The organism is Bacillus cereus group sp. MYBK139-1, from assembly GCF_051916915.1.
GTDB lineage: Bacteria > Bacillota > Bacilli > Bacillales > Bacillaceae_G > Bacillus_A > Bacillus_A pacificus.
On sequence record NZ_JBQAHO010000008.1, the window covers coordinates 1 to 57,671 of the forward strand.

A 57,671-nucleotide genomic window follows, 5' to 3' on the forward strand; every position below is an offset into this window, starting at 1 on the left:
TTAAAAACGAGACGATAATCGTCTCAATTTGGTCTCGTTATTAAACAAAATTATTGATATTAAATCCGTTACAGGAGAAAAACGAGACGATTATCGTCTCGAAATTCTAACTAGTGTCCAAAACGAGACGATAATCGTCTCAATTTGGAAAGTCAGCGTTCAAAACGAGACAATAATCGTCTCGAAATGGGTGACAGACTAGAAAAAGAGTTGGGGACTAGAAATAAAATTTAAGGACTAGATATAGAGATGTAACGCCCCGTGTGGAGGCGGTCACTTATTCTCGATGTCGAAGACGGGAGGTGTTTAATGTTGAAGGAAGATGATAAGGAAGTAAATAAAGTAAATAGGAAGAGAAAGTTTGTTAGAATTTATCATGAGTTCATGAACGACAGTTGCTTTGAAAGCCGTGACCATTTTACCTATGCAATGATTAAGGGCGTTCAACAGCAAAGGCTTGGAAGTATATCAATAGTAAGTGTGGAGATACTTCTAAGTATGCTTGGATTCACAATCAACACGAAAAACAAGACGACCATAAGAGAATCACTGCAGAAGCTTGTGGATGAAAAGATATTCGTAGCGTATGAGGACTTCAATTGTACAGTTGAAGTTGAAGAAATTAAAATGTCTAAAACGTACTTCTTTAAAGAGATTGAAGAAAAAGGTCATTTTATGAAGATGTACTATGAGGACTTATATAAGTTTCTAAAGATGGATGATAAAAACAAAATGAAGATTTACACAGTTTACTTCAATATTATATCTCGTCTATATGACATGGATAGTAGTGATAAATACACTCTGCCCAATATAGATGAGATAGAAAGGGAGACTGGTATTAATAAGAAAACAATTACAAAGTACATCAAAACGCTTATGGAAAATGAATTGATTTACTATACGATGTTTAGACTAGCGAAAGATAAGACGAAGAACGTTTATGGAAGATGGGAAAACCGTGATTATGTAGATGGATTTGCAATCACAGGCTCAAACGATTCTTAAAAACAATTTGACTTAATTGGTAACACAGTGATATACTAATTGCAGAAGAACAAGACGGAGGAATATTAAACCATGACTATGACAATGAAGAAACAGTTAAGAGAGATTTTAAGAAAAGCTGAAATCAAGCGTGTAGCAGAGCGTATTTCTAAGAAAGAATTATGTGATGCTTATGGAATTAACTACAACTTCTATATGAACTGTATTAGCGATAGAAATGCACCAAGTAAAAAGATGGCTGATGATTTACTAGACTACCTTAACACACCTACACAAGTTGCATACAACAAAGTGTTTGAATCTCGAAAAGCAGAGAGCGACTTCCATGATTCACTTGAAATAGAAGTAGATGATATTAATGGAATGTTCCCAACGCTTAAAGAGAAAGGTATGTTCAAGCTAAGCGAAGATGAAGAGAATATGCTTATCAAATTCCTAGATGCAAAAGAAACATGGAATAGAAAGTTCAGTAGCATGTTTAAGGTAGAAGAGGAAAACATCGCTGAATTAATTGCCAATGCCAAAGAAAGACTGATGGCTGTAACTGCAGTAGAAGAAGATGGAGACGAGGAAGAGTCAGATAATATCAGAAGAGAAATCTATGAATTAGAAGGACAGGCTCGTGACCTAAAAAGAAGAAGAGAGTTAAACCGTAAGGAATATATAGAAGAGAAAACAAAATAGAGAATGGGGCATAGGGGGTTGCAACCTTCAATTCCCTTCTATTAAACAAAAGTATTGAAATGAAATGTAATTATGTTATAATTAGTTCATAACACAACAAAAAACAACACAATAAGGAGAATGACAGGTGAAATACTTTAACAGTTCAATTGGAGATAAGAAATTAAGCGATTTTCAGAAATATGATGCCTCTATTACGCAGTATAAAGATAGACTAGAATTAGTTGTAGGTGTGCTGAATGATGAAGATGGAAATCTTCATGAATTTCTGACGACATACTTCGCTGAATACTACGATGCAAGTCCAACACAAAAAGGATGGATGGCAGAACAGGATGCGGTGTGTAAGACATTAGAGCTACTTGGTACTTACCTATTAAATGCAAAAGACATTGAGTCAAATCGTAAGGTCGTTTATAGATTTTGGCGTTCTCAAAGAGAGTTCAAGGATTACAAGGAATCTCAAAACGTCAACTTCACTACACTGGAATCAGGGTTAGAAGATGGCGTAGAGGTAATTGATATGTTCTATTCTCCTGATGACACGAACTACAGAGCAGACGATAGTCAGAAGCTTTATGCAAAAGATATTAAAGATATTAAAGAGATTGCTCAGTTACAAGATGGAATAGATATTATGAAGCAAGACTTCTATAGAAAGAAAGTATCAACTAAGATTGAGAAGATGCTTGAAATGGATTTAGATGAGAATGATAGAGCGACTCTAAAACGAATCCATAGAAACGTAGACAACTACATGAATAAATGGATTAGTGACTTATCTGATAACCAAGTATTAATAAAGGAAGCTATTAAAAAACCAATCAGATTCAAAGGAACTAGCGGTGGCGGTCAAGGCAGAAGCGTAACAAACTCTATTGAATTAGATGACGAGAGAGTTGCTAGAACATTGGTTCAATTCTACGAGAAGGCAGAACCGACATCTGATGTTGGTGTTTTAATAGAAGAATTAGATAAGGTGCTTGCTGACATCGATACTCTAGAAGAAGAGGAATTAACTGTTATCAACCTATTTAAACAAGGTCACTCTAGAGAGTATATTGTTAAGGAATTGAACATGAAACAGTATAATATGACTCGCATGCTTAAGAGAATTGGTAAAAAGATATCTAAGCATTACGTAGAGAAAAACAGGGATTTAGAGCTATAGTAAAAACTTTCTTAAAAAAAATTAATAAAAAGGTGCAACTATTGGGAGAGTTAATCGTATATATATTGTAAGGGTATTAAACAAAATTATTGAAACCCCATTTCAATTAACATTAATACTCACAATCTATTCAATCATAATTGAATGCCTCCTTCCCAACCTAACAATTAGACCAAGTCGAGAGATTTGGTCTTCTTTCTATTATGTTCGAAGAGAAGTAAGGGATATGCTTATCATCGCAAGGTGGTAGAGTGGGTTCGACTCCCACCTTCGAACTACTAAAACAAAAACAATAAAACAAACATTTTATTAAATGTGAGAGAGAGAAAGGGAGTATACAAATATTATGTTAACTCAAGAAGTAGTAAAAGGAATTCAAGCAGAACTTAAAGAGACACACGGTGTTGAAGTACCACAAGCAACAGTAAAAGCATTCATGGCTTCATTCGAAACAGTAGTAACTGGCGCATTAAAAGCAGGTGATGGCGTAGCGTTAAAAGGATTCGTTTCTTTTGGCACTAAAGAAGTTGCAGAGCGTACAGCACGTAATCCTCAAACTGGTGAAGAAATCGTAGTTCCTGCACATCGCAAAGCTACTGCTACATTAGCAAAAGGTCTTCGCAAGCTGTAAGACATAAAATCGAAATATAAGACGTAAGGTCACTATCAAGCGAGTCAGATGCAAACATATCGTTTGGCTCGCTTTTATGGTTGCATGGGTATAATGTCAGTTCAACTCTGACAGCAACCTCCTCCTAACTTTGGTTTATTTTATGGTTCGTGAAACAAATATCATGGGTATTGTAAATGCAGATAGAGTGGTTACTATCTGCACCTCCTGTTCCTGTAGCTCAGTTGGTTAGAGCAGTCGCCTGTTAAGCGAAAGGTCGTAGGTTCAAGTCCTACTTGGAACGCCATTATGTTCTGTGAAGGTCAGCGACATTGAAAGGTTCGAGTAATTCCAAAAGGAATAGAAAGGGTCAAGTATTTGTCATGTGGGTTCGACTCCCACCTACAGAACTCCATATTATGGGTTGTTTGAGACCCACCAATTAACTGTATTTACTACATTTTTATGAAAGACCCTCCTACCTCCTTGGCTCAGAGTGCATTCTGAGCCTTTTATATGGTGCTATAGTTCAGTTGGTTAGAATGCTTGCCTGTCACGCAAGAGGTCACGAGTTCAAGTCTCGTTAGCACCGCCAATAACATTGTTGAGAGAGAGTGGGGAAGAGAGAATTATGTTAAAGAAACTATTAATGGTCGTATTTGGTCGATTTGCTCGAAGTCACGCAAAAGAAATTGCAAAGGCTCAAAAGTGGATTGATTCAGCACAGTTACAATTTGCAACTGCAATTGAAGAGGCAGAATTAGCAGAGCAGAAATTTAATGAACTTGCTCAGAAGAAAGAAGAGCAAATCCAAAAGATGATGGATGAATTAAATGAAGCTTCTAAGAAAGCTAGTCAAGCAGAAGTGTTTAAAAACAAAATCAAGCAATTTATCGAAGAATAATATATTAGCCTTGGCTTCCAAGGCATTTTAGAGGGTTACTCAAGTGGTGAAGAGACTAGTCTTGAAAACTAGCAGAGGTGTAAAAGCCTGCGTGGGTTCGAACCCCACACCCTCTGCCATAACATGTAGATGAACTGGAAATTGGAGATTGCCAGTAAAGCAAAGACCGTGGGGTCAATTCCCCACCATCTACTACCAATTCTTCATATCTTGAATGCTAGATAGAAAGTGTTTACCTCTACTGATGCGTTTCTAGAGCGACTTTAAGAGGAGTTTCTTTCTAGTGAGCATTGAAGATATGAATCATGGAGAGATACCCAAGTGGTCAAGGGGACTGTTTGCTAAACAGTTAGCACTATTATTAGTGGCGCAGGTTCGAACCCTGTTCTCTCCTTATCTCAGGCACATAGGCTTATGCCAATGTAGCCAGTGCTTAATTGCACATTTTTGAAATGACATGTCTGAGGGGAATGTTGAATAACGCTCGCCTCTTTATGCAGAGTTAGCTTAGTGGTAAAGCTATTAGGAGCGCTCAATAACAGACTATTAGTCGCAGGTTCGATTCCTGCACTCTGCGCTATCTTGGGGTATTAGTATAGTGGTCATTATTCGTGGCTTCCAACCATGAGACAAGGGTTCGACTCCCTTATGCCCCTTTTACCTACCTTATCGAAAGGTAACTAGATAAGCCTCGCTGTGGAGGCACTACTGATTCGAAGTAGTGAAGAAATAATAGTATGACACAGAGCGTGGGAGAGATGGGTACTCCTGTATGCCACGAGGGGCGTTCCCCTTGTTTGTTGCCTCATATTGTTGTGTTATTTTAGCCGACCATATTCTTGCTGAACTTCGGGAGTCAGCCAGTTGCCGAGCAACGGAAAAATTCGTGATGATGTATTGGCGTAGGGTTTGCGCCACGTTAAATAAATAATGAACCCACCACATGGGCGAGTATGCAAATTGGCGAAGCAAGCAGACTGTAAATCTGTGACGTAAGAGACACTGGGGGTTCGAATCCCTCCTTTCCCACCATTATGGGGTGATTGCACATGAGGTCATTGTGTTAATAATGCCATGGATAAGCTGTCCTAGTTATTAACTCGTAATCGACATTAATATGAAGAAATACTAGTGAGTATTCATTTTTAGTGTATTACAATGAGTCGCAGGTTCGAATCCTGCTCACCCTATCAAATATGTGCTTTAGTTGGTTGAATTCCATCAAGGCGCACCGACAATTAAATATGTAAATGAAGATTGGCTCAGTGAAGCCATTAATGACAGGTCAAGGATGACCAAACTTGGCAGTATAAGCCAAGCTATGACAGGATTGCTACAGTGTACTAGGGTGTGTGGATTACCACAACCACTCCTTTGTTGTGTGTTAGTGTTATTTATGTTGAGATTCGTTATTCTCACGCTCCTTTTGTCGCTAGTGGAGTTTTAAACTCCGCATAGCCTAGTACACTGTAGAACTTGCTTTCGTGAATGAGAGAGAGGGAAATAAAAATGGAACAACAATTACGAGAAAATTTCTTAAAGATACAATCTAAAATTGAAGAAATCTTTGGTAAAGGTGAACTCCATGTAAAGCAAATTTCAGACTTAGAGCGCTATATTAGCATGCAAAGCGATATTGTAAAAGCTATTGCTGTTATGAAAAAGGTGAACTAACTATGAAACAGGCGATTCATGAATTGAGTCACGTTGTCGAAGGTCACTTTCATATTCACGATGAACAAGATATAACAATTGTACTCAATACACGAGACATGCTTGAGTTAATCAAGCTAACTGATGTTGCTCGCTATGATTATGCAAGTATTCGCCATGATGGTGAATATCACATCATATCATCTTGTGTCGTTGGAGATACACGATTATTTGTGGAAGATATTCGTTTAGAAAATGGATGTCTTAAGCATGATGAAACAAACTTATTGTTCTTACCTAGCTACTTGCCACAAGAAATCAAAGAACACTTTGTTAATCAAGGTGAATACGACAAGCTCATAGAGTTTGATGAAAGTTCAAGATTTGAAGATTTAATAACTGAATTTGATAATTAACAACTGCAAGGGAGACGATGTTCTCCCTTATTACTGTTAATTAAGGTGGTGTAACAGGATGTCAAATAAAAAAACCTGTTTGCATTGTGGTAAAGACTGGGCATTGTCTAGTTTCTACTCGCACAGAAACCCTTTAATTAATGAACAATTTGGCTTTTGTAAGAAGTGTGTTCAAGGAAACGTTAATTTAAACGATATGGATACATTGATGGACTTCCTTAGAACCATGGATATTCCTTACTTAAAGGATTTTTGGAAGCAAGCAAACGATGCCAAGACAGAAACGATTGGCACATATTTTAAGAATCTATCTCTTAAACAAAATAGAGACCTACGATTCAAAGATAGTGATGATATCACAGCAAAGACCAACCGAGCTGAGTTGGCAGAAATCGACTACGATGACTTTGAAATCACAAATGATATCATTCGTAGATGGGGTAGAAACCTCGAAGTCGATGATTATATCTTCCTAGAAGAAGAGTTTCGTAATCTAGGAGGAGACAAGGCTGAAACAACAATCCAAGAGCGATTGTTTAAGAATATGGCTAGAACACAATGGATGGCTGAGAAAGCCTCAGATGATGGAGACCATGCAAAGTATGAGAAGATGATGAAAACACTCTCTACGCAGATGCAGGATGCCAACGTCAAGCCAGTTCAAGTTAAGTCAGCTAGTGAAGATGGTGGATTAGCATCTTGGGGTGAATGGGTTAAGAAAATTGAAGAGACAGAGCCAGTTACTGAAACAACTGGAGAATTCGAGCCTAAGTACATCAAAGATTATGTTGAACGTTGGTTCATTACACAGATGAAGCGTGTCTTTGGAAAGATTAAAGATGAAGATATCGTGAAGATGGATGGCGAAGAATAATGGCTGTCAAAAGAAAGAGTTCTCATCCTAACCCAAATAAGACAAGAGAAGGGTTCAAGAAATGGACAGCCTTCTATAGAGATAATCCACATCGATTTGCAAAAGAGTATTTAGGTGTTAACTTGTTCCTTTATCAGATTTTACTGCTGTGGGCTATGAATAAATATTCATTTTTCATGTATATCGCCGCACGAGGACAAGGGAAATCTTACATTATCGCAGTCTACTGCGTTATTAGAGCTATACTCTTTCCATCTAGTAATATCGTTCTATCAAGTGGAACGAAAGGACAAGCCAGATTAATAATCACTGAGAAAATATTCGCTCTCAAAAACAACTCAAAGAACGTTGAACGAGAGATTAAAGAATTTAAGACAAGTGCAAATGAATGCTACGTTGTCTTTAGGAATGGCTCTAAAATTACAGCCGTAACGTCAGGGGACTCAGCCCGAGGTTATCGTGCGAATATTCTGATAGTTGATGAGTTCCGACTAATCACGAAAGAAACGATTGATACAATCCTTCGTCCATTCCTTAACGTTAATAGAACTCCACCATATCTATCAAACCCAAAATATAAGCATCTATCAGAGGAAAATAAAGAGATTTATATTTCCTCAGCTTGGTATAAAAATCATTGGATATGGGACTCTTTCAAGTCTTACTTAAATAGCATGGTAGCAGGAAAAGACTATTTTGTCGCAGTACTCCCATGGCAACTCTCTGTGTTTCATAATCTACTATCTCGAAAACGTGTCGAGCAACAGAGAACAGAAGAAGACTTTGACCAAATGTCTTGGGACATGGAATATGAGGCTTTATTCGTTGGTGAAAACGAAAATGCCTACTTTAAATTAGATGATGTTCAGAAGTGTAGAACACTTCCAAAAGCATTCTATCCTCCTACGAACAGAGAATTCGTAGAAAACAAGGATAGAAGAAAGAAGCTTAGCAATATGCCTAAGCAAGCAGGGGAACTACGCATAGTTTCCATGGATATCGCCTTAATGGGTTCTAGTAAAGCTGTTAAAAACGATACAACAGCATTTACTCTTATTCGTTTATTACCCGATGGCGCAGAGTATAGAAGAGATGTTGTTTATATGGAGTCCTTGCAGGGTGGAAACGCTGAACTGCAAGCTATTAGACTGAAACAACTATACTATGATTTTGAAGGCGACTATGTCGCTATGGATACCAATGGTAATGGTATTTCGGTGTTTGATTCATGCACAAAAATACTCTACGACAAAGCTAGAGACGTTGAATATGAGGCATGGACAGTTATTAATGATGAGATGATGGATGAACGAAAGATTGATAAAAATGCAATCCCAATCATCTACTCTATCAAAGGTAACGCAGAGTTGAACCATAAGGTTGCAACAGGATTAAGAAGCGCATTCGAGAAAAAGAAAATTCGCTTATTAATGAACGATATTGAAGCTAAAGATGACTTAATTGAGAGCCAAGGCTACCTTAAGAAAACTGAGGAAGAGAAGGTTTATCTATTAAAACCTTTCGTACAAGCAACGGCACTGCAAAACGAGTTAGTAAACTTAGTTTATAGAATTCAAAGTGGATATATCAAGATAGAAGAAGTAGGAACTACTACAAAAGATAGATATTCATCTATTGGATATGGTAACTATGTTGCTACTTTACTAGAGCAAGATATTCTTCGTGCGAACATGAAGAATAACGAAATGCTCAACTATTGCTTATTCTAAGGTGGTGAGACAGAACAGTGACAACGAATAAAACAACTACTAAAAAGAAGAATCGTCATCGAAGTCGAAATAACAATGGTAATCAGAATTTCTCATATGAACGATTCGCTTCAACTTCTGCTAGTGTCAATGGGACAAACAGTAGTGCTTCAAAAGGGATTAGTGAGGCTAGGTTAAAACAAATGCTTCAAGACCCTGCGAAGAACTCAACAGCCATTGCAGGACTATCTAAAGGAATGAAGCAGATTAATGGTATGTATAAAGGCATTATTCGCTATATGAGCGCTATGATGACTTTCGACCATGTACTGTATCCAGTCATGGAAGACCCATTAAGTTTTGCAGAAGACCCAAAGGAAATGCAATTAGCATTTGCTCAAACTGCGATATTCTTACATCGTTTGAATATTAAGTTCAACTTACCAATGTTTACAGAAAAGATTTTGGTTAACGGTGCTATCTTCTTATATAAGTTAGAAGATTCCAAGAGTGTCGCTTATATGGAGTTCCCACTTAACTTATGTAGAATCTCCTTCATGGATGAAAACGTGTATCGATATCAAATGGATATTAGTAAATTAACAGAAGCGACAATGCTACTGTATCCAAAAGAGATTCAGAATGCTTATACAAGCTTGAAAAATGGTCAAACAGAAAAGCTTGTAGAGGGGAAATGGTATCAATTATCTGACAAGGGTGTGGCGTTTACATTAGATGTGGATGCAATGACCCAAGGAGGATTATCTGTCCCACCATTGGCGAGTGCATTAATTGATGTTATCAAGATTGAGAATGCGAAAGACTCAATGGAGACAACTGCAAATCTTGACAATACAAAAATCGTTCACTCTAAGATTGAGACTGACGATAAAGGAAGACCTTTAATGGAGCTTCCAGTTGTTATGGAATATCATAACGCATTAAAACGAAATCTTCCTGAGGGTAGCGTAGCAATTACAAACCCATTTGAAACAAAGGGGATTACGTTAAATGGAACTGGTAAAGATGGTAAATTCTCTTTATTAGAAAAGACAATTGAGAACTTGTACGATGATGCAGGTGTATCAAAGATGCTTTTCGCAGGCGATGGAGCAAGTTCACAGGCGTTAGAGCGTTCTATTCAAGTAGATGCTCAATACTTATATAGCTTTTTGCTACCTATGTTTGCAAACTACTATAACTATGAATTGAAGAAGGCTAGTAAAAAAGGAACTTCTTGGATTGTTAAATTCCTTGCAACTTCTTGGTTTGGTAAAGATGAAGCGATTAAAACAGCGAAAGACCAGTTGACATTCGGTGGCTCTCGATTAGAGTATCTTGCCCATACAGGCATGACTCCGATTGAAGTAGCTAATATGCTTATCTTCGAACAACGTGTTCTTTCTATTGACGATTACATGATTGCAAAACAAACTTCTAATACGTTGAGTGGAAATCCCCAAGAAGGAAAAGATGGGGAAGTAGGAAGACCCGAAGCTGAAAACCCTACTGACACTACAGTTCGAATTAAAGATTCTCAGTAGTGAAGGGAGGTGAAATAGGTTGGATAAACACAGTCTACCTATAGAATTTGAGCAAGTAATGAATGTGTTGGATGACAGATTTATGAAAGTAAAAATTTGGATTGCTCATACAGGAGAGAATCGAAACAATTCGATATTCTCTAAAGAAGTCCTTGAGGCGATGATTCCTTCACTGGCTAATGTTCCAATTCTTGGATATATTGCAGTAGATGAAGATAATCAAGCTGACTTTAAAGGTCATGAAGAATCTTTAGTAATTGAAGACAAGAAATTAAAGCTTAAGTATTTGGGACGTGCCTACGGCGTGATTCCTACAGAAAACAATGCTCGCTTTGAAACTAGATATGGAAGCGATGGGGTTGAACGTGAATATCTTGTTTGCGATGGAATAGTATGGCGAAAATTCCCTGAGGTTGAAGAGATTTTTGACCGAGACGGTGGCTTTAAATGGCAATCGATGGAATTACAGAACTCTAGCGTAAAAGGATATATTAATGATAATGGCGTTTTTGTATTCACAGAAGCCAAGTTTGAGGGTGCTTGCATCCTAGGTGAACATGTTACCCCTGCTATGGTATCTAGTACAATCGAGAAATTCTCTGTTAATACTATAAAACAAGAGTTAGGCGAGATGCTAACAGAATTTAACGCATACTTCTCTAACATCACAGTGAAAGGAGACGATATAGTGAAAGACAATATTACTCAAACTCAAAGCACTGAGAACCCTGAAAACACAGCGTTCACAGAAGAAAATCCTGTTATCGAAAACCCTGTTGTAGAAGATGTAACTCCTGCGACTGGCGAAGATAATACAGAATTTGCTAAGAAGGATAAGAAAAAAGAAGAAGATGACAAGGATGCAAAGACTGCTGACGCTTCTAAAACTGACACTTCTAAGGAAGACCCTAAAGAAGACCCTGCTAAGAATGAAGATGAAGAGGATGAAAAGGATAAGAAAAAACCTAAGAAATTCTCTGTAATGTTCGAGTTATCTCACGATGACATTCGCAGTGGAATCTATCAAGCTTTAAGAAATCATGATTCATTCAAAGATTCATGGACGTGGGTTTCAAAAGTGTATGATAATCACGCAATCATTGAGAGTGAAGATGAAGGGAAATTCTATAAAATCAACTATGTGAAGCATGAGAATGCTGTGTCACTAGGAGAATTTGAAGAGTTATTCCCAATGTTCTTAACTCAAAGTGAAAAGTCTGTAGTTGACTCTACTCGCAACAACTTCGAAGCATTAGAGCAAGAAGCTAAAGAGTTACGAGAGTTTAAAGCAGGCGTTGAGTTAGCTGAAAAAGAACAAAAACTTTCTCAGTACTCTGCTACTCTAGCAAAAGAAGACTTTGATACTATCAAAGCAAATCTTTCAAACTTCTCTATGGAAGAAATGGAAAAAGAAATTGGTTTCGTTCTTCTTAAGAAAAATCACTTCTCTGCGAATACGCAAGAAGATTCAACTCAAGCACGAGTTGGCGTAATTAACGCTGTGGATGCGAACCCATATGGTTCAGCTTCTATATATTTCTCAAAATAATTAATTAACCGAAAGGGTGTATTTACTGATGGCATACGTTATCTTAGACAAAATTGGCAAAGACCAACACATCGAATCAATCGTTGCTACAACTGACCTTGTAAATGGTCAATGGGTAGCATTAGGTGCTTTACAAGCAGATGGAGAGGCTCGCATGGCTACTCCAAGTGGAGACCAAGAAAAAGAGTTAGTTCTTCATGTTTCAAACGGTTTAGTATATGGAGACCGTGAAAACGAATTGGACTACAAGCTAAAAGCAGGAAAAGTTGGACGTGGTTATGTAGTTCGTACTGGTAATACAGTTTCAATTACATTTGACGGAGTAACTGGGACTCCTGTAGTGGGTGCGAAAGTTAACCCATCTGCAACTGGTTTCGACATCGTTGATGGTTCTGAAACTGTAGGTAAAATCCATGGCGAAATCATCGCTATCGATATTGATGCAATTGCAGGTAAAATGGCTGTAATTCGTATCTCTGCTTAATCTTTAAAAAAAACAAATAAAACAAAATTATTGAAATGATTTGCAGAGTGTGAAACTCACTCTGCAATATTCATTCTAACTATGGAAGGTGAACTTTAGTGAAAACACAAATGACAGACTTACAACGTCTTGCTTTAGACGTATATAATGGTAAACCAGTAATGTTCAATGAAGTTAAAGGCGAGGACGCAATTCGTAACGCAATTAACGTAGCATGCGGAGGAACATTTAACTATAAGAATTTCCGTGCAAACAAATATGATGTATTCTCAATTATTGAAGAGGTTTTAGATGTTACTCTTGGAGTAGTAATCACTAACCAATTTGATAGTTTAGCAGAAGTTAAGAACGTAGCAATTGGAGAGCGTCCTGCATTCCGTGTAGAAGATAACTCATTATTCCGCATCGCTCGTATCGCAGGTGGAACGAATGACTTACGCCGTCAAAAAATCCTTAACAGACGCTTCGAAGTTGAAACTGATTACTTCGGTGCTAAAATCTATGCTGAACTTGAGCAGTTCCAAGCAGGAATGGTAGACTTCACTGGATGGGTTAACCGTTTATCTCTATCATTCGCTCATGACTTAGGAACTCAAATCTATAAAGCTATCGCTAACTCTTACAGCGCTTTAAACAGCACTTACGGTGTAACTGGTACTTACAACGAAGATGAGTTATTCGAAATGATTGAGCATGTAGAAGCTAAGTCTGGTAAAAAAGCTGTTGTTATGGGTACTCGTAAAGCACTTCGTAAAGTATCTAAAGCAATCAATGGCTCTGACAGCATCAAAGACCAAATTAACCGTGTAGGTTACGTTGGTGAAGTTGGTGGAACTAGCTTAATGTTACTTCCTCAAGCGCATAAAATCGGTACTGACGAGTTCTTCGTTGACGACAACATGCTACTTGTTGTTCCTTCAAACGAGAAGCTTGTAAAAGTTGTAGTAGAAGGCGAAGCTACTATGATTGAAACTGCTGACGCAGGAGAGCGTAACGACCAACAAATGGAATACCAAATCCAAAAGAAAATGGGCGTAGGTGTAATGCAATCTGCAATCTACGGTATCTACAAACTTAGCTAATCTTTTTAAACAAAAGTATTGAAATTTTGTAGAGCTTTTGGTATAATCTATAATACAGAGTGGGGAAGGGGAAACTCTCCCCTCGCTGTATTATTAAACAAAATTATTGAAATGTGGGAGAGTGGAGTTGTACGATGGAGAAACAACGAAATAACAATAACTACAATCGAAATCGAAATAATAATAGTCGATACAATAACAATGATAATCGCAATAACCGCAATGACCGTGGAAATCGCAACGAGCGTAACGAACGCAATGAGCAACCTAAACGTCCTCAACGTAAACGAAGAGTAAATGTTGATAGAAACATTGAGGTTATCGTAGTGAGCAACGTGGTTGGTAGCAAGTTCTTCTATGAAAATCCTCGTATGTCTCAAAACATCGATTTAGCGAAAATTGGTGATGAAGAGTACATTACTGTTGGTGATTTAAGAACAATGCTGAATTCGAATCGTAAGATTTTAGAAGGATTCCAGTTACTGATTACAGATGTTGTAGATAACGAAGTTACACTTGAAGATGTTCTAATCTATCTTGGCTTAGACAGAAAGTATGAGGAATACTATGACTTAGCAAACAAGCAAAATGGTGAACTAGCAGAAGTAACTGATATTAAAGACTTCATATTAAATGCACCAATTAATGCTTTTCAGAAAACGATGGAGAAGATTGATAGCAAGTTACGCACACGAGTTATCGAAATGGCTGTAATATTATTCAAGCTAAAAGAGTTTGGTGATTACAACAAAATGCGAATCATTGAAAGCTACGTTAACGATGAGCTATTTGCTGATGCAAATGAAACAGAAGTTGACGAAGACATCTACATTTAAGGGGAGGTGTTGCATATGGCAACATCTTTTACCTCTATTTATCAGAAGTTTCTAGGTATGGTTGATGACTATGAACTGGGACTTGTAACTGATGAAGAGTTAAGTGAGGTACTATTTGGTTATCTAGACCAAGCTAGAAGTCTTTACTTCCCTCAGTGCAAAAAGGACTTAAACAAGATTACTGAAAATCTTGGATTAGGTGAATTTGAAGAAGACTTAACGTCACAAGAAGAATTCATATTAGCGATGTGTATGAAGAAGGCTTGGCTTTCTCCTAAACTAAATAACGCTGATTTGATGAGAAAAGCCATTGGTGATAGAGATTTCAAGGCGCAACAGGGTACTAACTATCTTAGAGAACTATCTAAGCTTGATGCCAAAATCGAAGATGAGATTCGTAGATATGTAGTTAATTATACCTATAATAACTTCTCGTTAGAGGGGTGGTAGTCTTGTCATTTTCTTCTACATTCAGAACACGAATGAATGCCAAAGGTGGCACTAATTATGACAGAGTATTCAAGGGCGCTGTACGAGACTTTGAGATATGGTTCAATAGTCACGTAGGAAGAGAGACTATATTAGTTGATGGAATTGAGCAATATGCTGTCTTTCAAGACCAAAACCAAAACAACAACAAGGACCTATCTGATGATAAGTACATGATTGTAAAAAATGACAGCCATGCACAAGTTGGTTCGTATGTAAATTTGAGAGGTAACATTTGGATGATATTCTCTGATGAGCATAAGACAATACCAACTCATAAGCAGTTAAAAGTGAAAGAAGCCAATCATGTTATCAAGTGGATGATTGGAGACAAGATTTGTGGAAATGGACATGGATATGATGCCTACGTTCAAAACCAAACGCTGTATACTCTAGGGGTTAGCACAAGTGGTCAAAATGCTTGGATTGTAAACGGTAAGATGATGATGTATATGCAGGATAATGCAGAGACAAGAGCAATTAAAATTGGTCAACGTATCTTCATTGGTGGAGCAGTATATCAAGTGTTCTTTAAAGACCCTGTGTCTCGAAAAGGATTAATCAACTATTTATTAGAACAGGATATGTTCGCAGTAGATAGAGATAACGCAGAACTTGGTATTGCTGATTATTACCCTGCTAAAAAGCCTGACCCGACTGAACCTCCTGTGAATCCTACAGAGGTTGTCATTACTGGTGCTGATAAAGCTAAGGTAGGCTCTCTTGTTAAGTATGTGGCGAGTGAAGATATTGTTGAATGGACAGTATCTGACACAGAGGCAGTAGCCAAGGTTGTTGAACAAGATAGTAGAAATATATCGATTCGAATCGAATCTAACTTCCAAAAGGTTGGTTCTATTATTACTATCGTTGGAAAAACAGCTAGTGGTTCAATTGGCTCTAAAACTGTGAAAATTGTAAGTCCATATTAAGAGAGGGTGAGATGGTTGACAAAGCAAATTAAACGTGGAAAATCCGCAATGGAAAAACTTGGAGAATATAAGATGGAAATCTTAAATCGATGTTTAAGTTCTCAAACATTAGCAAAACTTTTGAAGTATGATTCAGAAGATGCTTTGGATAAGCCTGACATCGAAATGGAAGATACCTTCTCTTTAATGCATACGAGGGTATTTCCATACAGATTTGTGCCTAATACTATTGATGAACAAGGTACATTTCTTACATTGGGAGTAAATGGATTTAGACGATATCAAGAAGGCTTCCAAGTCTTTGATGATTATCAAGCAGGAGAGATTTACTTCTATTTCTTCACTCATGTAGACATTATGAGAACTGACCATGGAGTCCGTCAAGATTTGATGCTTGCTGAGATTAGCAAGCTATTTGATGGAACGAAGGGCATTGGAATGGGTGAATTAAAGCTTCGTTACTTGAATGAACTTTGGATACACAATAATAAATTTGGTGGCTATGCAGTCTCCTTCACTGTTACAGACTTCAAGTAAGTTTGAGAGAGGGTGAGAATGTGATAGATAGACTAAAGCTATTAATGGGTAGACAAATTGAAGTAAGTAAGGAAAATGGTATCTTTGCCCATCAGCCACGAGTAAATGAAATAGTTGATATGGGCGAAGATGAATTTAACAATCTAATCCTACCTTTCACTATTACCACTGAAACAGTGTTCAATGGTATGGAAGGTGAAGAAGAGTTAGCAGAGAGATTTCATATATTCGACTTGTTCTTCTTGGAATTAGAGGAAGGTAAGACAGTTCTAGATGCAGTATTTGGTTGGAGAAAATCAACTGATGTGCTAAGTGATTCATTGAGATACTTTCTAAAGGTTGACGATATCAACGTTCTAGAAAATCGAAAGAAAATCATAGTTAATAACGCCTATATAATTGACAACGATGAGTTTGATAGAATCAAACAAATCATTCAGTCGATTGTAAATCGTGAAGATATCAAAGTGGAAAAAGCACCAAAGAATATGACGCAAAGGCAAAAAGAGATTTGGAAGAAGTTGCAAAAAGGTAGAAAAAGAACTGCCGAGAAATCAGCTCTCTATCTCCAAGATATTGTTAACTATACAGCATTTGGTGGAACAACATTTATACCATTAGAACAAATTGATAAGATGACTTATTACCAACTATACAACGCATATTCAAGTGTTATTGGTAAGGATTCATTCAATATCAGCATGGGCTACAAACTCAGTGAGAAGTTTGATATGAAAGATGCTATCAAGCACTGGACTGAGTCTATGAAAATCGGAAAATAGAGGCTAATAGCCTTTATATATAATTCAATACTTAAACAAAAGTATTGAAAAATAAACAATAAGAGGTGTATGTCACGATGGCATTATATGGAATTAAGGACTGTGCAAATATCACATTATTTGACAAAGCTACTGGTGCGCCAGTATTATTCTCAGATTACGCAAACGTTTCTACAAACGAATGGCAAGCAGAGCGTACTTACGCTACTTCAAAAGGTACTCGTGCAATTGCATGGGACTACGATAAACAGGGTACATTAGCTGTTGAGATGGAAGTCTTCGACCTTAAGTGGATTGCTTTAGTTGCAGGAAGCGAGTTTAAAACTGGCGAATCAAAAATCGCTAAACGTGAAGTTGTTAAAGTTGGTGCTTCTAAGAAAGTTACTTTAGCAGGCGTTCCAACAGCAGGTTCTGTACAAGTTGTTCCTGTTGGATTAGATGAAATTGAACACATTGGTGAGCCATTAACAGAGGCAACTGGAAGTGAAGCTCCAACTGGTGGTCAATTCAAAGTTACTGCAGGTGAAATCACTTTCGCTACTGATGCAGTAGAAGGAACTGCTTATGCAGTATACTACCTAGTATTAGACTCTCAAGCTAAAACTATGGTAATCTCTTCTGATAAATTCCCTAAAGCTTTCCGTGTAGTTGCAGATGCACTTATCCGTGAGAAAGAAACTGGGAAAGATGAATTTGTGCAAATCGAGTACCCAAATGCTCGTCCACAATCAAAATTCACTATCACAATGAGTACAAAAGAACCAACTAACTTACAGATTACTTTCGACCTGTTCCCTAACAAAGAGAAAGCAATGGCTGAGTACAAAATCATCGGTGAGTAATCACTGATTAAGAGGGTCTCGAAAGAGACCTTCTTGTATTAAAATAAGGGGGCAAATTAGTTTACAAGTTTACTATAGATTTGTAGGTTAGTTTGCCCCCTTATTTTTGTATATTCAACTAATAAAAGTTAAGTTTTATTAAGCAAAAGTATTGAAACAAATACCTCTTTTTGCTATAATAAACAATATAAATAAAGAGAGGAGTATGTTGGTGGCACGTTACATTCGGTATTTAGAAAATGGTACGTGGAAATATGCGTCTGTTAAATCAGTTGGCGACTTAGAGAAGTTGTTGACAACTTCGAAAACAGATATCGTTTCAGCAATTAATGAGCTGATAGCCAACGGTGGCGCACTAGAACACGACCTTAATAGTCGTTTTGATGGTCTAGAAGGACAGCAAAACGAATTAGTGACTATTACTGGCAACGTACAGGAAACGCTAGGAAAAGTCCAAGATGACCTTTTAAATAAGGCAGAAGCACTATACGTTGATGAGCAAATTAAGAAGCTTGTAAATAAAGAAGACTATGATGCAAACTATCAAAAGATAGAAGGCGAACTTTTAGATAAAGTTAATATCGAAAAGTATAACGAAGAGTACAAACTGGTCACTGCGAAACTTAACGACAAAACTGATTTAAGTGCGTTTGAAGGCGTTGAGGGAAGGGTAACTACAACAGAACAAGAGATTACCAATGTAAAAGGTGAATTGGGTTCTAAGATTGGAAAGACAGAATTTGATAGTGCTGTTGGGGTAAATCGATGGCTTGCTAGAAAATATGATATCAACGTAGGTTCTGCAGGGGCTATTCCTTCTTTCAGTCATATCAAGGGAAAGCAACCAAGTGAAGTTATAGACTATGATGATAACTCTGTAATTAAGCCATTTACAGGTGACTATTACATCGGTCACTATTTTACAAATGTATATATGAAGGTTGCCAAGACAGTTAGATTAACTGTAACAAATGATGATGGCGCTGTTATATATATGAATGGTGCAAAAATGTATGAAAGCACAACGAGAACAACTGGATTAACTGTTGCTATGACGTTTAGAGCAGGATGGAACACAGTTGAAATTCTTCATTATGAACATAGTGGAGCAGTAGAACAAGTTTCTCTTGGACTCAAACTATCTGAACAAGTTGATAAGTTAACTAGTGTAATTGGTATAGGTGACAAGAATGATACTAGACTCGTAGAAGCTGAAACTCAAATCAAGCAAAATGCAGAAGCTATTCTATTAAAAGCAGAAGGCTCTGTTGTTACTAGTCTAGGAAATAAAGTGACTGCTAATGAAGCTTCTATTAATCTCATGAAGGATGAGATTACTATGCTTGTTAAAACCGAAGACTTTAACAAGTATACAGGTCGATTAGAGACTGCTGAAAGCACAATTATTCAACACTCAAATCAAATCAGTCAAAAGGTAGAAAAGAAAGACTATGATGCTTTAAATAATATCGTTGGTGAGCAACAAACTAGTATTAATCAATTAACTAGCGAGATTAGCTTGAAGGCTACTAAATCAGATTTTGATGGATTAAATGGTCGAGTGGGTAATGCTGAGACTCAAATTAAGCTTAATACAGAAGCCATTAACTTAAGAGCCAAGCAAACTGAATTAGATAAGACAAACGGTAGATTGCAAACAGCAGAATCACAACTTAATGTTCAAGCAGGTCAAATCTCTACTAAAGTAACGCAAGAAGATATAAACAAAAGTATTGACGATTTAAATTTTGAAGTTCGAAATCTAATTCTAAACTCAGGATTTGCAAGAGGGTTTGAGAGTTGGAATAATACTTCATTCACAATCCTTCCTGCGGAGGCGGATAAGCCTAATAGTAAAATTGTAAAAGTTAGCAGAACTGGCGCTTCTACAAATAGCATCATTAACTTAATCTCCAATAAGGGTAATGTTAAAAATGGAGATTCTGTATCATTTTCAGTTGACTTTAAGGTAACTAGCTTTAGCGCTTATGATGTCAAGAATCCTTTCATTGTAGAGTTTTATGATGATGCAGGGACTAGAGTTCAATACACAGATGTTGCTTTGTCTAATATGGGTATCTCTACATTATCAGATGGAAAATGGGTTAGACTCACTTATACAGTAAAAGCGAACAACGCTAGTATTACGAAGGTAGCTCTAAGAATAGCGCTATTCAGAAATGGTGAAGTATTCTATCGAGAACCTCAAATGCAAATTGGCACAAAAGCTACTGGTTATATGCTTGCTCCTGAGGACTCTTTAGGTGCTGAGACAAGATTAGCCAACGCTGAAAGTACAATTGTACAACAAGCAACTGAAATTGGCTTAAAAGCCAATGCCAATGATGTTTATAAAAAGGCTGAGGCTGATGGCAAAGTCTCAACTGCAATAACGCAGGCTAAAGGTGAAATCAAGATTGAGACAGATAAGATTTCTCAGAATGTTACTAACTTAACACAAACAGTAACTACACAAGGGACTACTATTTCAAATCATGAGACATCGATTACGCAGATGAAAGGCGATATTAACTTAAGAGCAGAAGCAAAGAATGTTTACACAAAAACAGAGGCTGATGGGAAAATAAGTACTGCTGTCACAAATGCCAAGGCTGAGATTAAAATCACAACAGATGGTATTTCTCAGAATGTTACTAACGTTAAAGGTGACTTAAGTAATTTAAATGATGTTGTAGTTGCACAAGGGACTCAGATTAAACAAACATCTGACGAGGTTGCAATTAATGTAGTTAAAAAAGGAAATATAAAAGCCTCTATTAACGCAAGTACAGAAGGAATTAAAATTGGTGGACAGCATGTCGATATCACAGGACAAGTCACATTTAGTAGCCTAGACTCTAATATGCAAGGTAAGGTTAATGCAGGAACTGATGCTAAGAGTCAAATTGATACACTGAGACTTGGTATTAATAACTTAATACTGGACTCTCATAGGGATTTTTCAACTACAAACTACCTTGTCAATATGTATACATTGTCAGAAGATTTAATTGCAGGGGAGGAGTATACCTTCGTAGTCAAGGGTACAGTTCCTGCGGGTCAAAAGTTTGGTGTATGGATGAATGGTGGCTCTGATGGTTCGTGGTGGGCTACAAACACTTATGCAAAAGGCGTTACGTATGTAACTTTTAAAGCATATGCACCGAAAGAGGGTCACGCTAGAACGATAAGTCTATATAATGCACCACAAAACACAACACTATCTACTGTAGATTGGGTTGCTCTATACAAAGGGAATAAACCAATGGACTGGATGCCTGCAACTAGCGATATGGAAAAGCTTATTGGTGGAGCATCTCCTAATATAATTCTTAATAGTGGATTCTTGCAAGGAATGAAGTTTTGGGGTACTCCTGCAACTGGAGTGTCATTAGACACAACTATAGATTTAGATGGAATTCCTATCATTAAATCTGTTCAATCAGGCAATACGACAGATGTGTGGAGAGGATTAGAGACTGACCTTTATCCTGCCCCACTTGATAGACCGATAACATTCAGTGTCTACAGTTATACTCCAGATTTAACAAAGTTAGATGCAGGGATGACTGTCGAAATCAAGTGTTACGACAAGAATAAGGCGAGAATCACTGCTCAGACCTATGCAGTTACAGCTACTCCATCTAAGAGTAATTCATGGGAGAGATTTAGTAAAACTATCACTATATCGGGCGATAAGAATATTAAATATATAAATCTATTTGTCTACGTTAGAAAGAATGGTACAGGATACTTTGCTAAGCCTATGATACAGCATGGTAGCACACTAGGTGATTGGACTCCTAACCCTAACGATGTCATTATAGATAGCCTAGACACTGTCTCTCAAAATAGTAAAAATGCTATCGCTGATATGTCAAATGACAATAAAGCCACTCCAGTAGAAAAGACTCAATTGAAAAAGGAATGGGCGACAATAGTAGCAGAGAAACCACAGTATGAAGCACTGGCTACTACCTATGGAATCACTACTGAGAAAACGAACTATGTCAATGCTTACAATGCTTTGAATACAGCGGTTACTCCTATTATTGCTAATACAACTGTAACTAGCGATATCAATGGAGCGACTTTTAGAAATACCTTTGATGATTACTATGATAAGTTGGCGCAATTAATTAAAAAGATTAATGAGTTGTCTAGGTCAATAGGAACTAACGCAGATTCTAAGGCTCAATCAGCTCAGAATGCTATTGCAGATATGTCTAGTGATAGTAAGATTACTCCAGTAGAAAAGGTTCAGTTGAAGAAAGAGTGGGCTGTAATGCTTTCTGAGAAACCTCAGTATGAAGCACTGGCTACAACATATGGTATTACAACGGAGAAGACAAACTACGTTAACGCTTATAATACTTTAAATACTGTGCTTAATGGTACTGGCGGTATACTTACAAATATGACTACAACGTCTGCAGTTACTGGTGCTACATTCCGTGGGCAGTTTGATGATTACTATGATAAAAAAGCTCAATTGGTCAAAAAGATTAATGAGACTTCCAAGTCATTGGCTGATGGCGCTCAAGGAACAGCAAATACAGCGAATAACGCCATCAATAATAATAAGGCTATATGGGATAGAGCTTCTAATATCAATGCGGATGGAAAATTTAACACAAACAAGTTGAGTGGACTTATTCTTGATGCACAGATTTCGTCTGCTACAAATTGGAATGGCGCTAAGAGTCTATTAGATTCTTGGAAGTCAGGGACAACGCTAATCAATGGTGGGATGATTGCAACGAATACAATATTCGCTCAACAGATTGCTATTGGTGATTTTACGAACCTATCTCAGATTAACGAAGAGAAGAACCCTAATGGATATTCTACAGTTCTATTGAACAATAAGAGATATTTCAAGATTGGTAATGGTGCTTATGCTTCACTTACAATGATGGATAATACTTATGTTGAATTCAAGGTTAATGATGAGTATTACATTGCGTTTAATGGGTATCGTGATGCAGGTTTGACAAGTCTTAATTTAATTATGAGATATCACTACACAGATGGTACATGGGCAAATGCAGGGGTAATATCTGCTCTTCCTACAACAGCCGACACTCGTGTAATTAAGAATCTTCAGATTACAACTGCACCCGATGATACTAAGACAATTTCTCGTGTCCAACTATTCTTTGAAAAGGATGGAACTGCAGGAAGTGGTTACTACTACATTAGAGACCTAGAGGTTCGTAAGCGTTATACTGGTGAACTGATTGTAGATGGTTCTATTAAAGCTCAGCAACTCGATGTAAATAGCTTATTCGCCCATAGTGGATTCATCACTAATCTTAAATCACAAGAAATCGATGCTTCTAAGATTAAGACTGGGCAATTGATTGGTATATACATTCGCTCAGATGGCACTAATGCATTCTCTTATATGAGTGGTGGCTCTATCGTATCTAAATCTAAAGTCAGCACTGTTGAAACATGGATTGACGAAGGATTAGTAAGGGTAAAAAGTTCAACTTCTATGTTGTCACTTTCAGAAGATAATCTGTCTATTGGTCAAATAGGGAAAAGTGGATATGGTAGTATTACTTACACTGCGCCTAATACAGACCCTAGTCAGAACTTATTTAGCATATGGGGTGTTGGTAAGATTGTCTTAGAATCAAACCAAAATGACATCATTCTAAAAGGACGAGCGCATATCCAAGGAGTGGACAGCGGTGGTGTTGCATTAAATTTCCCTGAGGCAAGCTCTATTAGATTTGATAGATATGGGAATATTAACGCTCCTAGCACCATGTCTTCCGAGGCAACTTGGTCAATTAAAGATGCTGATAACCGTATTAGAATACTTATTCCAATGGGCAAAGGTACACAATCGGGAAATGAATATCACTCGCACGTAGGTGGACATAAGTTCCTCCATAATGGTACTTTGGGAATTGCTACGTACATTCAAGGCGGAGATAGCCCTATTATTCAATTTAATGGTCGAAGTATTCTTAAATATTGGGGCGGAGGCAATTACTTTGAATTTAAGAACCAATGGGATAGTGGCTTCGTTCCTGTCTATGCCTCAGCGTTTAATACAGCTTCTTCATTAATTTGGAAGACAGATATTGAAAGTTATGAAAAATCGGCATTAGACGTAGTTATGGGGACTAATATAGTAACATACAAGTACAAATCTGATGTTGAAGAGAGCGATAATCCTCATACACATGTCGGTGTCATAGCTGAATACGCACCTAAAGAGATTCAAAGTAAAGACGGACGTGGCGTTGATAACTATGCGATGTCTTCACTCGCATGGAAGGCAATTCAAGAACTATCTGAACAAGTTAGATACTTGAAAGAAAAATTAAACAATAGATAAGGAGAAGATTAATAGTGTTATTCGATTATCAAATTGAAAAACAATTAGTAGACATTGGTTACGATAGAATGACCATGGAAGAAAAGAACCAACTCATCACAACACTGGCAAGAAAGGAAGGGGCAGTTCTCTCACGTATTACAGATGAATATATTTTAAACTATCATAAGAAGTTAAAGAGTGCTATTCTATCAGAGAAGTGTGACGAGGTTATTGTAACAGGATTTAAATCTACGAATGGACACACGTATAGAATGAAAGGCGATGACCAAATTAACTTCATAGGACAAGCTCATGAGTTAATCTTCTTTGATAAAGAAACGGATACAGTTCCTTGGCTAACTGAAGATGCTGATTACATTGTGCATTCACGAGATGAATGGTTGAATAACGTATATAGAGAAGCGTTTATGCATAAAAAGGCTCAGCTATATAAGTATAGTGAGTTAAAGAAAAAGATTATAGATGCTAAAACTCATGCAGAAATTGTTGCTGTAACTTGGTAATTATTAAACAAAAGTATTGAAATAAAGATATAAAGTCGCTATAATGGAATATAGCGACTTTGAAAGGAGGTTAGTATGTCTTTGGAAAATAATCAAGTTCAAACACAAGTTAATGCAGAGATTGTCATTGCTCAATGCCAAGAAACGATTTATAAGTTAACTATGGAAAATATTATGCTTAAAGCAATGTTAGAGCAAGAAAAACACATGAACGCACAGAAAGAAAGCGATAACTAGGTTTTCGCATGTGAAATGGGATGGGAATGGAAGTGTAATCATTATGATAAATTCATAATGAAGGGATGTCACATGTATTGAAAACACAATTGTTTGCTCAGCATGTTGATGGTGTATCAAAATACACTAATGAGTTCGCTATTTACTTTACAGCGCTTATGACAGGGGTTACATGGTTGTTAGGAGGGTGGGATACAGCATTACAAGTATTAATGTATTGCATTCTTATCGACCTTGTAACTGGCGTTATAATTGGTTTCTTTGTAAAGAAGCAGTTTTCTAGTCATAGATTAAGAAAAGGAATTGGAACAAAAATAGGTTACTTAATCGTAATATTATTATGTAACCTATTCGATATGGTATTCTTCAAAGAGAATCCTATTTTGAGAACAGCATCTGTTTGGTTCTATATCTATGTTGAAGGAAGTTCAATCTTAGAAAACCTTGCAAACCTAGGAGTACCAGTTCCACAGTTCTTAGTTGACCGTATGGAACAGATTAATGAAAAGGTTGGGCTTCGTGCGAAGATGAAAGACGGAAAATTCGTCAAGAGTGAAGATGAGGACATTCAAGATTAAAAGTAATAAAAGAGTGATTTTATTAAAAAAAAGTATTGAAACTGGAGGTAGAAGCTTGACTTCTATCTCCTTTTTTGATACGATGTAAATATACTTAAGCAAAAGTATTGAAACTAACTATAAGGAGATGGAAATTTTGGGTATTGAAATTACAAGCTTAGGCGTAGCAGAACGCCAAATTAGAGAATTGATTCGCACTCCTCAAGGAAATATTGAAGTGTATGAACCAACGGTAGATGATATTGCAGATATCATTGATTTACAACGTGATAATGGATTAGGCATGGATGGTGGAAAGGTAGTATTTGAAGGAACAGATGTAATCAAGACTTTATTCCCAATGCTTACAAATATCGATTTTGGCGATATCTCGGATGAAGAATTAGGAAAAATTATTGACAATCCTTCTATTCACTTGTTAATTGCACAACAATATGTTGCCCAAATCGTAGCAGAAGCAAATAAGTTGTATGCACAACGAGTTAAAACAGAATTAATGAACACTGATAGCACACTTGCTCAAATGGAGTTATTAAATACAATTCCTTCAATCATCGTAGAGAATGCTAAGCGTGATGGTAAAATGGCTGAGCTAGTAGATAAAGTGACTGAGGTAAGTGACGAGCTAGAAAAAGCAATCGAAAAAGAGAAAGAGAATGATGGATTGCGAGAAGAGATTAAAGAGAAAGTAACTGAAATGACTGGCGCTCAATTAAAAGTGGTAGAGAATGAGCAGACTATTTAGTTCTGTATCTGAACTACAGCATCATCTAAAGGATTCCATCAGAGAAGGCATTGAACATAAATTGATGAAAATCGTTTTAGAAATCGTTCAAAAATATGTGGACAAGAATGTGTATCATAATCCATTTAAACAAGAAGGCAGTGAGTTTGCCTACGATAGAACAATGGAGCTGATGAATAGTATAACCATTGGTGAGTTAAAGATGGGTACTAAGTATGCTACATTCGAAGTCTACATGGATGCTGACAAGATACAGCCTAATGAGACTGATGAAGGTCATTGGAATCAGCATGCTAACATTGACTATACTCAAGATACATCTGACTATATTCCAAAGTGGATTGAGGATGGTACAAATGGCAGTCTATGGGATTGGAAGCCAACTCATTACATGGCTGATTCTTACTTTGAATTGAGCGATGGTAGCTTGGCAAGGGAACTAGCTGAGGCGTTACGCAGAGAAGGTTGGAACGTTATAATGGTTTCATAACGTGGAATGGAGGCTTCTTATGATAATACATTCATAAGAGGTGAATTTAGTGGCAGAACAAAAGAGGGTTTATAAGCGATATTTTACAAAAGATAAGATTGCAAAGATAAACCAAAAGAGTTTAAAGGCGTATGATAAGTATCTTCGCTCGAACATTATTAAAAACAAAGATGTAAAAGAGACAACATACAAAGTCTATCAAAACTACTTCAATCAATTCCTTGTATATCTTGAGGAAGAATGGGAGAACATTTTCATTCATGATGATGAGTTTATGGAGAATGCTGTTGATATTATGGAAGGATTTATTGGATTTTGTCAGGATACGCTAGGGAACAATAAGAAAGTAATTAATACAAAGCTTTCTGCAGTTTCAACGTATTACATTTGGGCGGTAAAACGTGGAATCATTGACGTTCACCCATTTGACCGCAAGTTAGACAGAATGAAGGGCGCAAACGATGAGAAGCTTATTAGTCATTACTTCTTAACGAGAGACCAAGTTGACACTGTTACCAATTTCTTGCATGAGGACTATAAGAAAGAAAAGGGTAGAAAGTATGACATTCAAGACTTATTGATTTGGCATATTATGGTTGATTCAGCTAACCGAAATGGAGCAATATCCAAATTAACTTTATCATCATTGGACTTAGAAGAGATGATGTTCGTAGATATTCGAGAGAAACGTGGGAAAATGGTTGAGGTTGCTTTCGAAGAAGAGTCGAAGTTATTGATTCAAGAATGGCTAGAGATGCGTAAGAATATGGATAACTGCGAGGTTGATGCACTGTTTATCGTAAAGCATGGCGGAGAATATAAGAAGATGTCTCAGACTTCTATTTATATGCGTGTAAGAAAGATTGGACACATTCTAGGCTTACAAGATTTACATCCTCACTGTCTGCGTAAAACAAAAGGAAATCTAATCGTAGAGGATACAGGGGATTTAACACTGGCTCAGGAATTCCTTAACCACTCCGATGTATCGACAACTCAAAAGCATTATGTTAAGCCTAAATCTAAAGCTGAGATTCGTGCTAAGCTAAAGGCTATGAAAGAGAAGAATAAGAGCCAAGATTAAGCAAAATTATTGAAACAAGGTGGTGTTAACTTAAGTGGCGAGTAATAATAAAATTGGGATTGAGGTACAGGTTAAATTCCCAACTGTAGAAGAAATGAAGGCTGACTTGGCTAAGAAATGGCAAAGCGTCAAGAATGGCTTTGACGCTAAGGTCAATGTGAGCGTAGATGAGAAAAAGCTTGCAAGCATGAAGAAGAGAATTCGTGAAGCTTTGAAGGAAGAAACATTTCATTTAAAAATCGATGCTGACAGCGCCATTAAGTCAATCCAAAAAGTTAAGACTAGCTTAAAAGAACTTGATTCTGATTTGAAGAAAGTTCGTGAAGTTAAAATTGACTTCAATGTTGCAGACATGGATAAAACCATGAAGGAACTTATTGCAGGTGCTAAAAGCGCTGAGAATGCAATGAAGGGACAGGCTAATGCAACTAAATCCAATAACGATGAATTGGATAAAACAATTGCCAAGGTCAATAAAATCCAACAAGTCTACAAGCAGTTGAAAGATGGCAGTCACGCTACTACAATCAAGACAAGTGGTGAAGATGCTAATGGAAATAAGGTTTCCAAGACTGAAAGACCTGATGGAAGGGTTGACTTTGAGAGAGTTGAAAATCGTCAGCAGGATTTAAAGGAAATAGAAGACCTGATGAAGAGAATTCATCAGATTTCTAAGCAACAAATGACTGCTGACCAAGCTTCGAATGCTGTACTCGAAAGAGAAAAGCAGATTCAACAAGAAATTCTAAATAATGTAAAGCAAGAATATCAAGCGAAGCACAATGTAAATGCTAGTGAAGACGCACGAATTGTAAATCTTCAACGTGTTCAACAGGCTGAGATGCAAGTTCTTCAATTGTCTAGACAGAGCGCTCAAGCAGAGAAAGAAATTGCAGATGCAATCTCTCGTGTTGTTCAATTAGAGAGACAGAAAAATGCTATCGCTCTTAAGATGGTTGGTGCTAAGGCACAAGAGAAACAGTCTCTGCAAGAGCAATTGCAGTATTATGATAGAATTCAGAATAAACTTAGAGAGACTCATAATCTTGAAGAGAAGATGAGTTCTGCTCAAAAGGCAGAATTAAACAATCTTAAGAACATATCTGAATTAGAGGTTAAGAGAGCAGAAGCGAAGCAGAAGGACGCAGAACTCGCACAGAAAGAAGCTAACGCTCTTCGTGATATGCAGGAGAATCTTAAAAAGGTTCACTCTCTAGAACTGCAAATCTTGCAAATTCGAGAAAGAATGGATAACGGTGGCTCTGTATCTAGTAATGATAGAGCGAGACTGCAAATCTTAGAAAATGAACTTGAGGCTACTAGACATCTTCAACGTGAGACTGAATTATTCCATACATTTGAAGGAAACATCACGGATGAAATGCAACGACAGTTGAGATTGCAAGAACAAATTCATCAACGTGAACGTGAACGTGTAGCAGACGCTTCTAGAATTCAAGCTGAGAATGATAAGATTACTCAGAAGATGAAAGAATATGAGGCTGTTGTTCGTAACATTGGTCAGCTTCAACGTGACCTATCATATGCAGGAACTCGTGAGAGAGGCGTTATTGAACAAGAGTTAAATAGCGAGAGAGAAAAACTTGCAGTAATGCGTCAAGAATTAGAAACTTCTAATGCTCTTACAGCAGAGCGTAGACGTGAGATTGATGCAATCGAAAGAGCGCAACAAGAACAATTACGCTTAAATCGTGCTAGACAACAGGCTCGTGACAAGGATAAAGAATATGGAAATGGCGCTGAAATCATTGACCCATACTCATTCTTTGCAAATGCTCAACAAGGAGCAATGGCTATCCTTGAACCTGTAAAACGACTTGACGAAGCTATGGTCGGAGTTATGAAGGTTGCAGATGCGACTCAAGAAGAGTTTAGACAATTCGGAGAAAGCGCATATGACACAGCTTCTGCCTTAGGGGTTACAGCAGACCAGTATGTACTTGCTGTTGAAAAATGGGTAACTGCAGGTAAATCATTTAAAGAATCTCAAGATTTAGCTAAGGTATCTACAATCGGTGCGTTCGTAGGTAGTCTTAATGTTGATGACATGGTTAAGTACATGTCTGTTCCATTAAATGCATTTGAAAAAGAAGGATTAAAATCAGTTGACGTTATTAATACAATGAACGAAACTGCCAACCAAAACGCAATTGAGATGGATGACTTAGGTAAAGCTTACGTTCGTTCTGCGACAACTGCGAAAGACGTGGGCGCAGACTTTGGTCACTTAACTGGTATGATTACCGCCGCACAAGAAGCGACACGTAAGGGTGGAGAGCGTATTGGTACTGGTATCAAGACAATCGGTATGAATATTGGTAACATCTTTAGTCGATTGACTAAGGATACAAATAAGAAGTTTGACTGGTTCGAAGGTATTGGCATCCATATTGAAGGCGCTAACGGTCAGATGAATAGTATGCAAGATGTTATTGGTCAGCTTGCAACGAAATGGAATACCTTGTCAGATGCTGAAAAGAATACTGCAAAGTTCTACTTAGCAGGTAAAGAGCATGCCGAAATCCTTGGTGGTATCATCGATAAATGGGAAGTTGTTGGTAAGGTTGCAGGAGAATCTGACCTTCAAAAAACCCTAGGAGAAGATGGTTCTGCATTCATCGAGTTTGCTAAGCAGGGCGACTCTGTTAAGTTTAAATTAGCAGAATTACAAAATGCTTGGGATAAGTTAATGGCAACGCTTGGTGGTAGCACTGGTGGTGTGTCTAAGGCTATTGGCGCAATCACTGAGGGATTAGAGGCTTTAACAGAGTTGGCGAGCAACGGCAAGCTAACAGAGGCTCTTAAATATATCTTTGCAGGTGTAGCGATTCATGCAGGGGCAAGCTTGTATAAACGATTCTTCGATGGAATGGTAACAGGTTTTGGAAGTGTACTTTCAAGAGGTCGAGAAACTATCGCAATGATGGGAGACCTTAAAAACTCCATGAGTAATGGAAGACGAGGAAATGCTACTGCAGGAGCGACAAGAACTACCACCACTACTAGCCGTAGAGGTTCGAATAACGCTCGTAACAGAAGTCGAAATCGTCAAAATAATGATGATGATGATGACGCAAGAAGAAGAGCTAGTAATGCTCAACGAATTAATGAAGCTGAACAAGGCGCAGAACGTGCAAATAGCAAACTTAAGCAGACAGGTAAGCTTATGATGAGCTTAGCAGGGTTTATTCCAATTGTTGGAGATGCATTGCTTGTACTGGACTTAATGGGAGTGCCAGTATTCGATAAAATGGGTCAAATGATTAAGAGTGCTGTAACATCTACTAAAGAGTTGAGTAGAGCAATTGAAGATAATGGTAAAAAATTACAGGCTAATAATTCAATCCTTAATGGTGGCGCAACTGAAAAGATGGGTAAATATAATGGTTTGCAAGACCAATACAATAAAGGCAAAGGTGATAAAGGGTATCTAGATAGCGAGCAATTCACACAGTTCCAATCAAATTTCAATAAAATGACTGAGGATATGGGAATTGATATCAAAATCGAGATGAATGACACGGCTGAGATTGAAGGTAAGCTTGCACAGTTAAAAGAGAAGTTATTAGAAGTTCAACAAGTTGACCTGACAAAGCTTGGAGAAGAAGGATTCAAGAAAGATATGGAATCAATTGATTCTGCACGAGATAGAATAGCAGAAGAGCAAGGTTGGATTAAGGATTACACTGAGAAGGTGAAAGAGTATCAAAAGGTCGTAGATGACCTAAATGCCAAGAAAGCAAGTCAAGGTGGCTTCTTGAGTATGGATGAATTCAATCTTCTTCAACAAGCGCAAGGTAAGGTTGATGAATTCAATGGTAAGATTCGAGAGTCTCAGGGTGTTATCAATGAGCAAAAGGGTCTTATCGGTCAAGCTACTAGTAATATTGAAGGTTACACGAACAAGTTAATTACATTCATTAACAATGGTGGTAGTTTGAAAGGTATGAACCATGAATCTATCAAGTTAGCACTTGGCACTATGATTGAGAACTATAATAAACTTCAAGATTCTATTGGTCTAGCTGACGGCGCACAAAAGCAATTAGCAGGCTCTACACAAATCCAAGCAGGTGAATGGCAAGCATTACAGCAACAATTCCCTGCTCTTAGACAGTTCCATGTTGACCAAGTAAATGGGAATGAGCAAGTGCGACAAAAGGCATCTGAGGTTATTAACAAAGAGAAAGAAAAGATGCAGGCAACGCAGGCTTCTACAAAGACTGCTATTGATGGAGCTTCTCAAGAGGTTGGCATGAAGGCTGAGATTGACCAAGCAACTGGGAAAATTATCACGACCAACCAAGGTTTGAAAACAGAGTTGAAAGGCGTTAGAGAAGAGGCAAATAAGAAAATAGATGACAAAAACATTACTTGGACTGTCAGACTACAAAAAGCGGCTAGTGATTTATGGAAGTGGATTACAGGAGGTTTCAGCTCTACAAAAGAGGTAACAATCCCTGTAAAACCACAAGAGGCGAAGTCTGTTTCTGCAGTAACATCTTCTAATGTATCTTCTATTGGAGGAAGCTTAATTAAGTCGCCTGTAGCAGTAGATGGAGCAGTAGTATCTAATGACGAATCATCAAATTCAAACCCTAATGCAACTGTCAACAGTGATGTTTGGAGATACTGGAGCAGAGAAACGTATGGCATTGATGATACAGATAGCCAAATGAAAGCACTGACGACTGCTATGAACAAAGCTAATGACAACCAACAACAGTTGATTAAACTGTATGGACAACAGCAGGCGCTGTTGAAGAAACAGATAAACAACTACAGCTCATTATATGGTGCTAAAGATAATGAGATGAATGAGACTTTAAATAAGTTATCAGGATTTGGATTTAGCGTTGATACTAACTCTAATAAGATTAATAATCTTGAACACTCAGCAAATCTAAGAGGGAAGGACGCAGAAGAGGCTCAAAAGCTACTTGATAAGTGGAAGTCTCTATATAATGAGATGGATAGTATTCAAGAGACAATGCGCTCTATGGGAGACCAAATTGACGAGATTGGAGATAAGGTAGAGAAAGCTAAAATCACTCAAGAGATGGAGAGATTCGAAGACTCGCTTAAGAGAGTTGACGCACTGCTACAATCTGTTAGTAATTCAGACTCATTAAATGGCAAGAGACTTGATTTAATAGGAAGTCATGATAGAGAACAAGAATTAGTTGAAACAGAGAAGGCTATGAATAAATCTAAGCTGAATATGTCTCAATTAATCAATGAATTCAATAAACTATCAACTGCTAGTATCCAATACAAGGAGAATGGGGAAAGGCTTGAAAGTACTCTTAAGAGTATGGGTTCAGAAATCCTCCAACAAGCAGATGCCATCATAAAGTATCAAGAGGCGATTAATGAGCTTCAATTTACTCGTGTAGCAGAAGATTTAGGTGTTTTCAACGATGCAATTGATGATAATACTTCTAGAATGAAGAATAATATCGACAATCTAAAAGAAGGTTTATTGAGTGGCACTAGCCTATCAGACCTTGAATCATCTACGTCTACGAAGTTGGATTTAAGTCGTGACAATCAGTATGAGAGACTGGCAAAAGAAAGAATTGACCTTGAAGCAGAAGTTGACCAAGCAATGGAGTTCTTTGGCAAGAAGAACGTTGACAGAGTAACTGGTATAGCGAACGCACAGCTCGATATTACAGCATCAATGTACAATCAAATGCTGAAAATGCAATCAGAGTATTCAAGTGGCAACAAGTCATCTGTTAGCTCAATTCAATCTAAGTTTGGCGACCTATCTGGCATTGGCTTAACGGATGAAAAGTATGACTTCGTTAAGAAACTTGACGACAGCTATGACGCAGTGTTGAAAAAGCAGGATGACCTAACTGCTAAATTCCAAAGAGATATGAAGAAGGCTATCAGTCAACAAGATAAAGATGCCTTAACGAATCGATATATCATTGATAATTTGAAAGTTCAAGAAGAATACTTTAAGGCTTCTATTAATAGTGCTAAATTAGCAATCGCTAACCTTAAAGAACAATTAAAGGATTCTACTCTTACAGACGACCAAGAAGAGAAGATTAAGAAGCAAATTAATGATTATGAAAAAGGCATCATTGAGTCGCAAAACAAAATCAAAGACTCTGTAAAACAGCGATTTGAATTTGAGTTTAGTCTCTTAGAAAAGGCGATGAAAGATTACGAAAAGCTTTCAAATGATTTAGGCTATGCAATGGAGATTCTCGATGCCATTGGTGGAGATAACTTTGATGCAAGAGGCGTACTATTAGGAGACATGTTTGACGTTGAGAAACACAGAAATGACAATCTCAGCAAGACATTAGAGGCTCTTAAAGCACAGCAAGCTATGTACGAAGAGGGAAGCTTCGAATGGTCTCTCATCAATGAAGAGGTTGATAAGTACAATAAGGCTCTACAAGATAGTAATAAAGAGCTACTTGATATGAATAAAAATATCATGTCTAACTCATTCTCTAAAACGATGGATAATATCCAAAAGAACATGTTTAATGGTAAAACACTTAAGCAGTTCAAAGATTATCAAGAATTGTGGATGGATGGATTAGAGCGAGAAATTGCGCTTGAAGATGCTTACAAACGTATGAAAGACCTTGGGACTGAAACGTACAAAGGCAAGCTACAACTTCTAGAAAAGCAAGAGAAGCTAAGTAAATTCGAAATGGACTATCTAAATAAACAGCTAGATGTCCTAGAGCTTCAACAAAAACTGGAGAATCTTAATAAAGAGAAAACAGTTCAAACGTTGAAGCAGAATGCTGATGGTACTTGGGACTGGAAATATACAGCCGATGAAGACCAAATATCTCAAGTAAAAGATGAGCTTTCTCAAAAGCAATTAGAATTGCAAAAGCTAGAAGAGCAGGGGCGAGAAGATTACCTGTCTAAACTCGAAAGTATCCTTAAGGATGCAGAGAGTGGGAACTATAAAAACATTGAAGACTTCAAGAACGCCATTGGCGACTTAAGTGATGCTTATAGTTCTGTTGTTGGTGACTTCCCTAAGATTTCAGAAGAATACTTGAAAGACTTGATTGAAACTTACAGTAAGTATGTCAACGAAAGTAACGACATCTTAAATGGCAGTGGGGTAATTCCTCCTAACATTTCAGTAGGTAAGATACAAGAAGGCTTAAGTAATGAAATCGTAACTGCGTTTAAATCAATTAGCAAGGAGCTAGGCGATGTATTCGCAACTGCTTTACTTGCTAAAATTCCAAACTTTGGGACTCCTACACAGGCGAAAGGTGTAGAAAGTAAGTCTGTTAGTATCAGCCTTGAAAAAGTTGAATTCCCTAACATTAAGACTGCTGATGGCATTAAGGATGCAATCATGAGCCTACCTCAAATTGCTCTACAAAAGTCTAAGGAGAAGTAATCATTTACAAATGATTGTAAATAGGTTAGAATAAGATTTAAGGGATGGCTTTTATAGCTATCCCTTAAACAAAATTATTGAAACGAATAAGAGGTGTTTTTGTGGTAGAAGTTAAACCTATGTTGCAAGCAGTGCAACCTTGGGATGCTACGAAGGGAACGAATTTCTACTTCACTTATACAGGTCACAGACAAGCATTAAAGAATCACTTGCTTGTAACTGATGTAAAGACTAATGCAGTTGCATATAGCTTTGAATGGAGTTCGTTTGAAAAAACCCATCCAATTGCTCCTAATGTATTAACTAATGGTAAGGAATATAAGGCGCAATTACGAGTTAAGTTTGCAGATGGTTCATACTCTGCATACTCAAATGAGATAAAGTTCAGAACATTTGCTACTCCTGTACTAGACATCGTGAGTATCGATGGTCAAGGTTATGTGTATAATCGTGACGTAACATTTGTTGCCGTGTATTCACAGAAGGATAGCGAAAAGGTAAAGACATATAGATTCAGTTTATATGACGAAAGTGAAGACCTAATCAAGCATTACCCAGTAAGAGAGCATGGAGTTGGAGAAGAGCTATCAGAGCTTATTAAAGACCTAGAGAAGAGCAAGGGATACTTCATCGAATGTTCTATCGAAACTGTGAATGGAATGGTATATACGCACCGTGAGCGCTTTATACCTATGTATCTTGTTCCTGCTGTCAATGGTGTTATCTTAACAGAGAATGATGAGGACGAAGGGTTTGTTCGAATTAAAGCAAACTTGAAACAAATTGTTGGTAATCAAATTCGCTCAAAGCCTGCCAAGATAGTGAAGTACGATGGAACTCACAATGATGACGATGATTATGACTCTGACAATTATGATTACATTGATAATGAATGGATTATCATCCCTAAAGATAAACCATTAATGTTTCATGGATTAGAAATGAATCGTGCATCTGACTTTGTAATGAAAGTATGGTGCAAGAATATCCCTAACGACAAGAAGTTCATGGAAATCAGTCCTATTGAGAATCAGGGGATTGCTATTCAACTTTGGAAGTATGCGGATAGAATTGTTGTAGTTAAAGAATTGAATAATATTACATCTAGACATCGCTCTAATATTCTAACATTACCAAATGACGCAAGTTACATGGTGTATCTAAGAGTAATTGAGCATCGCATAGATGTATCTGTACAAATTTTGTAAAGGGGTGATAATGTGATTGTTGGATACAACTTTTTTGGATATCAAGAAGGATGTGTGTGGGATACGCCAATCTGCACCGACATGTTAGATGAGTTGGAGATGCGTGAAGGTGTATATGATGAGGTATATATAAACTTAGATACAACGATTCCTGATAACACAGCTAAACCAACGTTTTGGACATTTACAACGATTATGAATTCGAAGTTTACTGGTGACTTAGACGCAGGAAGTATTGGCGCAGAAGGATTCCATGTTACGCACATTCAGCTATATCGCACAGTATATGGAACAAACAAATGGGAAGTAATTGGACAGTTTGAATATAACGAAGACTTCAATGTATACGACTATGTTGATAGATATGTTCAAAATGGTTCACTATATCAATATGCTGTTGTCCCAGTAGCTAATGAGGTATTAGGAGATAAGTTGATATCAGATACAATTCTAGTATCCTATGAAGGAATCTTTGTCACTGACAAGAAGGAAAATAGAAGACTAGAATATGATATTAATCTAGGAGATATGACGCACAACACTGAATCTGCATTGAATCAGCCAATCAACAGCCAGTTCCCAATTGTTGTCTTTGGTCAGAGTAAATACCGAAGCGGTACATTGACTACTCTTCCATTATCAAGAGAGACAATTGCTCTTAACGGAGATGGTATCGATAAGATAGCAGAACAGATTCATAGACAGGAATGGGTAGATTTATTAAACAACGGTAGGGCAAAAGTATTGCGTATGGATAATGGTATAATCATGCTAATTGTTACGCAAAACGTTATCGTAGCGCATAAGCAGGAAGATGGATTACGAAATCTAGCTACAATATCATTCGACTATACAGAAATTGGGGAACTCGACTTTGGTAGAATGATTAAGAATGACCTTATCCCTGCTGAGCATGCGTCTAAGATGGTTTATGATGATTTTGGAGGGATAGTGAGTGAGCAATAATTATATCAAGGGCGAAATAGTAATGGGTGTCAGAGATGTATCTAAGCTTGCAAACTATGCATATTTACATCTGCAAGACATTCGTAAACTCTATATTACAGTAGAGGTCTTGGACAAGGATAATAACACGATTGAGACAATTCAAGGATTGTCCACTGGTGGAGAGGTAAGTGTTTCGGGAGGGAGTTTGATTAAAAGGGCAGGAAGCCTGTCCTTTATCCTTCTTGATGAATTCTTGCCAAGGAAAGACAGTTTACTGTGGATGACGAATAAGATTCGTGTGTATGCAGGAATAGAGAACTTAGCGTCAGCAGAGGCTACTGTGACTCATTTCTGTTTGGGAACATTCTATATAACAGAGCCTGCCATTGATATCACTAGTAACTCTCGTACCATCGATATAGAATTACAGGATAATATGATGCGTTGGGAGCAAGAGCAATTAGAGAACAAGATGGTGTTTGAGGCAGATACTCCTTTAAATACAGCAGTCATCTCGCTTATGCAGTCACTGGGAGAGTTTAATCTGCAAGTAGAATTCACTGACTTGAAAATACCATATAAAATGGAATTCGATGTAGGTACAAATATCTTGGATGTCTTAACAAAGCTCAGAGATTTATACATGGACTGGGAATGCTATTACGATGTTGATGGAACGTTTGTATTTAGAAAGATGAAGGTTCAGCGAGAAGATGGAGAGCCTATTGCATGGGTATTTGACAAAGGAACAGACTTAATCACAGCGTTCAAAGAGTCATTTACTTATAAGAATGTAAAGAATCGAGTTCTTGCAATGGGTGAAGTTGATGAAAAAACAGGGGTAACGCCTAAGTCAGAAGCAACAATAATCTCAGAAGACTCTCCTTTCCATGAAAAAACAATAGGGAAAAGAACCCTTGTAATCAAAGATGGTTCTCTCAAGAATAATGTACAATGTGACGCAAAAGCTAGATATGAATTGTTTAAGGCTAGTACATTCCAAGAGAAGCTTGATATTGATACATTGCCAATCTACTACTTAGATGCAAACAATATTATAGAAGTTGTAAACCATGCCACAAAAGAACTAGAAAGATATGTAGTTGATTCTATCGGCATTGGACTAGGCGTTAGCGATACAATGGGATTAAGCTGTCATAAGGTGTATTACAATCAATTTGATGATATTGGTAGTTCTCTTGGTGATTTCCAAAAGAGTGCAGATATTATTATCGATGGCATTATGAATAAAGGATGGCTATCGTTGGCTGAGAGCAGAGTAAAAGAATATCTTGGACTAGAAGGAAATGGCTCTAAGTTAATCGTAAAGTTCGAATACCAAGGCTTACATGGAACTACAGCATATGTTACAGGATTTATGGGAGAAAGCACTCAAACACTAACAATTGACTTAGCTGACTTTGACAATGTTAAAGGTGAGAATGGTGATAGTGGTAATGGAAAATCTGAGTATAGTGACCGTGTCCTTGGTCACGAAATGGTTCATGCTATCATGAATAACTCTCTAGGATTGAACAAAATCGTTGCACTTCCTGAATGGTTCAAGGAAGGTATCGCTGAATTAATCCATGGGGCAGATGAACGTTTTAAAATTTCAATTACCGTAAATGGAGTAGCAAATGATGAAAAGATAAAGAGCATTATAAGTCGTGCAACAGAGTTGATGAAGAATGCAATATTCAAATCTGAAAGTGATGATTACTCTGCAGGGTATTTGATATTGAAGTATTTGAACCACAGTTTCAAAGCAGGGAAGAGCATGAAAGACTTTATGTGGACAATTAAACAAGCTCCAAACGCTAATAATCTACTTCAAGATGCAATTGTAGCCAATACAGTATTCACTAGCTATGATGCGTTTGTAGCAGGATTCTCGGCGAATGCGTTTAACCATGTGAAAACAAAGATGGTTCTTAATATGGGCGCTGATGAGACAGATACTGGTTCAATAGGTGGCTCTGATGAAAACGGAAGTACGTCATTAAATGCAGAAAATGTGTTTGATAATAGCAAGGCTGTAAAAGGCGTTTCTGCTGTTGGTTTCAATGTTGAATTTATGAGACCTTAAAACAAAATTATTAAAATAAATTGTTGACAATAATAAAACTTAATGCTACAATAGTAGGAGAGTTACTCGTTTCCTCTATTATGGCATTAAGCAAAATTATTGAAAGAAAGGATGGTTATTTTGCGGAATTTAAGTTCATTCCCTAGTAAAGTTGATACGTTTGTAGAACTCTATGATTTGCCACCTAGTCTAGTAGCGTCTGCGAAGCGATACCAAGAATTGAAGGTAAAGCCTACGCTAAACGCAACGGAACAGGCAGAGTTAAACAACTTATCAACAGCATTAGGAGATTACATTATTACGCCCGAAACTTGGAATAAGTTTGCATCTGCGTTAATCAATGTGGAAAACTTCTTCTTAACAAAAGTAGATGGATATATTGACACAAAGCAAACAGAGTGGGCGACATATGTAAAAGACTTCACTTATAAAGGCGTATACAGCGCATCTACTCAATACAAATTCCAAAATATGATAACTTATAATGGCGATTTGTATCTATGTACAAAAGATGCAAAGGGTATTGTGCCAACAACTACAGCTAACTGGCAGAAAATCTCTACTAAAGGAGATAAGGGTGATACTGGACTCAACGCCTATTACAAGGGGTCTTACTCTGCTACAGTTGCGTACGCATTAGGAGATGCAGTAGATTATGGTGGATTTCTATACTACTGCAAGAAAGCTACGACAGCAGGAACTGCTCCTACAGATGCAACCTCTTGGTTCTTATTTGATAGAACAATCGTAAGTAAAACTGCTCCACCAACGACTCAGCAAGGATTAGTTTGGGTTGAGCTAATCGATTAGGTGGTGATTTGATTGGAGAAGAATCTTCAAGAAAGTTTGATTGAGGCAATTCAAATTATGGTTGATGAGGCTGTAAAGAATACAAGCTATACATCGTCACATATAGGTGTAGTAAGGCAAATAAATGGCTTCGCATGCATGGTAGAGATTTATGGAAGCGAAACAGAATGCAAGCTAATGGAGCATCTGCAAAGTGTAATTAAGGTTGGAGATATCGTAGTTGTACAAGATTTATATAATGATAACAACAAAAAGTTTGTACAATCTAAGATTGGAGAGTCAAAAGCATGATGAAAAGAGACCTCCAAAATAGTCTGATAGAAACTATTAAGATTCTTGCAGGAGAAAGACTTAAGAATGTAAATTTCACAAAGTCTTTTACAGGATTAGTAAAGTCTATTAATATCGAAACCGCAAGATGTATCGTAGAGATAGATGGGCATAATTCTGAATGTATAGTTCCTTACAATCTACTGAACTATATTTGGAAAGATGATGTTGTAATTATACAAGACATCGCAAATCATAACGCTCAAAAGATTGTGCAGGGTGTTATACCTTCTTCTAATAGTCAAGATATGTTCCACATATACGACCCTGTAGAAGATAGAATTGTTAGTTCAATAGAGCAATTATGGGACGAGGATTTGCAACAAGAAATATTTGTACAATTTGAAATGGGGGAGTAAGAATAAGAAGGAGATGAAAGCGCCTTGGTAATTCAAAAGGCAAGAGCGAATCATCATGATGGTACAAAATTCAACACCATTCATTATGAAACGCAGACGAAGCAAGTAAAAGTATTAGATGCCAATGGAGCAGTAACATCTGATATCGAAGAGATGCTCTTTAAGGGTAAGCCTGTACAATCTGTGAGCCTAGCCACAGTTAAGGATACTGGGTTATATCAAATTAAAGATTGCACAGATGCTCCAGTAACAATGTCAGCAGGAGTCATCTATTTACTAAGCGTAGAGAGTGTTGGGTTAATCTCAAAGCAAACATTCTTTGATAGAACAACTAATACTATGTATGTTCGACCTATTTATAATGGAACGGCAGGAACTTGGATTGCTTTAGGTAAAGCAACTAAAGATTCAATTGATGCCATCCAAACAAGCTTAAATTCTCTAAGCTCATCTGTAACTGCAATAGATGGTCGATTAAAAACAGCAGAAGCTGATATTAATAAGGCAGAGGCTGACATTGCATCTCTAAACGGTAAGATGACTAGCCACAATCATGATAACGTTTATTTAAAGCTTAGTGGCGGTTCTTTAACTGGAAAAACATCGATGGCGAACAACCAATCATACGCAGGGAAAACTACAGGTGGCGCAGACTTGAATATTGGTCGAGTTAGCACAGCAAATGCTGTTATTATCGGCGATACAAATGCTCAAACTGTTATTCATACTAGCATTAAAAATGCTCTTAAATTCTATGATGGGACAAATGAGCATTCGATTTGGCATACAGGAAATAGTGGTCATACGAGTGGCTTAGATGCTGATAAGTTAGATGGATTCCATGCCAGTTCATTTGCTAGAGTTGACGCAGAGCCTAACTTCCAAAAGAATGTTATCGTGACTAACGGTAATGATATTATCCTTCGTGCGCCTGCAGGCTCTATGAATTCGGGAGACCTTATATTCGCAGAAGGTGGAAACGGTGAGATTGGTCGTGTATTCGTTGATAGTACTGGTACTCTAGTTCTTCGTTCTCAATTCTATGGAGATATGAGAGTTCGAGGAGATGGGGTTATCACATCTGATTATGGAATTGAATTTAATAGTAAGAACAAGGAGACAAGAGTTCATTTTAAGGCGAATGATAGTGATGTTGGTATGGGATTCTACATGAACAACAATTCAAAGCAAATGGGATTGTATGATTGGCAACATGATAGATACTTCTTTACAGCAAATAGAAATGAATCTTCTATTGAATTCAATAACCAAATCAAAATCCAAGGGAAAAGACTCCATATTCGAGGAGATGCTCCATCTAATGCTTCCTATGGTGATATTTGGATTCAAGTGTAGGAAGGAGGAGTTAGAGTGAGTAGAATTAAAAGATGGAGCGGTTCAGAGTGGTACGATGCAAGGGTCAAGAGATGGAATGGTTCTAGTTGGGATGATGCGAAAGTTAATATGTGGAATGGCTCTAGTTGGTCAAACATATCGTCTCAAACATACACTGAGACATTTTGGGCATCTTGGACACAAACATATCGACAAACTGGCTCTAGACGTACTGACTATCGTGCCGACAAACTTGTACAAGGTTACTATGGTGAAGCAGAGCCATGGGGACTTCAACGTTCGCTATGTGGGTTTGGAGATATCCAATCTAAACTAGCAGGGGCTAGAATCAAGAAGGTTGAACTCTACTTATACGCCGAGCATTGGTGGTATTATGCAGGAGGTACAGCAGTAATAGGTTATCACAATCATTCGAATGAACCCGATTACTTTGGTCATTCTGTGTATGGTGCGAAGTATCAAAGATTTACATCTAGAGGTCAAGGTATGTGGATTGATATGCCAATTGCTCTAGGAGAAGGTATCCGTGATGGATACTATAAAGGAATTAGTATCTTTGCAGATTCATATAGCAGAGATTACTATGGTGTATTTAGTGGTGCTTGGGATGGAGGAAATGCTCCAAGACTGAAAATCACTTATGAAAAATAGTATTAAACAAAAGTATTGAAACGTGAAGAAGGTGAGAGTCCTTCTTCACATAAAAAAATAAGAGCTTGCTAGAGAGCAAGAGAAGGAGATTTATATGACAGTATTTAGTGTATCAAATATCGGTGGAGTACCTTTCGAAACGAAGATTATCCCTGCAAGTAATAACAACAGACCTCAAAACGCTATGAGTCCTAAGTATATTACTGTTCATACAACTGAAAATACAGAAAAAGGTGCAGATGCTAGAGCGCATGCTAACTATTTAGTTAACGGTGGAGATGGGAAGTCTTGGCACTTCACAGTAGACAGCAATCGCATTGTTCAACATTTACCAATTAATGAAAATGGTTGGCATGCAGGGGATGGTAATACAGGAACAGGTAACCGCCAATCAATCGGTATCGAGACTTGTGAAAACTCAGATGGAAACTTTGAGAAAGCATTAGCAAACGTTGCTAAATTAGTTAAGTTCTTAATGGGACAAATTGGCATTGGAATTGGAAATGTAGTTCCTCACCAACGTTGGTCAGGTAAGTATTGTCCACGACCAATCTTAAATCGTACAGGTGGATTTGAAGGATTCAAGAGTATGGTTCAAGGTAGCAATGGTTCAAGTGGTGGTAGTACAGTAGCACCTCCAAGTGGCGGTGACGATGCAGGAACAGAAGGATTAGGTATCGTTTATATCACTGGTACAAACGTTAACCTACGTAAGTCTCCAAGCACAAGCGGTGAATTCATTCGTAAACTTAACTCTCCTGAGAGCTATGTTGTATGGGCAGAGCAAGATGGTTGGTTAAATGTTGGTAATTCATGGGTATATGGAGACCCTAGCTACACTCGTTTCGCTCGTAGACAAACTAGTAATGTAGGTAAGTTAGTAGTTGTGGACGCAGAAGAGCTTTGGGTTTACAGCTCTGCAGATTGGAATGCAAAAGAGAAAACTGTTCCAAAAGGAGAGGCGTTTACAATTCTTGAAGAGTTAACTGTTGCAGGCTCTAAGATGTACCGTTGTAAATACTTCTACATCACTGCAAGTCCTGCTTACGTTCACGTTAAGTAATAAGAAACAAATAGCACTATTGGGATAGAGAGGCTAATAGTCTCTCTATTTTGCTATATATAAATAGGAAGAAAGTCGGTGAGAATCGTGAGACAAGGAGACATTGTATTCGTTCAAGGAAAAGGAATTATCTCTAAATTAGTTAGATTCGTAGACAGAGGGACATTCAGTCATGTTGCAATCGCAGTTTCAGAGACTCATATAATCGAAGCTACAGCAGGCTCAAAGGTTACTGTTATTCCATTTGATAAGGGTGAGTATAATATTATTGAAGTAGTTGATTTAGGATTAACAGCACATCAACGAAGAATGGTATATAACTGTGCTATGAGATACGTTGGCAGAAGATATGATTACTTGCAATTAATTTGGTATGTTCTTAGAAAGATGTTTCATTTAACTGGAGAAAACAAATTGAACAATCCTCATAATATGATATGCTCAGAACTTGTGTATGTGGCTTTAGATGAGTCTAGAGTGCTTGAGGATTTAGGTATAAAAGATAGCTTTCGTAATGGAAATAACCTGACCCCTAATGAACTTTTTGATTTGGTTAAATATGTAAGTGTAACAAAAGAGAGGCTCTAAAAATTCCGATACGAGACGAATAAAACCCACCCTATTGGTAGTAGAGTGGGTTTGTTTTACTCATGCTTGTTATGGGAATGATTAACATGAGCAAAGGAAAGAAATAAATTTTATTGAAAGTCTTTCAGCGTTAATAGCACTGATAATTTTTATATATTTATTTTAGCATCTTTCTTTATGAAATGGAAGAGATAGAGATTATCAACCGCCGTGGTCTCCATGTGCGTATTGAACTATATCAGAAGCTCGCTGTACCTCTGTAGGTGATTGAACACCGAACGTCAATGTTAAAACAGTAATAATCCCAATTAAACTAGATATTACTTTCTTCATTTTAATGCCCCCTTATCAAAAGATTTCTTTCTTGCTTGAGAACTTAAATAGAAGTATTTGCTCGCCTTTGAATCATTGCCTTCCTTATAAAAGCGAACTGCTAATTGTTCCTTATATTCTTGAATGTATTCATGTAGCTCTTCTTTTTCAAAATATGAAACTCCTGCTAGGACTATTCTTTCAAGCTCTTCGGCTAGAACATTCCCATTAAGAGCATTTAAAATCTCAAAATGATGACAATATTCTTCATTACCTAGTTTAATACATAGTTGATGTCCTTTTGCAATCAATGTCGTTACTGTGTCATGTTCTCCCAATTTATAATATTCCTTCGCTTCGATGAATATTGCTTTGAAATGGTTTGGCTTCTTCTCAGATACTTCCGATAAGTATCTAATAGCTAATTCAGACATGTTTTGTCCTGCATAGAGAAGACCTAGGTTATGACGAACCATAAGAATGAATTTCTCTTCTTTGAGCTTTTGAAAAATATCCATAGCTTTCACAAGATGCTCTTCTGACAATATCCATTCTCTTAAATTGGTACATGCCATTCCTAAAAGGTTCTCACAGAATCCAACATTTCGTTCATAATTCTCATTCTCTTCAAAAATCTCTTTTGCTTTTGTTACATATTTAACTGAGTTAAGCGATTCATAAATATCATAATGAAAAGCACCTAACTTATAGTAAAACTCAGCTTTTTCAATCACATCGGGGACTAGTTCAAGAAGAGCTTCTGCTTTGTCAAAGTGTTCTTTCGCAATTGTATAGTTGCCAATACCCGAAGCATGTATTGCTTTAAAGAAGTGATAGTAATAAGTTAAGAAGTTATTAGTTGGAATCTCAAATTCTTCAACCTTATCAAAGCTGTTAACAGAGACTCCTAAATTATCAACAATGTACTGGAATCGAAAATCTAAAAGAGAATAATATAGTAGTAGAGTCTGGTCTTTCTCTATATTATCAATCTTCTTATCAATCTCTTCTTTTAATCTATGCGCTTGACCAATTCGTCTAGCGCGAATCTCAATATACCATTCATTTAATAACTGCGTAATTTTCTCGTTTCCTTTGACTGGAACGTTCATAGTATCCTCCTCATCCATATATATCGTGTTTCTTCCTATTATATAGTATTACAAAATGGAAAAGGTTGGATTATGGAATTTATCAATATATTTCAGAATATTCAGTAAAATAACAAATAAAAAGAGACACCCTTGACTCAAAAGGATGCCTTAGATAAAAATGACGAATCTATCAATATTATATCATATAATTATATTTCATTGCATGTGGGAATATATAGTACGTTCTAGTATATTATGGTATAATTAAGGTAACAACTTTTTTGGCATTCGTGGGAGGATTATCTACCTTTTCTTGCAATTTAAGAGAAGGGAGGTGAGCCGAATGGATTTCTTAAACTGGATTATCGAAGGGATAACTAAAGGTGTTTCACAATACATCACTGTAAAATTCCTAGAAAAACAGGAAAAGAAAAAGAACCACGATGCCGACCAAGCTGATGGTTCTTCTTCTGATTCCAAATAATTGAATTAGATAAACTAACCACAATGCTGTAATTAGTTGTACACTGAACTCGATGTTAGCGCATCGGGTTCTTTTGTTATTATATGCTAATTGTAACATAGTTATTCTAAATGTTGCAAGAAATACTATATTGACTTGACCATGGATTGAATCATCTTTATGACCATTATACGCTTATCCTCATCTAATTGCTCAACAATCTCTATTACTGGCTCAAATTCTCTTCTTGTATCAGAGTATGGTAACAAATCTTCTGTATTTGATAATCCAAGAAGGTAGTCAGATGAAACACCAAGAGCATCTGCGAGCAATGCAGTTGTTTCTCGTGACGGTTGTTTTGAATTTGATTCAATCATAGATATGAATGCTTCTGATACATTTGATAGTTCTCCTAATTCTTTCTGTTTTAATCCTTTCTTAATTCTTAACATTCTAACTCTTTTAGAGGTTACATTAGTCATTTTAAAATCTCCTTTGAAAGATATTATAAATATCTTAACAAAACTTTACCTTTCGGTCAAGAATGGTTAAGTAGAGTTAAGTCAAGGGATTTACTCTACTTGTAACATTAATTTAATATGATAGAGACTATTGATAGTCTATACGAAAAATAGTATAATTACATTTGTATCGATACGTTGGGGGACGCTCCAACTGAAAGTGTTCATAAGGTTTGGATATTGTATACCAACTGAATAAATAATATCTCAAGTGTTCATAGCATGCTCTGACAAAGGGTATGCTCTTTTTTGTTTTATTTACTAGTTTACATAACATATATTCTAAGCACATGTATAACTGTATAAAAGAAATCTCTCAAAATGACTAGTATCCTTGTGTTATTGAGATGTTATGTATAAATACACCATATTATGTATGAATATAATTGTGTTGATTTCGCATACAATTTAACACTCATATCTCTTTGGGATGAGTATTCTTGGATTTTGAGACGATAAAGAAAAAACTGGCATTTTTGTTACAATCGCATTACAATATAGCTATACAGTTATACATGTAGGAGGTCTTTCCCATTGGCTTACAAAACTGAAATCAGAATCTTAAATCCCGACAGGAAGAATTATACAACTACTCTAAGTACAGAATTGTTAGATAAAGTAAAGTTGATTGCTGTTGAGCAAGATACATCTTACAACTTTCTGCTTGAAGATGGAATTCAATATGTGTTGGATAATTTCACAAATAAAGGTGATTATAAGAAAAGACAAAAACCAAGTGACAGAGTTAAGGTCAATACTACCTATAGCGAGGTATTGTTTAAGCAATTAAAAACTAGAGCAATCTATCTTGGTGCTAAGAACAATGATTTGATTGAGGTTGGTATGAGGTACATCATTGAAAAAAATACATAAAAATAAGAGAGAATATATATTCTCTCTTATCCTATCATCATTATTCCTCTCTTCATTCCCCATTGACTCGCTTCCATCTCTTCTTTACGAAAAACGTTGAATAAAGCAGGCATTCCATCGTTGTTGCTAATAGTATTAGTATAATCTCCTAGCTGATTAAATACTTTAAATGATACATACTCGTATTTATAACTCTTATCAAAGGTACTTGTCGTCACTATAGTTGGGTCTATTACATCATTATTCTCATCTAATATAAAAGCATGTCTCGCCATTAATCCTTCAACTTCGTGAATGCTTACATATCCATAAGCAATCTTCCACTTGTTGCTGTAAAACTTATTACCATATTCCCAATCCCTTAGTACGTTGAAAACATTATTGTAACATCCCTTAATTTCGATTGAATCTTTACAAGCTTCATATACTTCTATGCTTAATTCTGCATTGAATTTATGCTCTTGAATCATCTCTTTCTCACCTTCAAATCGATATTAACGACCTCTTCTTCACTCTCTAGCGTTGTCAGTATAGATTGAATAGATTTCATGATAGCATTTGTACTGTAATTACCTTTGATTTCGATAGTTAAAGAGTTGTCATTCTCTTCATTTTGACGAGTTTCTTCCATTATATTGTCTTCCTGTGATTCGAGAGTTTCTTCTATTGTATTGTCCTCTTCTGATTCGATATCTTGAGGCTTATCCTCGACAACTGTTTCGTCCACAACAGTATCTAACTCCTCAGCAGTTGCAACTATTGGCTCTACTGATGCAGGAATAGCGACCTCTTCTTTTCTTTCTGTATGCTCTCCAACAACTTCTACATTGCTCTCGTTCTCTTTTTGTTCCTGTTTTTGCTTTTGTTTCCTAGCAACGCTACTAATATAGTAGACATACTTTAAGTCAGCGCCCCATACTTTGGCTAGTTCTGATTGCACTGGGAAATCTTTTAAGTAACTTTCTAATAGAGGGATTTGCTGATGCTTAGGCAGTTGCTTAAATAATGGAAAGTCTATAAAGTCATCCATATACTTACTCATTTCTTCATCACTTAATATAACATGTAAGTCCTCAGGCTTTGCATTTTTTGGATGTCTTCCTCTTCTAGTTTCTGTTGGAAGACCTAGATTTTCAATAATCTTATAGTAGACATTCTTAGATATCCCCATCTTGTCCTGTATCTCTTTAGCTTTATACTTAGCCTTCCATGTCTCCATAAACATCTTCTGTTGACTCTTATCTTTATCTGAAAACTCTTGATAGCTGATTATATCATTCAAGTTGTAAACCTCCACATCTCCACTGAGTTTCTTATATTTATTACTTCCTTTCATAAAGTAGGAAGGTGTTCTTAACGCTTGATTTCCTCCACCCTTACGTGTGGATACTCTTGAGAATATATTGCTACCTATTCTCTTCTTGTCTCGAATCTCTTCATGGAAAAGGCGTTCGATATTCATTAGCAATTCTCCTAAACCATTAATAATTCTCATATATTCATATCTCTTCTTATTATATAATACAGTAACTCAGTAATCAACTGTTAAATTATATGTAAAAAAGAAGCCGTATTTCACGACTTCTTCTTAGAACATATATGACTTCCACTATTACCACTTATCTCTTCTTGTATCCGACCTTCTTTAGCCTTTCTTAAGATAGAGCATTTTTCATGGTTTTTCTTACATGTTGCACAGTTTCCTTCAAAAAACTGAGCATAATCTGTTTCAGTATTGAATATCCCAGTGTATTCAACAGGTCGTAGAATAGCATAAAATCTTGGATTCTTGGCATCGTACAATACCTTTTGAGTTCTCACTAGTACATTCTTATCATCTTCTATAACAATACCTGTGAGAGCATCGCATAGCAACTTGTAATAGTTGTTGTTATCTTGATTTGTCCTAGACTGTACAAATACACAATCTAGATACCAATGACCTTCTGCAGTCTGAGTTTTATCCCATTTCTGCTTCGTTACTTCTCGCTTTAAATAAGCTTCAAATCGCTTCTTCCAGTCTTTACTTTCCCTTGTTTCGTACATGTGTATGAGTGCTTTGCCATATACAATCTTTGCAGATGGCTTGATATAGTTGTTTACAGAAATGGGTAACTCATCATAGTTGATTATAAATCTACTCAATGACTTACCCATCCTTTCTAAATTACTTGTTTAAGTCCTTCAACATTTGTTGCATTTCTTCTACGGTTACAGATTCACTAGCCTGTACTAATAGGTTTTGTAGTAACCCTTCGAATCTTTCATTAGTAACCCCATAAGATGCCTTAACCTTGATTAAAACACCGATGATAGCGAATAAATCCTCTTTCTCCATCTCAACTTTTATCACTTAAATCACCCCTTAAGCTTCTTCGAAGTATTTGATTTTTGAGTTAGGGATATATGTGTTTCCAAGGAAGATTCCATCGTTATTAACTTGATTAGCCACATTCTGTGTAATCCACTCTCGGAACTGTCCTTGAACCATATTGTTAACCATGAATTCAAGTGGGCTTCCCTCAAGTAATACAACTCGAATGCTTAATGGATTTACTTCCTCTACTACTGTTTCTTGTTCTACTGCTTCTTGATTTTTCTCTTGTTTATTTGTATCCATGACGATACCTCCATTTTAATAATTTTGTTTAATCTGACGTTCTAATGAAAAGGGTTTTAGCCCTAGCTTGTCTTCTATTTCTGCGTATGAGTCGCCATGAGCGAACCCTGTAATACAGATTGGAACGATTGATATTTTGTGTTGTAAGTTCTCATCGTAAGTACGATTATAATAAGCTTTCTTACTTGCAAAGTTCTTTCGTGAATTGATAATTACCTCTTCTTCACCATTTGATTCTGCGCCAATTCGAACACGAACAGCTACATAATTTGCGTCTACTAATGATGCTACATTATAGCATTCATTTAAATCCTCTAGTTTCAACTTCATTTCACCTCTGATTCTTGAATGATTTTGATGGCTTTACTATATTGGACAATCTCTTCTTCTAATACAGGGAAGTATTGTCGCAGAGAAGGGTCTGATTTCCTTCTGTAATGCTCAAGCGTTTGTTCTGCTTGTCGCAACCTGTGTAGTAGTTCTTTGATTACAATGTCCATGTAAAGCCCCCTATGCGTTGTGAGTGCCACCCTTGTATCGAACTGCGATACCAATGGTGTTCATTATCTCTTCTAATTGAGGAATGATAAAGGAATTGCCTTGCTTAGTTAATTCTGACTTTAAAGCATCCATAGCCTTCTGCTTGCCAGTAAAGTCTTCTGATGGCTCACCTACTAATGTGTAGCGGAATAAGCCTTCTCCAAGTGACTCTTTGTTAATCTTGTATCCTAATTGATACAGACTGCCTAGATGCGCTCCATAACGAAGTGAGACAGTCGCTGATAGCTCTGCATTTGTTACGCCTGCAGAACCCTTCTCTTTTAACACTCTTAATATTTGGTCACGCTTGCGTTCCTGACGTTTCTTTTCGTTGTATTCCACTTTTCATTCCTCCGATTTCAATAATTTTGTTTAATTAAACAAGTTTAAAATTACTAATAAGATGATTGTTGGTACGCATATCTCGATATACAAAGGTATATGCTTTGGGTCGAATTCTAGCAAAGTTTCAATAACTTGCTTAGGACTCAATATTCTCTTCCATTCTCTTGGCAATCTCATCAACACATTCTCTAAAGTCAATCTCTCCAAGTTGGAATCTGCGCCATGGCTCTAGTTCGTATGGTGTCATTACTCCACTACCATCCAGTCAGTAGCATGCATATCTTCTTGGTATGGAGTTGCGATTGCATATCCACCACTCTTTAATACTGCTACTAGAAATTCACCTTGCCACATAGGAAGACTCTCGTTTTGTAGCCCCATAATATCTTGCTTGCACCAGTATCCATCCCAAATTGCACGAGTAACTTTCTTGCCTTCATGAATTGCCATATCTACAGCTCTGCCATAGGTTAGTCCACTTAGAATGACCTTTGAGTATCGCTTTGTGCTTGCTACTGCAGGTCGAATTGAAATGGTTGATTCTTCAATTATAGAGCGAGACAATATCATAGTAGAACTATCGTTAATGTTCATTATTTTGTAATCGTCCGATGTTACATCAAGAACTTCAAATTCCTTGCCTTTACGAATAATCATTGAATGAAATGGGCTTAATGGAACACTTGTATCCTTTGTAAATTTGATTCTGTCATGTTTTTGATATTTAGTCATAATTGCCTCCTAATTAATCATTGCTTCCCATACCTCTTCTGCGCTTTGAGGCATTTCCACAAGTTTATTCCCACTTATTGTAATTGTTTTAATCTGTTTACCATCCTGCCAAACATCTATTCTTCTCCACGCATAAAACTCTTTGCCAATGTACTCATCGTTCTTAATATTTCTATCGAACAAATCTTTAGCATTATCTGTGATAAGAACTACATCTCTAGCTAGGATTAAAGCATAAATTCTCAATCTAGTTGCCTCCTAGATTCTTATTAAAATATGGATTTTATTAACTAGAATAACTCTGCCCACTCGGGGTCGTTTTTTAGAAAACTATGAACATGAGTTAGTGGTAACGCAATTTGATGATGCATATCCTTGTTTTGAACCATATTAATAACGTAATGCGCTCTCATCCCACGAGAATGAATCCCTAATATATGAAACCCGATGTGAAATTTATCACTTTCAATAAACGATGTGTTTTTACTTAGATGTGCTTTTTGTATCTTATCTTTCATCATAAGTCTGAATAGTTTAAAATAACTTTCCATTTGCTTACTATTTTCTACGAACACAACAACTACAACTCTTTCAGTCATTATTAATAACTCCAATCGCTTTTAATGCAGATAGGCAGACAGCCATCTGAGGTGTTTTTGCAATGCTTTTATACCAAAGCTTCTCATTATATACACTGCCAATGCTAACGTTACAGTAATAATCATCACGAGTAGCTTCTTCATTTCTTACTAACCCGCAATCCTCATTCGCACAGTCTCGAAGCAGAACACTAAATCCAAGCATCTTTAATCGTTTCATAACTAACAGAGTGTGGTTCATATTAGTAGATGGAGAAAAATCCTCTGTGCTAAAATCATGTAACTCCATAACGTGTTTAGCAATTAATTTATCAGTTTTAATGTTATCCATGAAAATACCTCCTAGTTTTTACGTTTACTCTTCTTCTCTTCTAATTTCATTACGAGCATTGTCTCAATCAATGTAGCTAGTAAAAGAAATAGGATTCCTACTGGTTGAAATAAATCAAACTCTCCTTGTTTAATCCCATCTAAGGTTACTAGAAACCCATAAAGCAGTGTTTGATACCAACTTAACTCTAAGAAATACAAGATTACTTGTTTATTTGACATCGCAATCCTCCTTGCTATATTGACTTTAATTCAAATGTCTCCGCAGGAATAACTTTAACGAAATCAAGTTTACGAAACTTCTCTTTAGCCTTTTTAAGAATATGAGATACGTTGCTTGTTTCAACCGAAGACATGAGATTATTACCTTCTAAGTTTAATAGAAGATATTTGCTACGAGGCATATCCTCAATAACAAGATAATACATTGTTCTACCACATCTAGATTGAAAGACTAAGATATCGCCTTTCATAACCATATCTTTAGGTCTCGCCTTATCTATACTTACCTTCATGATAATCCTCCTGTTAGAGCCTTTAGCTCCTTCTTATTCTTTAAATATTTGGTTTCTATTACTGAGAAGTGGACGATAATTGGTATCCCTGTTGTCATTCTTACATCAAGAGCATTAACCCATTGATTCTCATTGCTTAACAACATTGTGCTACCATCTCTTGAAAATCTTCCCCAGTAAGTATTGTTGGACGTGAACGTCCCATTCTTCTGAGCCTCAACGTCACGTAAACATCTAACCTTTAACACCTTAATCATGGAATCCTCCTAGTATAAAAGCGACATTAAGGGCGTTCTCATTGATAACTCTGCAAATGCCTCAACGTATAAATACTGATGCTTTAACGCCTCTTGTTTATTTGTCTTAAATACTCTATTGTACGAGTTTAGAAACTCTACTAATTCTAATGTTGTCCAGTCTTTTACCATCTTAATTCTCCTCTTCTATTTGTCTTATGCACCTCCTACCATTGTTTCAATACTTTTGTTCAATGGAGGAAGAAAGAAAAGCCTTCCTGCCCTCCATTACATTCTATCATTATTTCTTAATCTTGTCAATAATTTTTGTTAACTTGCCAATTAATCCTAATCCGAAGATTACATTGAACGAAAGATTTAATACTCGTTCTCCAAATGATGAGCCACTTGCTTTAGCGTGACCACCGCCACCGTACACTTTAGCGACTTCTTTGCCAAGGTCGATATTATTATGAGTTGTGCGATAAGATACACGTTTGTTACCCATATCAATCATTACAATGTATTTGAGGTCTTGATGACGCTCTGATAATACGTTGCCTAACTCGCTGATGTATTGCTCTGCGAATACAACACCAATCTTGTTGCCAAGGAGGTTCTTAACCATCATCTGCTTCTCTTTGCGGTCAATATATGAATCTTTCTTATCGTTGTCAATCTGAATAACAACCTTATCTCCATCGCTGAACATTTGTCTCCAAGAGCCTTCACGAATAGTAAAGATAGTTGAGTTTTTGAATCGCTTGACGAATGTATTTACGAATTTGCTTTGACCTAGTAACCAAAATAGTTGATTTAATGAAGATGCTTCAAGGTCATTGTAAATCTCTTTCCACTCCCATGAATCATATCTGCGAACCTTTTCAACGAATACAGTAAGAGCATCTCGATAGGTTTCACGTTGGAAGAATCCATGCATTGAAAGGAATTCATAGAACATATTTGTGCCTGAGTTCTTTCCTAAAGCGCCTACTACGCTTACTTCTGCCCAGTTATACTTGTTTAAAAACTCTGCAGTACCATGATGGTCTAGTAATGAGAAGCGATGTAATTCCCATTCTAAGTTGTTGATTAACTCTGCTGTCGCCTCATCTACAGAGATGTCAGTGATAAAAATCTTATCGTAGTTTGTGAATGCTCCACTATTGACGAACTCAGAAACCTTCTTGCTTGCATCTTGAGGATTGCGAACGACTGTTACATCAATATTATCAAATGCCAATCGACCTAAAATCTCACATGCCTCGCCATCCATATCATTGTGTGTGAATAACTTTACCTTACTAGATTCGTTTAACATATCATTTCCTCCTGTTGTTTAACTTATAATTTGATTATACATTAAACTTAGTGTTATTTCAATACTTTTGTTTAAAAAGTGTCATGAATTTAGAACGTCTTTAATCTTCCTTAATTGCTCAAGGGTGATTTTATCTGCACGGTTATGATAGCTACTGCCATAACGGAATAAACTTGATATTTCTGACATTAGAGCGATGTACTCTTGTCTATCAAGTATCTCTTGTCTTGAGAAGTATAGTGTCCAATTAGGAGAGTAATCTGTAACCTGTCTTAAGTCTTCTATATAGAACTTAATCCACGAAAAGTCTCTATCATCGCCAATTACACCTACGAAGAAATACTTTCTCCCTACCTTCTTGACTTCATACTCTCGTATCCCTTTTACTCCATATCTAGCTTGATTTCCACATGGCTCTAGATAAACCTTTTGACCAACTAATGGCTTTGTCAATGAAATAACCTCCCTTTTAAATATGTAAAGGGGAGAATCGCTCTCCCCTGCTTATTAGATTAAGCCACGCTTAGTTAGAATTTCACGAACGCCAGTTTGACCAACGCCACGGAAGCTCTGAATCTCATTGAAGTTATCATCCACTAATACAAGTGTAGGAGTCTTCATGATTCCAAATTGTCCTGCTAACATAAATGCCTCATCAGCTTTCACTTCGCCTGTCTTTGTATCTGTTAATTGACCAGTTGTAATATTAGCAATTAAATCTGCTTCAACTTCTACTTCGTTCTTTAAGAACGTGTCTAACATTTTGCATGGTGTACAGTTTTCTTGTTTAAATTTAATTAATTTCATCGTTGTTTAATCCCCTATTCGTTTTAAGTATTCTTTTTTGAATTCTCCAGTCTCTTTGCCAAACTCTTTGACATGTGCTACTGGGATAGATGTTGCATTTGAATCATATAAAGCTTTATTATCGAGCGTTGCATTAATGCCCTCGAATTCAATTTTCACGTTGTAATGAGTCTCTTCTGTGTCAGGGTCGCATGTAACCATAGATATATTACCTACCACATATGGATAACAAGCACCGCTAATAGTCTCTGTGTACTCCCATTTCTCAATAACCTTTGCATCGCCAGTTGTCTGTTCATAGCGAATATCCTCACAGCCTGCTAAGACTGCGATGGATAATGCTAATATCATAATGCGCTTTTTCACTCTCATCCCACCTTGATATGTTAATACTTTTGCTTAATCGAACTCATTGTCGATTGGGAAGTTAAAGTCTTCATCTGTTAAAGGCTGATGTTTTGCGATAATGTAGCCTGAGCCTTTTGTAGAGAAGAAATCATGTGTTTTAGAGTCAGTGCTTAAGCCATTTAGAACGATAGGATTAATCTTCTTATCTTCGTAATGTGGAGCTTTTCCTAAGTTCATCATTGCTTTGTTTGCATTGTAGATTAAGAAGTTCTTAACTTCATGGTCTAATGCTAGAGCAGTATATAGTTCTTCTGTGTAATGGAACTCATTCTCCATTAACTCTTCAAGAAGCTTGATTGTTTCATAATCTACTTCCTTCTGCTCCTCTTCGCTTAGTTCAGTGTATAGTTCCTGTGCAAGCAATCCAACATATACGCCGTGAATACTTTCATCTTGGATGATTTTCGTGATAATCTCACCACTAGCTACCATCTTGCCTTGACCACTCAAATATAATGGTAAGAAGAATCCACTGTAGAATAAGAAGCTTTCTAAGAATACACTGGCTACCATAGCAAGATATAAGCTCTTTTTGTCAGTGATATTTTCATAGTAATAAGAGATTAAATCAGCTTTGAATTGTAGATACTGATTCTCTTCTACCCAGTCAAATACTTCATCGATTTCACTATTACTAATTAATGTAGTAAAGATTGTTGAGTATGATTTTGCGTGGATATTCTCCATCATTGCCATAAATGATAAAACAGCTTTACGTTGCAAATCATCAACATGCGCTAAGATGCTAGGCATTCCTAAGTTACCCTGCTTCGTATCAAGTAAAGTTAAACCACCCAATACCTTTTTATATGTTTCTTGTACGATAGGCTCTAAGCGACCCCATACTTGTTTGTCTTTTGAAGGAACATACTCTGTATCAGTCCACATCTGCTTGATATTTTGTTCCCAAAATGTAAGTGTGAAAGCATCTGTTTTTCTGTTCCAGTTTACTGCTCTGTGAATTCGTTTGTTTATGCTTTCACTTAGCTGTTCATTACGTTTCTCAGGTGATAATTTTCTTAAATCTGTTGT

At 36.9% G+C, this 57,671-nt stretch carries 64 protein-coding genes and 7 tRNA genes (2 of these 71 only partly in view); 46 read left to right on the top strand and 25 right to left on the bottom strand.

The features are described 5' to 3' along the window. The first annotated feature begins 309 nt into the window (after nt 1-309). The 44 genes from ACTFRS_RS25470 to ACTFRS_RS25685 all read left to right on the top strand — a co-directional run bounded on the left by ACTFRS_RS25470 (nt 310) and on the right by ACTFRS_RS25685 (nt 44,923). The gene (locus ACTFRS_RS25470; protein WP_440025632.1) at nt 310-1,008 is read left to right on the top strand and encodes a hypothetical protein; all 699 of its coding nucleotides are present in this window, start codon (nt 310-312) and stop codon (nt 1,006-1,008) included. A 72-nt stretch (nt 1,009-1,080) separates the two neighbouring features. Then, complete coding sequence (locus ACTFRS_RS25475; protein WP_440025630.1) at nt 1,081-1,692, top strand: hypothetical protein; 612 nt, start codon at nt 1,081-1,083, stop codon at nt 1,690-1,692. Between the two features lie 127 nt (nt 1,693-1,819). Further along, entirely contained in the window at nt 1,820-2,863 is a 1,044-nt protein-coding gene (locus ACTFRS_RS25480) for a hypothetical protein (RefSeq protein WP_440025628.1), read from the top strand. Between the two features lie 346 nt (nt 2,864-3,209). After that, a complete protein-coding gene (locus ACTFRS_RS25485; RefSeq protein WP_095209824.1) occupies nt 3,210-3,494 on the top strand; it encodes an HU family DNA-binding protein in 285 nt (94 codons plus the stop codon). A 209-nt stretch (nt 3,495-3,703) separates the two neighbouring features. Beyond that, nucleotides 3,704-3,780: transfer RNA gene (locus ACTFRS_RS25490), tRNA-Asn, on the top strand. A 211-nt stretch (nt 3,781-3,991) separates the two neighbouring features. Beyond that, nucleotides 3,992-4,068: transfer RNA gene (locus ACTFRS_RS25495), tRNA-Asp, on the top strand. 36 nt (nt 4,069-4,104) lie between these two features. Beyond that, nucleotides 4,105-4,377 (top strand): hypothetical protein, encoded by a 273-nt coding sequence (locus ACTFRS_RS25500; RefSeq protein WP_440025627.1) that lies wholly within the window; start codon nt 4,105-4,107, stop codon nt 4,375-4,377. 29 nt (nt 4,378-4,406) lie between these two features. Continuing rightward, nucleotides 4,407-4,496 (top strand) — tRNA-Ser (locus tag ACTFRS_RS25505). Nucleotides 4,497-4,684: 188 nt separating this feature from the next. After that, a tRNA-Ser gene (locus ACTFRS_RS25510) sits at nt 4,685-4,771 on the top strand. Between the two features lie 102 nt (nt 4,772-4,873). Further along, nucleotides 4,874-4,954: transfer RNA gene (locus tag ACTFRS_RS25515), tRNA-Tyr, on the top strand. A gap of 7 nt (nt 4,955-4,961) precedes the next feature. After that, nucleotides 4,962-5,033, top strand: a tRNA-Gly gene (locus ACTFRS_RS25520). A 289-nt stretch (nt 5,034-5,322) separates the two neighbouring features. Next, nucleotides 5,323-5,409: transfer RNA gene (locus ACTFRS_RS25525), tRNA-Tyr, on the top strand. Between the two features lie 477 nt (nt 5,410-5,886). After that, complete coding sequence (locus tag ACTFRS_RS25530; protein WP_157669215.1) at nt 5,887-6,051, top strand: hypothetical protein; 165 nt, start codon at nt 5,887-5,889, stop codon at nt 6,049-6,051. Nucleotides 6,052-6,053: 2 nt separating this feature from the next. Beyond that, on the top strand, nt 6,054-6,446 hold the full coding sequence (locus ACTFRS_RS25535) for a hypothetical protein (RefSeq protein ID WP_048559094.1): 393 nt from the start codon (nt 6,054-6,056) through the stop codon (nt 6,444-6,446). Nucleotides 6,447-6,504: 58 nt separating this feature from the next. Next, complete coding sequence (locus ACTFRS_RS25540) at nt 6,505-7,320, top strand: hypothetical protein (RefSeq protein WP_048559093.1); 816 nt, start codon at nt 6,505-6,507, stop codon at nt 7,318-7,320. Beyond that, nucleotides 7,320-9,050: a terminase large subunit domain-containing protein gene (locus ACTFRS_RS25545; protein WP_440025624.1), complete on the top strand. Its 1,731-nt coding sequence runs from the start codon at nt 7,320-7,322 to the stop codon at nt 9,048-9,050. The genes ACTFRS_RS25540 and ACTFRS_RS25545 overlap by 1 nt, the downstream gene beginning before the upstream one ends. Nucleotides 9,051-9,067: 17 nt before the next feature. Continuing rightward, the gene (locus ACTFRS_RS25550) at nt 9,068-10,573 is read left to right on the top strand and encodes a hypothetical protein (protein WP_250670573.1); all 1,506 of its coding nucleotides are present in this window, start codon (nt 9,068-9,070) and stop codon (nt 10,571-10,573) included. A gap of 19 nt (nt 10,574-10,592) precedes the next feature. Next, complete coding sequence (locus ACTFRS_RS25555; RefSeq protein ID WP_440025622.1) at nt 10,593-12,122, top strand: hypothetical protein; 1,530 nt, start codon at nt 10,593-10,595, stop codon at nt 12,120-12,122. A gap of 28 nt (nt 12,123-12,150) precedes the next feature. Continuing rightward, complete coding sequence (locus ACTFRS_RS25560; RefSeq protein ID WP_250670577.1) at nt 12,151-12,606, top strand: hypothetical protein; 456 nt, start codon at nt 12,151-12,153, stop codon at nt 12,604-12,606. 98 nt (nt 12,607-12,704) lie between these two features. Next, a complete protein-coding gene (locus ACTFRS_RS25565) occupies nt 12,705-13,688 on the top strand; it encodes a hypothetical protein (RefSeq protein WP_250670580.1) in 984 nt (327 codons plus the stop codon). 134 nt (nt 13,689-13,822) lie between these two features. Beyond that, entirely contained in the window at nt 13,823-14,524 is a 702-nt protein-coding gene (locus tag ACTFRS_RS25570) for a hypothetical protein (protein ID WP_440025619.1), read from the top strand. Nucleotides 14,525-14,539: 15 nt separating this feature from the next. After that, nucleotides 14,540-14,974 carry a hypothetical protein gene (locus ACTFRS_RS25575; RefSeq protein ID WP_319611502.1) on the top strand — a complete coding sequence of 145 codons (435 nt, stop codon included), beginning with the start codon at nt 14,540-14,542 and terminating at the stop codon, nt 14,972-14,974. A gap of 2 nt (nt 14,975-14,976) precedes the next feature. Further along, on the top strand, nt 14,977-15,945 hold the full coding sequence (locus ACTFRS_RS25580; protein ID WP_440025617.1) for a hypothetical protein: 969 nt from the start codon (nt 14,977-14,979) through the stop codon (nt 15,943-15,945). 15 nt (nt 15,946-15,960) lie between these two features. After that, complete coding sequence (locus tag ACTFRS_RS25585; RefSeq protein WP_250670585.1) at nt 15,961-16,482, top strand: hypothetical protein; 522 nt, start codon at nt 15,961-15,963, stop codon at nt 16,480-16,482. 20 nt (nt 16,483-16,502) lie between these two features. Beyond that, nucleotides 16,503-17,264, top strand: coding sequence for an AMP-binding protein (locus ACTFRS_RS25590; protein ID WP_319611505.1), 762 nt, complete (start codon nt 16,503-16,505; stop codon nt 17,262-17,264). A gap of 77 nt (nt 17,265-17,341) precedes the next feature. Continuing rightward, a complete protein-coding gene (locus tag ACTFRS_RS25595; protein WP_250670589.1) occupies nt 17,342-18,106 on the top strand; it encodes a hypothetical protein in 765 nt (254 codons plus the stop codon). 211 nt (nt 18,107-18,317) lie between these two features. Further along, nucleotides 18,318-24,461: a tail fiber domain-containing protein gene (locus tag ACTFRS_RS25600; protein WP_440025615.1), complete on the top strand. Its 6,144-nt coding sequence runs from the start codon at nt 18,318-18,320 to the stop codon at nt 24,459-24,461. Between the two features lie 14 nt (nt 24,462-24,475). Beyond that, nucleotides 24,476-24,967: a DUF4376 domain-containing protein gene (locus ACTFRS_RS25605; RefSeq protein ID WP_048559123.1), complete on the top strand. Its 492-nt coding sequence runs from the start codon at nt 24,476-24,478 to the stop codon at nt 24,965-24,967. Between the two features lie 75 nt (nt 24,968-25,042). Beyond that, a complete protein-coding gene (locus ACTFRS_RS25610) occupies nt 25,043-25,204 on the top strand; it encodes a hypothetical protein (RefSeq protein WP_440025613.1) in 162 nt (53 codons plus the stop codon). Nucleotides 25,205-25,281: 77 nt separating this feature from the next. After that, nucleotides 25,282-25,782, top strand: a complete 501-nt coding sequence (locus ACTFRS_RS25615; RefSeq protein ID WP_440025612.1) for a phage holin family protein — start codon at nt 25,282-25,284, stop codon at nt 25,780-25,782. 136 nt (nt 25,783-25,918) lie between these two features. Beyond that, the gene (locus ACTFRS_RS25620) at nt 25,919-26,527 is read left to right on the top strand and encodes a hypothetical protein (RefSeq protein WP_440025610.1); all 609 of its coding nucleotides are present in this window, start codon (nt 25,919-25,921) and stop codon (nt 26,525-26,527) included. 202 nt (nt 26,528-26,729) lie between these two features. After that, nucleotides 26,730-27,017: a hypothetical protein gene (locus tag ACTFRS_RS25625; RefSeq protein WP_440025609.1), complete on the top strand. Its 288-nt coding sequence runs from the start codon at nt 26,730-26,732 to the stop codon at nt 27,015-27,017. 49 nt (nt 27,018-27,066) lie between these two features. Beyond that, nucleotides 27,067-28,101, top strand: a complete 1,035-nt coding sequence (locus tag ACTFRS_RS25630) for a site-specific integrase (RefSeq protein WP_250670599.1) — start codon at nt 27,067-27,069, stop codon at nt 28,099-28,101. 34 nt (nt 28,102-28,135) lie between these two features. Beyond that, entirely contained in the window at nt 28,136-35,521 is a 7,386-nt protein-coding gene (locus tag ACTFRS_RS25635; protein ID WP_440025607.1) for a phage tail tape measure protein, read from the top strand. 101 nt (nt 35,522-35,622) lie between these two features. Then, entirely contained in the window at nt 35,623-36,729 is a 1,107-nt protein-coding gene (locus tag ACTFRS_RS25640; protein WP_319611514.1) for a hypothetical protein, read from the top strand. 12 nt (nt 36,730-36,741) lie between these two features. Next, entirely contained in the window at nt 36,742-37,695 is a 954-nt protein-coding gene (locus ACTFRS_RS25645; protein WP_048559080.1) for a hypothetical protein, read from the top strand. Between the two features lie 262 nt (nt 37,696-37,957). Next, nucleotides 37,958-39,766: a DUF5048 domain-containing protein gene (locus tag ACTFRS_RS25650; RefSeq protein WP_440025605.1), complete on the top strand. Its 1,809-nt coding sequence runs from the start codon at nt 37,958-37,960 to the stop codon at nt 39,764-39,766. A 111-nt stretch (nt 39,767-39,877) separates the two neighbouring features. Next, nucleotides 39,878-40,576, top strand: coding sequence for a hypothetical protein (locus ACTFRS_RS25655; RefSeq protein ID WP_440048720.1), 699 nt, complete (start codon nt 39,878-39,880; stop codon nt 40,574-40,576). Nucleotides 40,577-40,588: 12 nt separating this feature from the next. Further along, nucleotides 40,589-40,867 (top strand): hypothetical protein, encoded by a 279-nt coding sequence (locus ACTFRS_RS25660; RefSeq protein WP_319611516.1) that lies wholly within the window; start codon nt 40,589-40,591, stop codon nt 40,865-40,867. After that, nucleotides 40,867-41,265: a hypothetical protein gene (locus ACTFRS_RS25665; protein ID WP_440025601.1), complete on the top strand. Its 399-nt coding sequence runs from the start codon at nt 40,867-40,869 to the stop codon at nt 41,263-41,265. The genes ACTFRS_RS25660 and ACTFRS_RS25665 overlap by 1 nt, the downstream gene beginning before the upstream one ends. A 24-nt stretch (nt 41,266-41,289) precedes the next feature. Then, a complete protein-coding gene (locus tag ACTFRS_RS25670; protein WP_440025599.1) occupies nt 41,290-42,621 on the top strand; it encodes a pyocin knob domain-containing protein in 1,332 nt (443 codons plus the stop codon). A gap of 15 nt (nt 42,622-42,636) precedes the next feature. Then, on the top strand, nt 42,637-43,272 hold the full coding sequence (locus ACTFRS_RS25675; RefSeq protein WP_048559076.1) for a hypothetical protein: 636 nt from the start codon (nt 42,637-42,639) through the stop codon (nt 43,270-43,272). Between the two features lie 94 nt (nt 43,273-43,366). Further along, nucleotides 43,367-44,335: an N-acetylmuramoyl-L-alanine amidase gene (locus ACTFRS_RS25680; protein ID WP_440025597.1), complete on the top strand. Its 969-nt coding sequence runs from the start codon at nt 43,367-43,369 to the stop codon at nt 44,333-44,335. A 78-nt stretch (nt 44,336-44,413) separates the two neighbouring features. Beyond that, complete coding sequence (locus ACTFRS_RS25685) at nt 44,414-44,923, top strand: YiiX/YebB-like N1pC/P60 family cysteine hydrolase (RefSeq protein WP_250670348.1); 510 nt, start codon at nt 44,414-44,416, stop codon at nt 44,921-44,923. Nucleotides 44,924-45,124: 201 nt separating this feature from the next. Here the strand turns inward: ACTFRS_RS25685 and ACTFRS_RS25690 are convergent, their stop codons facing one another. Both ACTFRS_RS25690 and ACTFRS_RS25695 read right to left on the bottom strand, forming a co-directional pair. Continuing rightward, entirely contained in the window at nt 45,125-45,256 is a 132-nt protein-coding gene (locus ACTFRS_RS25690) for a Phr family secreted Rap phosphatase inhibitor (protein WP_250670350.1), read from the bottom strand. Continuing rightward, nucleotides 45,253-46,347, bottom strand: a complete 1,095-nt coding sequence (locus tag ACTFRS_RS25695) for a Rap family tetratricopeptide repeat protein (RefSeq protein ID WP_250670352.1) — start codon at nt 46,345-46,347, stop codon at nt 45,253-45,255. Before ACTFRS_RS25695 ends, ACTFRS_RS25690 begins: the two co-directional genes overlap by 4 nt. A gap of 325 nt (nt 46,348-46,672) precedes the next feature. On the opposite strand from ACTFRS_RS25695, the gene ACTFRS_RS25700 reads away from it, so the two are divergent. Next, complete coding sequence (locus tag ACTFRS_RS25700) at nt 46,673-46,813, top strand: hypothetical protein (RefSeq protein WP_158227749.1); 141 nt, start codon at nt 46,673-46,675, stop codon at nt 46,811-46,813. Nucleotides 46,814-46,938: 125 nt separating this feature from the next. Here ACTFRS_RS25700 and ACTFRS_RS25705 read toward each other — a convergent pair whose 3' ends face one another. Further along, nucleotides 46,939-47,274 (bottom strand): helix-turn-helix domain-containing protein, encoded by a 336-nt coding sequence (locus ACTFRS_RS25705; RefSeq protein WP_048559073.1) that lies wholly within the window; start codon nt 47,272-47,274, stop codon nt 46,939-46,941. 573 nt (nt 47,275-47,847) lie between these two features. Here ACTFRS_RS25705 and ACTFRS_RS25710 point away from each other — a divergent pair. Further along, entirely contained in the window at nt 47,848-48,186 is a 339-nt protein-coding gene (locus ACTFRS_RS25710) for a hypothetical protein (protein WP_048559072.1), read from the top strand. Between the two features lie 26 nt (nt 48,187-48,212). Here the strand turns inward: ACTFRS_RS25710 and ACTFRS_RS25715 are convergent, their stop codons facing one another. Then, nucleotides 48,213-48,656, bottom strand: a complete 444-nt coding sequence (locus ACTFRS_RS25715; protein ID WP_440025595.1) for a hypothetical protein — start codon at nt 48,654-48,656, stop codon at nt 48,213-48,215. Then, the gene (locus ACTFRS_RS25720) at nt 48,653-49,648 is read right to left on the bottom strand and encodes a hypothetical protein (RefSeq protein WP_440025594.1); all 996 of its coding nucleotides are present in this window, start codon (nt 49,646-49,648) and stop codon (nt 48,653-48,655) included. The genes ACTFRS_RS25715 and ACTFRS_RS25720 overlap by 4 nt, the downstream gene beginning before the upstream one ends. A gap of 113 nt (nt 49,649-49,761) precedes the next feature. Then, entirely contained in the window at nt 49,762-50,331 is a 570-nt protein-coding gene (locus tag ACTFRS_RS25725; protein ID WP_250670356.1) for a RusA family crossover junction endodeoxyribonuclease, read from the bottom strand. A 22-nt stretch (nt 50,332-50,353) separates the two neighbouring features. After that, a complete protein-coding gene (locus tag ACTFRS_RS25730; RefSeq protein WP_319611521.1) occupies nt 50,354-50,539 on the bottom strand; it encodes a hypothetical protein in 186 nt (61 codons plus the stop codon). 12 nt (nt 50,540-50,551) lie between these two features. Further along, on the bottom strand, nt 50,552-50,806 hold the full coding sequence (locus tag ACTFRS_RS25735) for a hypothetical protein (protein WP_319611522.1): 255 nt from the start codon (nt 50,804-50,806) through the stop codon (nt 50,552-50,554). A 15-nt stretch (nt 50,807-50,821) separates the two neighbouring features. After that, nucleotides 50,822-51,130 (bottom strand): hypothetical protein, encoded by a 309-nt coding sequence (locus ACTFRS_RS25740; protein WP_048559067.1) that lies wholly within the window; start codon nt 51,128-51,130, stop codon nt 50,822-50,824. A 2-nt stretch (nt 51,131-51,132) separates the two neighbouring features. Further along, nucleotides 51,133-51,306 (bottom strand): hypothetical protein, encoded by a 174-nt coding sequence (locus ACTFRS_RS25745; RefSeq protein ID WP_157669211.1) that lies wholly within the window; start codon nt 51,304-51,306, stop codon nt 51,133-51,135. A 10-nt stretch (nt 51,307-51,316) separates the two neighbouring features. Beyond that, nucleotides 51,317-51,634, bottom strand: a complete 318-nt coding sequence (locus tag ACTFRS_RS25750; RefSeq protein WP_319611524.1) for a hypothetical protein — start codon at nt 51,632-51,634, stop codon at nt 51,317-51,319. A gap of 303 nt (nt 51,635-51,937) precedes the next feature. Next, the gene (locus ACTFRS_RS25755) at nt 51,938-52,423 is read right to left on the bottom strand and encodes a Thoeris anti-defense Tad2 family protein (RefSeq protein WP_319611525.1); all 486 of its coding nucleotides are present in this window, start codon (nt 52,421-52,423) and stop codon (nt 51,938-51,940) included. A gap of 9 nt (nt 52,424-52,432) precedes the next feature. Beyond that, a complete protein-coding gene (locus ACTFRS_RS25760; protein WP_319611526.1) occupies nt 52,433-52,669 on the bottom strand; it encodes a hypothetical protein in 237 nt (78 codons plus the stop codon). A 44-nt stretch (nt 52,670-52,713) separates the two neighbouring features. Continuing rightward, nucleotides 52,714-53,022, bottom strand: coding sequence for a hypothetical protein (locus tag ACTFRS_RS25765; protein WP_048559063.1), 309 nt, complete (start codon nt 53,020-53,022; stop codon nt 52,714-52,716). Beyond that, nucleotides 53,015-53,353 carry a hypothetical protein gene (locus ACTFRS_RS25770; protein WP_048559062.1) on the bottom strand — a complete coding sequence of 113 codons (339 nt, stop codon included), beginning with the start codon at nt 53,351-53,353 and terminating at the stop codon, nt 53,015-53,017. The genes ACTFRS_RS25765 and ACTFRS_RS25770 overlap by 8 nt, the downstream gene beginning before the upstream one ends. Nucleotides 53,354-53,364: 11 nt before the next feature. Beyond that, on the bottom strand, nt 53,365-53,574 hold the full coding sequence (locus ACTFRS_RS25775) for a hypothetical protein (RefSeq protein WP_048559061.1): 210 nt from the start codon (nt 53,572-53,574) through the stop codon (nt 53,365-53,367). Nucleotides 53,575-53,588: 14 nt separating this feature from the next. Further along, nucleotides 53,589-53,867, bottom strand: coding sequence for a hypothetical protein (locus ACTFRS_RS25780; RefSeq protein WP_048559060.1), 279 nt, complete (start codon nt 53,865-53,867; stop codon nt 53,589-53,591). Then, on the bottom strand, nt 53,864-54,115 hold the full coding sequence (locus ACTFRS_RS25785) for a hypothetical protein (RefSeq protein WP_157669210.1): 252 nt from the start codon (nt 54,113-54,115) through the stop codon (nt 53,864-53,866). Before ACTFRS_RS25785 ends, ACTFRS_RS25780 begins: the two co-directional genes overlap by 4 nt. A gap of 18 nt (nt 54,116-54,133) precedes the next feature. Further along, on the bottom strand, nt 54,134-54,295 hold the full coding sequence (locus ACTFRS_RS25790) for a hypothetical protein (RefSeq protein WP_157669209.1): 162 nt from the start codon (nt 54,293-54,295) through the stop codon (nt 54,134-54,136). A 109-nt stretch (nt 54,296-54,404) separates the two neighbouring features. Beyond that, nucleotides 54,405-55,424 (bottom strand): DHH family phosphoesterase, encoded by a 1,020-nt coding sequence (locus ACTFRS_RS25795; RefSeq protein ID WP_440025588.1) that lies wholly within the window; start codon nt 55,422-55,424, stop codon nt 54,405-54,407. An 81-nt stretch (nt 55,425-55,505) separates the two neighbouring features. Next, nucleotides 55,506-55,877 (bottom strand): beta barrel domain-containing protein, encoded by a 372-nt coding sequence (locus ACTFRS_RS25800; protein WP_440025586.1) that lies wholly within the window; start codon nt 55,875-55,877, stop codon nt 55,506-55,508. Nucleotides 55,878-55,931: 54 nt separating this feature from the next. Continuing rightward, nucleotides 55,932-56,231: a thioredoxin domain-containing protein gene (locus tag ACTFRS_RS25805; RefSeq protein ID WP_440025584.1), complete on the bottom strand. Its 300-nt coding sequence runs from the start codon at nt 56,229-56,231 to the stop codon at nt 55,932-55,934. Between the two features lie 6 nt (nt 56,232-56,237). Further along, nucleotides 56,238-56,597 carry a hypothetical protein gene (locus ACTFRS_RS25810; protein ID WP_440025582.1) on the bottom strand — a complete coding sequence of 120 codons (360 nt, stop codon included), beginning with the start codon at nt 56,595-56,597 and terminating at the stop codon, nt 56,238-56,240. Between the two features lie 33 nt (nt 56,598-56,630). Beyond that, nucleotides 56,631-57,671: the 3' portion of a class 1b ribonucleoside-diphosphate reductase subunit beta gene (gene nrdF, locus ACTFRS_RS25815; RefSeq protein WP_095209819.1), read on the bottom strand. It continues 3 nt past the right edge of the window; the window shows 1,041 of its 1,044 coding nt (coding positions 4-1,044); the start codon falls outside the window, past its right edge; its stop codon occupies nt 56,631-56,633. Next, nucleotide 57,671 carries a 1-nt sliver of a hypothetical protein gene (locus ACTFRS_RS25820; RefSeq protein ID WP_440025580.1) on the bottom strand. The gene runs 527 nt beyond the window's last position, so only 1 of the gene's 528 nt is visible here; its start codon lies off the right edge, out of view — the gene reads right to left on this strand; only part of the stop codon is in view: it crosses the right edge, with 1 base visible at nt 57,671. The genes nrdF and ACTFRS_RS25820 overlap by 4 nt, the downstream gene beginning before the upstream one ends.

What these genes read in the sequence shown, in the direction of transcription:
- ACTFRS_RS25470 (WP_440025632.1), top strand. Translation starts at nt 310, where the DNA reads ATGTTGAAGGAAGATGATAAGGAAGTAAATAAAGTAAATAGGAAGAGA.
- ACTFRS_RS25475 (WP_440025630.1), top strand. Translation starts at nt 1,081, where the DNA reads ATGACTATGACAATGAAGAAACAGTTAAGAGAGATTTTAAGAAAAGCT.
- ACTFRS_RS25485 (WP_095209824.1), top strand. Translation starts at nt 3,210, where the DNA reads ATGTTAACTCAAGAAGTAGTAAAAGGAATTCAAGCAGAACTTAAAGAG.
- ACTFRS_RS25500 (WP_440025627.1), top strand. Translation starts at nt 4,105, where the DNA reads ATGTTAAAGAAACTATTAATGGTCGTATTTGGTCGATTTGCTCGAAGT.
- ACTFRS_RS25530 (WP_157669215.1), top strand. Translation starts at nt 5,887, where the DNA reads ATGGAACAACAATTACGAGAAAATTTCTTAAAGATACAATCTAAAATT.
- ACTFRS_RS25535 (WP_048559094.1), top strand. Translation starts at nt 6,054, where the DNA reads ATGAAACAGGCGATTCATGAATTGAGTCACGTTGTCGAAGGTCACTTT.
- ACTFRS_RS25540 (WP_048559093.1), top strand. Translation starts at nt 6,505, where the DNA reads ATGTCAAATAAAAAAACCTGTTTGCATTGTGGTAAAGACTGGGCATTG.
- ACTFRS_RS25545 (WP_440025624.1), top strand. Translation starts at nt 7,320, where the DNA reads ATGGCTGTCAAAAGAAAGAGTTCTCATCCTAACCCAAATAAGACAAGA.
- ACTFRS_RS25560 (WP_250670577.1), top strand. Translation starts at nt 12,151, where the DNA reads ATGGCATACGTTATCTTAGACAAAATTGGCAAAGACCAACACATCGAA.
- ACTFRS_RS25570 (WP_440025619.1), top strand. Translation starts at nt 13,823, where the DNA reads ATGGAGAAACAACGAAATAACAATAACTACAATCGAAATCGAAATAAT.
- ACTFRS_RS25575 (WP_319611502.1), top strand. Translation starts at nt 14,540, where the DNA reads ATGGCAACATCTTTTACCTCTATTTATCAGAAGTTTCTAGGTATGGTT.
- ACTFRS_RS25595 (WP_250670589.1), top strand. Translation starts at nt 17,342, where the DNA reads ATGGCATTATATGGAATTAAGGACTGTGCAAATATCACATTATTTGAC.
- ACTFRS_RS25610 (WP_440025613.1), top strand. Translation starts at nt 25,043, where the DNA reads ATGTCTTTGGAAAATAATCAAGTTCAAACACAAGTTAATGCAGAGATT.
- ACTFRS_RS25625 (WP_440025609.1), top strand. Translation starts at nt 26,730, where the DNA reads ATGGGTACTAAGTATGCTACATTCGAAGTCTACATGGATGCTGACAAG.
- ACTFRS_RS25650 (WP_440025605.1), top strand. Translation starts at nt 37,958, where the DNA reads ATGACGAATAAGATTCGTGTGTATGCAGGAATAGAGAACTTAGCGTCA.
- ACTFRS_RS25655 (WP_440048720.1), top strand. Translation starts at nt 39,878, where the DNA reads ATGGTTATTTTGCGGAATTTAAGTTCATTCCCTAGTAAAGTTGATACG.
- ACTFRS_RS25665 (WP_440025601.1), top strand. Translation starts at nt 40,867, where the DNA reads ATGAAAAGAGACCTCCAAAATAGTCTGATAGAAACTATTAAGATTCTT.
- ACTFRS_RS25680 (WP_440025597.1), top strand. Translation starts at nt 43,367, where the DNA reads ATGACAGTATTTAGTGTATCAAATATCGGTGGAGTACCTTTCGAAACG.
- ACTFRS_RS25690 (WP_250670350.1), bottom strand. Translation starts at nt 45,256, where the DNA reads ATGAAGAAAGTAATATCTAGTTTAATTGGGATTATTACTGTTTTAACA.
- ACTFRS_RS25695 (WP_250670352.1), bottom strand. Translation starts at nt 46,347, where the DNA reads ATGAACGTTCCAGTCAAAGGAAACGAGAAAATTACGCAGTTATTAAAT.
- ACTFRS_RS25700 (WP_158227749.1), top strand. Translation starts at nt 46,673, where the DNA reads ATGGATTTCTTAAACTGGATTATCGAAGGGATAACTAAAGGTGTTTCA.
- ACTFRS_RS25705 (WP_048559073.1), bottom strand. Translation starts at nt 47,274, where the DNA reads ATGACTAATGTAACCTCTAAAAGAGTTAGAATGTTAAGAATTAAGAAA.
- ACTFRS_RS25715 (WP_440025595.1), bottom strand. Translation starts at nt 48,656, where the DNA reads ATGATTCAAGAGCATAAATTCAATGCAGAATTAAGCATAGAAGTATAT.
- ACTFRS_RS25720 (WP_440025594.1), bottom strand. Translation starts at nt 49,648, where the DNA reads ATGAATATCGAACGCCTTTTCCATGAAGAGATTCGAGACAAGAAGAGA.
- ACTFRS_RS25735 (WP_319611522.1), bottom strand. Translation starts at nt 50,806, where the DNA reads ATGGATACAAATAAACAAGAGAAAAATCAAGAAGCAGTAGAACAAGAA.
- ACTFRS_RS25745 (WP_157669211.1), bottom strand. Translation starts at nt 51,306, where the DNA reads ATGGACATTGTAATCAAAGAACTACTACACAGGTTGCGACAAGCAGAA.
- ACTFRS_RS25755 (WP_319611525.1), bottom strand. Translation starts at nt 52,423, where the DNA reads ATGACTAAATATCAAAAACATGACAGAATCAAATTTACAAAGGATACA.
- ACTFRS_RS25765 (WP_048559063.1), bottom strand. Translation starts at nt 53,022, where the DNA reads ATGACTGAAAGAGTTGTAGTTGTTGTGTTCGTAGAAAATAGTAAGCAA.
- ACTFRS_RS25770 (WP_048559062.1), bottom strand. Translation starts at nt 53,353, where the DNA reads ATGGATAACATTAAAACTGATAAATTAATTGCTAAACACGTTATGGAG.
- ACTFRS_RS25775 (WP_048559061.1), bottom strand. Translation starts at nt 53,574, where the DNA reads ATGTCAAATAAACAAGTAATCTTGTATTTCTTAGAGTTAAGTTGGTAT.
- ACTFRS_RS25780 (WP_048559060.1), bottom strand. Translation starts at nt 53,867, where the DNA reads ATGAAGGTAAGTATAGATAAGGCGAGACCTAAAGATATGGTTATGAAA.
- ACTFRS_RS25790 (WP_157669209.1), bottom strand. Translation starts at nt 54,295, where the DNA reads ATGGTAAAAGACTGGACAACATTAGAATTAGTAGAGTTTCTAAACTCG.
- ACTFRS_RS25795 (WP_440025588.1), bottom strand. Translation starts at nt 55,424, where the DNA reads ATGTTAAACGAATCTAGTAAGGTAAAGTTATTCACACACAATGATATG.
- ACTFRS_RS25805 (WP_440025584.1), bottom strand. Translation starts at nt 56,231, where the DNA reads ATGAAATTAATTAAATTTAAACAAGAAAACTGTACACCATGCAAAATG.